Below are 43,070 nucleotides of genomic sequence, written 5' to 3' on the forward strand. Positions count from 1 at the left end.
GGATGGGTGGCGATCCAATGGCGGGCGATATCCACCCGCCGACAGATCCATAGATCGTCAAAGCCTTGCACATAATCAAGAAAGCGTTTGAGCGCGGCTATCCTTCCTGGCCTGCCGACGATCCGGCAATGCAGCCCCACTGACATCATGCGCGGCGTCGTCGCCCCTTCGGCATAAAGCACATCAAAGCTGTCTTTCAGATAGTGGAAAAACTGCTCGCCGCTGTTGAAGCCCTGCACCGTGGCAAAGCGCATATCATTGGCATCAAGGGTATAGGGCACCACCAGATGCGGCTTGCCTGCGGGGTGGGTCCAGAAGGGCAGATCATCATTATAATCATCGGCATCATAAAGAAATCCGCCTTCCTCGGCAACGATCCGGCGGCTATTGGGGCCGGTGCGGCCCGTATACCAGCCCAGCGGACGGCTGCCGGTGATTTTTTTGTGAATCGCGATGGCCTTTTCCAGATGGGCGCGTTCGATCTCTTCCGGCACGGATTGATAATCGATCCAGCGATAGCCGTGCGAACAGATTTCATGGCCATCCTGAAGCGCCCGGTCCGCCACCGCCGGATTGCGCTCCAACGCCATGGCCACGGCAAAAAGGGTGATGGGCATCCGATAGGCGGAAAACAGATCGAGCAGCCGCCATACGCCCACCCGGCTGCCATATTCATAAAGCGATTCCATGCTCATATGGCGGGCGTGCTCGATGCGCGGGGCATTGACGATTTCTGACAGAAACATTTCCGCCTCATCATCGCCATGCAAAATGGATCGCTCGCCACCCTCCTCATAATTCAAAACGAATTGCAAAGCGAGGCGGGCCTTTCCCGGCCATTGCGCCTGTGGCGGGGTGGGGCCATAGCCGATCATGTCGCGGGGATAGGGGGTCGGTGTCACGGTTATATCCTGTGGATGGAAAGGGCTGAAACGAGGGGGTTTGTCGGCGCTTCAAATTAACGGTTTACGATATTGGTAAAAATTGTAAACTTGGTGAATGAAAATTGCTAACAATTTATCTTGTGTGTCTCACAGATAATCTGGCCCCTTTCAGTCCTGAGCATCGTGGCTCTTTCCATTGGCATGAAGATGTCTCACGATCACGATAAGGTTGAAAGGCCGGGTTTTTCGGCAGAACTGGATTTGAGGGAAGGATTGAGGCTTCATGGCCGGATTGACAACACATATTCTCGATACCACTCACGGCACACCGGCGGCAGGGGTAACCATCCGCCTTTATGCCCGCACCGATGATGGCGATGCTCTGTTGCTGACCACAAAAACCAATTCCGATGGCCGTTGTGATCAGCCGTTGATTGCCGCAGATGATCTTAAAGTTGGCCGCTATCGGCTTGAATTTGATGTGGCTTCCTATTTTGCCGGAAAGGCTGTCGATCTGCCCGATCCACCATTTCTTGATCAGGTGGTCATAAATTTTGGTGTCAATGACGCCAAGGCGCACTATCATGTTCCTTTGTTGGTTTCGCCCTTTGGCTATAGCACCTATCGTGGAAGTTGAATAATGCCCGGCACGGTTCGTTTTTATCTCAATCAAACATTGGTCGACGTGCCGGTAACGGACTGCACGCAATCGGTTCTGGGGGCTCTGCGCTATGGGCTGGCTTTGACCGGCAGCAAGGAAGGCTGCGCGGAAGGCGATTGCGGCGCCTGTACCATCGTCATCGGGGCGCTGGAAAACGGACGGATGTACTATCGTGCGGTGAATGCCTGCATCCTGTTTCTGCCTGAACTGGATGGGAAAGATGTCTTTACCGTCGAGGGTCTGGCGCAGAAAAATGGCGATCTGCATCCGGTGCAGCAGGCCATGGTCGATCTCCATGGGTCGCAATGCGGCTTTTGCACGCCGGGCTTTGTGATGTCGCTTTATGCCCATTATCTGAATGATGGGTCCTTTGATCGGCAGGTTTTAAAGGATGTTCTGGCGGGCAATCTGTGCCGCTGCACCGGCTATGGCCCCATCCTCGATGCCGGAGAGGCGGTGGGGCGGCAAGTGGCGAGTGCGGCCAATGCCCGACCCGAGATCGATGGCGCCGCGCAACGGCTTGCGGCGATCCGGCGCAGCGCGATGCTCGATATCACCGTGCCATGCCCGATCACCGCTGTGCCCCAGCATTATCAGGCTCCCCGCAATAGTGATGAACTGGCCAAGGCCCTGATGGCGGCCCCCGATGCCACGATTTTGGCGGGGGGTACCGATGTTGGGCTTTGGGTCACCAAGCAGCATCGGCGGCTGCCGCATCTGATCTCGGTCACCGCCATCGATGATCTGCGCAGCATTACGGACGATGAAAAAGGGATCACCATCGGTGCGGCGGTGCGCCACAGTGATGCGATGGCCGCCCTTGCCGCCCTTCATCCTGATATCGGGGAATTATGGCGGCGATTTGGCTCGGTTCAGGTGCGCAATTCGGGCACATTGGGGGGCAATATCGCCAATGGCTCGCCGATTGGCGATAGCATGCCGCCTTTGATTGCCTTGGGGGCCAGCATCACCCTGCGCCATGGCGATCAGCGGCGAAGCTTACCCCTTCAGGATTATTTTCTGGCCTATGGGCGGCAGGATCGCACGCCCGGCGAGTTTGTCGAGCATATCCGGGTGCCGAAAATCGAGGCCAATCAGCATCTTCGCAGTTATAAAATCTCCAAGCGCTTTGATCAGGATATTTCGGCGCTGTGCTTTGCCCTTTTCGTGCATGTGGTTGATGATCATGTGAAAGCGGTGCGGATCGCTTTTGGCGGCATGGCCGCGACCCCGAAACGCGCCGACCATGCCGAGCAGGCCTTGCTGGGCAAAGCATGGGATGAGCCACAGATCCATGCGGCGATGGCGGCTTTGGGCCGGGATTTCACCCCCATGAGCGATATGCGGGCCAGCGCCGATTATCGCATGATGGCGGCCCGCAATGTGCTCTATAAGGCCTGGCTCGAACTTTCCGGTACATCCGGGCCTTTGCGGCTGGTGGGTCCGGGTGCCGATCCACAGGCCATGGTGGGGGAGGCAGCCCATGACTGATGTAAAAATGGCTGATGTAAAAACCGAAAAGCCCAAGGCTTCGATCATCGGCGGGGTGGCTGCCGCCATCGCCCATGATAGCGCCGCCAAGCATGTGGCTGGCAGCGCCCGCTATGCGGATGATCTGCCCGAGCCCAAAGACCTGCTGCATCTTTATGCCCTGCAAAGCCCCCATGCTCATGCCCGCATCACCGCGATGGATCTGGATGCGGTGCGCGCGGCCCCTGGGGTTGCGATGGTGGTGACGGCGGCGGATTTACCCGCTGCCAACCAGATCGGTGCGGTGTTCAAGGATGAGCCGCTGCTGGCCGATGGGCTGGTGCATTATGCGGGCCATCCGGTGGCGGTGGTGGCGGCCAATAGCATCGATCAGGCCCGCCATGCCGCCAGCCTTGCCAAGATCAGCTATGAGGTGCTGACACCGATTTTAACGATTGCCGATGCCCATCAGGCCGGATCTTATCTTGAGCCGCCGCAAAAAATGGCGCGGGGCGATGCGGGGCAGGCATTAAAGGCTGCCACCCATCGTTTGCAGGGTCGGCTTGCGGTCAATGGGCAGGATCATTTTTATCTGGAAGGGCAGGTGGCTTTGGCCATTCCCGGCGAAGATGAAGATGTGCATATCACCGCCAGTACCCAGCATCCCAGCGAGCTTCAGCATCTGGTGGCTGAAGTTCTGGGGGTGGCCAATCATGCGGTTTCGGTTGAGGTGCGGCGCATGGGCGGGGGCTTTGGCGGCAAGGAAAGCCAACCGGCGATTTTTGCGGCCTTGGCGGCTGTGGTGGCGAAACACACCGGGCGACCGGCCAAGTTCCGCCTTGATCGCGATGATGATATGGTGATGACCGGAAAGCGCCATGAAGCGCTCATCACCTATGATGTGGGCTTTGATGGAGACGGGCGGATCGAAGGCATCGCCTTTGAGCAGTTCATCCGCTGTGGCTATGCGGCGGATCTGTCTTTGGCGGTATCCGATCGGGCCATGTTTCACGCCGATAATGCCTATTTTCTGCCGCATGTGGAGATCACATCTTTTCGTTGCCGCACGCACAGCGTTTCCAATACCGCCTTTCGGGGCTTTGGCGGGCCGCAAGGGGTGATCGGCATTGAACGGGTGATGGATGATATCGCCGCTTTTTTGGGGAAAGACCCTTATGCCGTGCGCTGCCTCAATCTTTATGGCGGGGCGGGACGCGATCTTACCCCTTATCATCAGCAGGTGACGGATAATGTGATTGGCCAGATCATGGCCGATCTGGCGGATGAGACCGATTATGCCGCCCGCCGTGCTGCGGTGCGGGCCTTTAATGAAAGCCATCGCTGGCAGAAAAAGGGATTGGCGCTCACCCCGGTGAAATTCGGCATATCCTTTACCGCCACCCATCTCAATCAGGCGGGGGCTTTGGTGCATCTTTATGCCGATGGCTCGGTGCATCTCAATCATGGTGGCACGGAAATGGGTCAGGGCCTGATGACCAAGGTGGCGCAGATCGTGGCGGAAGAATTCCAGATTGATCTCAGCCGCATCAAGATCACCGCCACCCATACCGGCAAGGTGCCCAACACCTCGGCTACGGCGGCCTCATCGGGATCGGATCTCAATGGCATGGCAGCCCAGGCGGCGGCGCGCACCATCAAAAACAGGCTGATCGATTTTGCCTGCGAAAAAGCCGCTGTCGGCAGGGATCAGGTGCGGTTTGAAGCCAATCGGGTGGTGATCGGCAATGCAGAGATCAGCTTTGATGCTTTGGTGCGCGAGGCTTATTTCGCGCGCATTTCCCTGTCATCCACCGGCTTTTATAAAACCCCCGATATTCATTATGATCGGGCGAAGCATCAGGGCCGCCCTTTTTATTATTATGCCTATGGGGCGGCGCTTTCCGAAGTGGTGATCGATGTGCTGACCGGCGAAAGCCGGGTGCTGGCGGTCGATATTCTGCATGATGTGGGGCGTTCCCTTAATCCGGCGGTGGATAAAGGCCAGATCGAAGGCGGATTCATTCAAGGCATGGGCTGGCTGACCACCGAAGAGCTGGTTTTTGACGCCGATGGCCGGCTGCGCACCCATGCGCCATCGACCTATAAAATCCCGGCGGCCAGCGATCGCCCCGATCATTTCCGCATCAGCCTGTTTGATAATGCCAATAAGGAAGCCACCATTCATCGCTCCAAAGCGGTGGGCGAGCCCCCCTTCATGCTGGCAATATCGGTGCATTCCGCGCTTGTGGATGCCTTGGCAAGCCTGGCCGATGGGCCGGTGCGCCCCTGTCTTGATGCCCCGGCCACCCCGGAAGCGATCCTGCAGGCGATCCATCAAACCGGGCAGGGGGCCGTGGGCCTTACGGCCTTTGCCGGATCGCTCGATCATGGCTGATCGCGGTGCCTTGATCGATCTGATCCCGGCGACCCCATCGGCTTTCATGCTGGTGAGCGTGGTGGCCGCTTATGGTTCGGTGCCGCGCGGCCCGGGGGCGGTGATGTGCGTGATGCCGGAAGGCTTGACAGGCACCATTGGCGGTGGGGCTTTGGAATATCAAGCGATCCAGCTGGCCCGGGATGCGCTGGCCGAAGGGGGCGATCCCTTTTTGCGCGATTTCGCTTTGGGGCCGAAGCTCGATCAATGCTGTGGCGGGCGGGTCACCTTATTGTTTGATCCCTTTGATGCCGGCGACCGTCCCTTGCTCGATGCCATGGCACGTGATCCTCGGGCCTTGTTGCGCACCCACCTTGGCCATTCGGCGGGCCAACCTCATCATCGGTTGATCGCCGGTTCCCAGCGCCCGGATGGGCTGGCGGCGGATCGGGCGGTGGCGCTTTATGATGGGGCTGGGCGTTGCTTCGAGCCATCCATGCCTGTGCCTGTTGACGACATCGCCTCGGTCATCCAAAATTGTGGCTCGCCTTATGCGCCCCTTTATATATTTGGTGCGGGGCATGTGGGCCGGGCGGTGGCGGCAGTTCTCGCCCCTTTGCCTTTTGATGTGCATTGGATCGATCAACGCGCCGATGCCTTTCCCGCCGATGCACCGCCCCATATTCGCCAGCATCTGGTGCCTGATCCCAAAGCCCTTGTGGCCTCGGCCCCGGCGGGGGCGCTTTATCTGATTTTTACCCATTCGCATCCGCTGGATTTCGAGATCACGGCGGCTGTGCTGGCGCGCGGCGATAGCCGCTATTGCGGGCTGATCGGATCGGAAACCAAGCGGGCGCGCTTCATCAAGCGCTTTCGTGATGAGGAACATCTGGATGAAGCCCGGATCGGCAGGCTCACTTGTCCCATCGGCCTTGATGGGCCGCCGGGCAAGGAGCCAGAGGTGATCGCCATTGCCGTTGCTGCCGAGCTTTTGCACATCGTGCGGGGCGCTGATCTGCCCATGGAAGGGAGAGCGGGACTGTGACCATTGATTGGGTAAGCTGGATTGGCCTTGCCATCCGCTGGCTGCATGTGATCACCGGCATTGCCTGGATCGGGGCGTCATTTTATTTCGTGTGGCTCGATAACAATCTGCGAAAAGGGCCCCATAGCCAGCCCGGCGAGGCGGGGGATCTGTGGGCTGTGCATGGCGGCGGATTTTATCATAACAAGAAATATCTGGTGGCTCCCGATGATCTGCCCGATCATCTGCACTGGTTCAAATATGAAGCCTATTTCACCTGGATCAGCGGCTTTCTTCTGCTGGGGGTGGTTTATTATTATGGGGCCACGCTTTATCTGATCGATCCGTTGAAGGCCGATCTCAGTCGGATCGAGGCGATTGCCATCGGTTTGGGCTCGCTCGTCGCAAGCTGGCTCATTTATGATGCTTTGTGCCGATCCCCCCTTGGCCGCCATCATCGGCTTTTGGGGGTCATCTGGTTTGCGCTGTTAACGGCGGCGGCCTATGGGCTTGATCAGGTTTTCTCCGGTCGCGGGGCCTATATCCATGTGGGGGCGATGATCGGCACGGCGATGGTGGCGAATGTTTTTTTCATCATCATTCCCAATCAGAAAAAGGTGGTGGCAGCCATGCTGCGCGGCGATCAGCCCGATCCGGCGCTGGGAATGGCCGCCAAGCAGCGATCACTGCACAATAATTATATGACCCTGCCGGTCCTGTTCATCATGGTCTCGAACCATTATCCCATGACCTTTTCCAATCCCTATGGCTGGGCGGTGCTGGCGGGGATTTCGCTTTCCGGCATCATCATCCGGCATTTTTTCAATCTGCGTCATCATGGCAAAACCCATGGCGGGTTGATCGCTCTGGCCGTGGCGATTTTTGTGCTGACCATGATCTTTGCCGCCGATATGCAGCATCGGGCGCAAGCCGCACTGAAGCCCGCCGATGTCATCCGCTATGCCGATATCGAACCGATCATGAGCCGCCATTGCACGAGCTGCCATGCCGCCCGGCCCCGCCATGAATTTTTCGAGATCACCCCCGCCGATGTGATGCTGGAAACCAAGGCGCAGCTTGAGCAACATGCCGCGCGGGTGCGGGCGCAGGCGGTGGATGCCGATATCATGCCCCTGGGCAATGAAACGGGGATGACACCGGCAGAACGCGCCCGGCTCGGCGCTTATCTCGATCAATTGCGCAATCAAAAGAGCGCGCCATGACCGCTGAGAACATCATCCTGATGCCCCGACCTTTAACGCCAGAAGCCTTCGCCCCTTATGGCGATGTGATGATGGTGGAAACGGCGTCCGAGCACTTTGCGATCAATGAAGGGCACACGACCCGTTTTCATGATCTGGCGCGCCTTGATCTGCAACGGGATGGCGGGCATCCGCTGGTCAGCATATTTCGCAGCCAGCCCAAAGCCTTGCCCTTGCTGCTTGAGGTGATGGAGCGCCATCCGCTGGGATCGCAGGCCTTTTATCCCTTGAGCCCCCGGCCTTATCTGGTGGTGGTGGCCCCGCCCGGGGGTTTTGATCCGGCGGCGGTGGTGGCCTTCCTCGCCCGGCCCGATCAGGGGGTGAATTATCATGCCGGCACATGGCACCATTATTCCCTCGCCCTTGATGAGACGAGCGATTTTCTGGTCATCGACCGGGGCGGGCCGGGCGATAATCTTGATGAAGTGCGCCTTCATCCCTCTTTGAGGATCGATTTCGATGGAGGGCGATCATGACCCTTTCCGCCCATCGCGGGGAGATTTTCACCCTGAAGGATGATCCGGCCCTTGGCCCGGATGCCATTGTTCATCATCTTGATGGCCTGCTGATCATCGAGGATGGCAGGATCATCGATTGTGGTGATTTCAGCGCACTTTCCCCGCAACTGGCCACGGATCAGCATGTGACACACCATGAAAACGGGCTGATCGTGCCTGGCTTTGTGGATGCCCATGTGCATTTCCCGCAAATGGGGATGATCGCAAGCCCGGGCCGCCAATTAATGGAATGGTTGCGCGATTATACCTTCCCCGCCGAGCTGGATTTTGCCGATCCCGATCATTGCCGGGCGGCGGCACCGCTTTTTCTGGATGCACTGCTGGCCCATGGCACCACATCGGCGCTGGTTTTCGGCACCGTGCACAGCCAATCGGTTGAGGCTTTGTTTGAAGCCGCCCTCGCCCTTGATATGCGCCTGATTGCGGGGAAGGTGCTGATGGATCGCGATGCGCCTGAAGGCCTGCTGGAAAGCGCTGCGGATGGCTATGCGGCCAGCAAAAAACTGATCGAGCGTTGGCATCATGTGGGGCGGCTTGGCTATGCTGTCACCCCGCGCTTTGCCCCCACCTGTTCGGATGAAAGCCTTGCCAGTGCGGGGCGGCTTTTAGCGGACTATCCCGATATTCTGATGCAAACCCATCTGGCGGAAAACCTGTCTGAATGTGCTCATGTGGCGGCACTTTTTCCCGATGCCCGGGATTATCTCGATGTGTATGCCGGGCATGGATTGGTCGGGGATCGCTCGGTTTTTGCTCATGGCATCCATCTGGATGATGATGCGATAAAAAGGCTGGCCGAGGCGCGGTCGGCGGTGGCTTTTTGCCCCACATCCAATCTGTTTTTAGGCAGCGGCCTGATGCGCTATGAAGCCATGCGCAAGGCCGGTGTGCCCTTGGGTTTGGGCACGGATATTGGTGCGGGGACCAGCCTGTCGCTGCTCGATACCATGGCCGAAGCCTATAAGGTGGCGCATCTGGACGGGGTGGTGATCGGGGCTTATGAGGCCTTTTATCACGCCACATTGGGCGGCGCGCGGGCGCTTCATATCGATCAGGCGGTGGGCAGCCTTCAGCCGGGGCGGGAGGCGGATTTTCTGGTTCTGGATTATGCCGCAACGCCCATCATGGCGCAGCGCATGGCCCGCGCCCAAAGCCTTGAGGAACGCCTGTTCATCCTGATGATGCTGGGCGATGATCGGGCGGTGCGCCATGTTTATCTGGCCGGAAATCCGGCGCCCAGGCTTTATGCGCGAGCCTTATCATGAGCCGGGATGAGCATATTCAGCACGGGATCGTTTTTGACGATGCGCTTGCCATCTTCCTCGATGAAGCACAGGCCATCGGGCATCAATTGGATGATCAGCGCCTTGCGGATGCCATTGCTGATATTTGCCCCTGTTTTGTGCGGGGTGAGGGACGAGAAAATCACCATATCGCCAGCCTTGGCCGGAACACAGATGGCGGTGTCCTCAATTTGGGGCTGATCGGCGCCGCGCAGCCGGATTCCATCGGGGGTGCTATCGTGGATCAGGGTGCCCAAACGATGGATGCCGGGCAAAATCCACGGGCAGCCATTATCGCGGGTGGCATCATTCAGCGCGATCCAGCAGGTGATATAGGGCTGGGGATCGGTGAAGGTATAACCATTATCCTGATGCCACGGGAAGATGCGGGCTTTTTCCGGCTTTTTATAAACCGCCTGATCCCAATAAAGCCGCAGATCGGGGCCGATGAGATCATGGCCGATGGCGGCAAAGAGCGGGCTTGTGACCAGATCGCGCACCGCTTTGGAATGGACGACCAGATTGCGGGCAAAGCTGATGGCATCGGCTTTATAGCGAAAACTGCGCCCGCCCTCCAAATTAAGGGTGGTATCGCCGATCCCGGCTTCGATGGGATCGATGTCGGCCATCAGGCGTTGGAGCCATTCCGGGCCAAGGGCTTTCGGCAGCTTGATATAGCCCGCTTCATTGAACTGTTGCACCTGATCGGGGCTCAAATAGGTGAGACCATCGGTGGGGCGGTCGGGAAAGACGAAATCGCGATTGCGGGGGTCGGGCACGAATGGGGTCATGGGAAGGCTTTTTGCTTTCACTGAACGGATAAGGCTTGTGTTGCCCCATCATAAGGCTTTGAACCAGATTTTAAAAGACAGGGAAAAAGGATGACATCGATGTTCAGATATGTTGCAGCCCTTTGCGTGGGCCTGATCGGCGCCCCTTTGGCGCATGCCGAAAAAGTTGATCTTCTGATCACCAATGCAACGCTTGTGACCATGGATGGCAGCCGGCAGGTGATCGATCAGGGGGTGGTGGCGATCCGCGATCGCTTGATCCTCAATGTTGGCGGGCCAGAGCTTGCCGCTGATTATGAGCCGGAAAGGCTGATCGATGCCGGGGGGGATATCGTGATGCCCGGCATGATCAATCTGCATAATCATGTCTCGATGGTCGCCTTTCGGGGGTTGGGGGAATATGAGGTTGAAAATCTGTTGTTCGATGTGATGTTCCCCCTTGAGAAGGAACTGCTCAATCGCCAGCTTATCCGCGTATCGGCCCGGCAATCGGCGATTGAACTGGCGATGGGCGGCGTTACCAGCTTTGCCGATATGTATTATCACGAAGATGAAGTGGCCATTGCGGTGAAGGATGTGGGCCTGCGCGGTGTATTGGGCCAAACGGTGATCGGTTTTCCGGTGGTTGATTCCCTAGAACCCTATGGCGGGCTTGCCTATGCCGAAGATTTCATCAGGAAATACAAGGGCGATGAACTGATCACCCCGGCGATTGCGCCCCATGCCCCCTATACCGTGGATAAGGAGCAATTGCTGGCGGCCAAGGCGATTTCCGATCAATATGATGTGCCGATGCTGATGCATCTGGTGGAATTTCCCAATGAATATGAGATGGTGCTCGAACGCCATCCCGACATGGCCGATCATCGTTCGGAAATCAGCTATCTCGATCATATCGGCTTTCTGGGGCCGAAGCTTCTGGCCGCCCATGTGCTGTATCTGGATGATGCGGATATGGACCTGTTGAAGGCACGCGGGGTGGGGGTTGCCCATAATCCCAAAGCCAATTCCAAAGGGGCCAGCGGCATTTCACCGGCTTGGGAAATGATGAAAAAAGGACTGGATATCGGCCTTGGCACCGATGGGCCGATGAGCTCGAACCAGATGGATATCCTCAGCGTGATGCATTATGTGGCAGCGGTGGCGCGCCTGCGCCTGATGGATGCGACGCCATACACGCCTTTGGAGCTTGTTGAAATGGCGACCATCGGCGGTGCCCGCGCCCTCAATCGCGGCGACGATCTTGGCTCCATCGAAGCGGGCAAGCTGGCCGATCTGATCATCATCGATCGCGATGCCCCCAATATGCAGCCGGGCTATGATGTTTATGGCGCGATTGCTTTTGGTGCCTATCCCGGGAATGTGGAGACCACGATCGTCAATGGGCAGGTGGTGATGCATGATCGGATCATCGAAACCGTTGACCTGGCAGCCCATGAAGCGGAATGGAGCGAGGTGAAAAGCCGCGTCGAGGCTTTTGCCAAAACCCTGGAAGGAGGCATCCGATGAGCGTGGCTGAATCAGCCTTTTCCTTGCCCCCGATGGCGGAATTGCATTGCCATTTGGAAGGGACCGTTTCGCCCGCCATGGCGATGAAGCTGGGGGCGCGCCATGGCATGGACCTGCAGGGGCTTTTGGATGCGCATGGCGCTTATGCCTGGGATAATTTCAATGAATTTCTGGCGTCTTATGATGCCATGGCCAAAGCGATCCAAACGCCGGAAGATTATTTCGATATCACCTATGATTATTATGCGGCCATGGCCCGGCGCGGGCTGATCTATGGGGAAAGCTTTGTCTCGCCCGATCATGGGCAGTATCATGGCCTGTCTTATCCCACGCTTATCGAAGCGATATCAGGGGCGATGAAAAAGGCCGAAGCCGATTTCGGGATCACCGCCCGGATCATTCTGATCGCCGTGCGCCATTATGGGGTGGAGCGGGCCAAAGCCGTGGCCGAACTCGCCCATCGCCATCCCCATCCCATGGTTGTGGGATTTGGCATGGGGGGGGATGAACATTATCTGCATCCGGCTGATTTCAAACAGGCTTTTGCCTGCGCTTCTGATGCCGGATTGGGGCTGACCTGCCATGCCGGAGAGGCGATGGGCCCCGAAAGCATCAAGGCCACCATCGATGCCCTTCATGTCAGCCGGATCGGCCATGGGGTGCGGGCCATCGAAGATCCGGCCCTTGTGGATGAATTGCGCGATAAGGGGATCGTTTTGGAACTGTGCCCGGGGTCAAATGTTGCTTTGGGCGTTTATCCTGAACGATCCGCACATCCTTTGGCGGCCCTGATCCAAAGCGGATTGAAAATCACCCTCAATTCCGATGATCCGCCCTTTTTTCATACGGATATCGAGCAGGAATATCGCAATGCTTCTCTGTATGAAGGTCTGGATGGCGATGATCTGCGGCAATTAACCCGGCAGGCCATCAGTGCCGCCTTTTGCGATGACGAGACAAAACAAAGCCTGCTGAACACCATCGCGGAGCCCCAAAAAAGCTGATCATTTGGTCAGGAAAAGGGGTATTTTCGTAGGTTTTTCGCGATAAACGCGCCGGACTGATGCTTTGTTGCAACAGATGACACTTTTCTTGATTGAATCATCAAATCTATTGTTAACAATCTGGTTTAGGCGATGCAAAAGTGCCATGCCATCAGGTGATGGGATATGGCCATAAGCCGGTTTCAGCCTGTGGAATGAATGGGCCCGCCCGAAACAGAGTGGAGGAACGAATGCGTTATCACGGACAATCCAAAGCCGCCCAATGGCTTTCATGCTGTAGCCTTGCAGCATTGGCCATCAGCGGCCTTGCTGCGACCGCTTCGGCACAAAGCCGGAATGACAGCGGCGCCTTCGTTCTGGAAGAAATCGTCGTCACGGCCCAGAAGCGCGAGCAAAGCCTGCAGGATGTGCCTAGCTCAGTAGCGGCCATTGGCGGGGAAAAGCTCGATATTCTCAATGCGGCGGGTTCTGATATTCGATTTCTATCCGGGCGCATTCCCAGCCTGACGATTGAATCATCTTTTGGCCGCACCTTTCCCCGCTTTTATATCCGGGGGCTTGGGAATACCGATTTCGATCTTAATGCATCCCAGCCGGTTTCGTTGATCTATGATGAAATCGTCATGGAAAATCCGATCCTCAAGGGGATGCCGGCTTTCGATCTGGAACGGGTGGAAGTGTTGCGCGGACCGCAGGGCACCTTGTTTGGCCGCAATACCCCGGCGGGGATTGTGAAGCTGGAATCGAAAAAGCCGACCCATGAATTTGATGCCTATGGCAAATTTACTTATGGCCGCTTTGATACGATTGAATTTGAAGGGGCTGTGGGCGGTTCGCTGATCAAGGACGTGCTCGCCATCCGCACCTCGGTCAAGCATCAGCATCGCGATGATTTCATCACCAATGATGCGCCCGGTCTTTTGGCCAATCGCGATGAAATCGGCGGCTATGATGATTTCGCCGGCCGTGTGCAGCTTTTATATACCCCAACGGATCGTTTTTCTGCACTGCTCAATTTTCACGCCCGGTCTCTTGATGGCACAGCGCGGGTTTTTCAGGCGAATATCATCAACCCCGGCGTGGGTGGGCTTGTGGATGATTTCGATCGCCGCCGCGTGACCCAGGATGGCCAGAATGAGCAGGATCTCGATCAGCGGGGCTTGACGGCGAAACTGGAATATAAACTTGATAAATTCACGATCACTTCGATCACCGGGTTCGAGCATGGTGAAGTGTTCAGCGTGGGCGATGTGGATGGCGGCTTTGGCGGGGAATTTGAGGGTGTTCCCTCGACCCCGGGCTTCATTCCCTTCAATGCGGAAACTGCCGATGCGGTGCCGGGCCTTGATCAATGGACACAGGAATTGCGGCTGTCGAGCAATGATCTGGGGATGATCGATTTTCAGGTCGGCTTCTTTTATTTCGATGAAGATCTGAAGATTGAAAGCACCAATTTCAATTCTCTGGCCAATAATGCGCCCAATGGCTTTGCCTCGCAGCGCCAGAAATCTGAATCCTGGGCGATTTTCGCGAATGTCAATATCGAGGTGACCCCCGATCTGATCGTTGAAGGCGGGGTGCGCTACACCGAAGATGACAAGGATTTCACCGCCACCCGCACTTTATCGCCCCTTTCATTTCTGGGAATTGGCGGCATCGGGCCGCTGGAAGCCAATCCATCCGATGAAGTTTTGAGCTGGGATGTCAGCGCCACCTATATGATCAATGATGATATCAGCGTTTATACCCGGGCGGCGAAGGGCTTCCGCGCACCATCCATTCAAGGGCGTTTGTTGTTTGGCGATGAGGTGACGGTGGCCGATACCGAAGAGATTTTTTCGGTTGAAGCCGGGATCAAAACGGAATTGTTCAATAACCGGATGCGCTTGAATTTGTCGGCTTATGTGGCTGATATGGATGGTCAGCAGCTCACTGCGGTGGGCGGCGATGCCAATTTCAATCGGCTGGTGAATGCTGCCGATACCAATCTTTCCGGTGTGGAAATGGATCTGGAATGGGCGGTTACCAATAATCTGTTCGTTACCGCCGGGGCCAGCTATAATTTTACCCGGATCAATGATCCCGATCTGCGCACGCTGCCTTGTGGCGGTGGCTGCACCATCACCGATCCGATCATCGATGGCTTTGTGCAGCTTGATAATAACCGCCTGCCGCAGGCCCCGCGTTGGATCGCCAATGCCACGGCGCGCTATGGTGTGCCGGTGGGGTCGGTCGGCGAGATTTATGCCTATACCGATTGGGCCTTTACCTCTGAGAAGAATTTCTTCCTCTTTGAATCGCCGGAATTTACCAGTGGGCGGGAATTGATCGGCGGTTTGCGTGTTGGGTATAATCATGATGATCGGCTTGATTTCGCGCTTTTTGGCCGCAATATCACCGACGAAACGGAATTGAAGGGTGGGATCGATTTCAATAATCTCACCGGTTTCGTCAATGAACCTCCGATCTGGGGGATCGAAATCAGCGCTCGATTCTGATCAACTTCCGATCAAAATTTGATCTGATAAAAGGCTCGGAATCATCAGGGTTCCGGGCCTTTTGTTTTTGGATTTGATCGCTTTGGGCAGGCGTTCTTGCTTTTATGTGCCCGATCATGATGAGATGGCAACATATGAACAGGAGATAATCTGATGGACCGCGCGCTGCAAAATCTGATTTGCGACATTCCCAAGGCCGAATTGCATCTGCATATCGAGGGCACATTAGAGCCGGAAATGATGTTTGAACTGGCCAGCCGCAATGGTCTTTCGCTTCCCTATCCATCGGTTGAAGCTTTGCGCGCGGCCTATGATTTTTCCAATCTTCAGGATTTTCTCGATCTTTATTATGAAGGGGCCAATGTTTTACGCACCCAGCGCGATTTTTATGATCTCACCTTTGCCTATCTGCAAAAAGCGGCCGCTGATCATGTGCGCCATGTGGAAATTTTCTTTGATCCGCAAACCCATACGGATCGCGGCCTTGCTTTTGCCACGGTGATCGAGGGGATATTGCAGGCCCTCAAGGATGGCGAAGCCGAATTGGGCATCACATCGGGGCTGATCCTGTGTTTTTTGCGCCATTTAAGCGAGGATGCCGCGATTGAAACCTTCAAGGCGGCAGAGCCCTGGTATGATCAATTGCTGGGCGTGGGGCTTGATTCATCGGAAGTTGGCCATCCGCCCTCGAAATTTACCCGGGTTTTCGATATGGCGGGCAAAGCGGGCCTGAAGCGTGTGGCCCATGCCGGGGAAGAGGGGCCCGCAAGCTATATTCATGAAGCGCTGGATCTTTTGCAGGTGGATCGCATCGATCATGGCAATAAAAGCCTGGATGATCCCACCCTTATCAAAAAACTGGCGCAATCGGGGATGACCCTGACCCTGTGCCCGCTTTCCAATCTGAAATTATGCGTGATTGATGATATGCGCGATCAGCCGGTGAAGGCGCTGTTGGAAAAGGGGGTGCATGTGATGCTCAATTCTGATGATCCCGCTTATTTTGGGGGCTATCTGAACGAGAATTATCTGGCCGCCGCCCGCGCCCTTGATCTCTCTGCCGCCGATATCGAGCGCTTGGCCCGCAACAGCTTTAAAGGGTCGTTTTTGGATGAGGCGACCAAAGCCCGCCATGATGCCGCCATCGATGCGTTCATGGCCACACAGCCCGCCGCCCCCGCCTTTTGATCCATCCTAAGGAATAAAGTTCTAGCTTGCGGTAAAGCTTTGCATCAGGCTGCCGGCCAAAAGATGCCAGCCATCCACCAGAACGAAAAAGATGATCTTGAACGGCAGGCTGATCAGCACCGGCGGCAGCATCATCATCCCCATCGACATCAGGATCGATGCGATCACCAGATCGATGACGATGAAGGGGATATAGATCAGAAAGCCGATTTCAAAGGCCCGCTTCAATTCGCTGATGACAAAAGCCGGAATGAGGCTGGTGAGGGGAATTTCATCCACCGTTTCCGGCTGATTGGCGCTGGCCGCATCAACGAATAATTGCAGATCTTTCTCCCGAGTATTGGCCAGCATGAAGGTTCGGAAGGGGGCCGTGGCGGCGGGCAGGGCTTCTGCGGGTTCGATCTCTTCATTGATCAGGGGCTCGATCCCCTGCTGCCATGCAGCCTGCAAGGTGGGCGCCATGATGAAGCCGGTGAGAAAGATGGCGAGCGAGATCAGCACCACATTGGGCGGTGTTTGCTGGGTGCCCAAAGCCGAGCGCAAAAGCGATAAAACGATGATGATCCGGGTGAATGAGGTCATCACGATGAGGATCGACGGAGCCAAAGAGAGCACCGTGATCAGCAGCAAAAGCTGCACCACCCGCCCGGTCAGCGTGCCGTCCTGCCCCAGATCCACAGACAATGATTGGGCCAGCACCGGGCTGTTTGACACAAGCCAGATAAAGGCCGCCGTGAAAAGCGTGGCGACACGCAGAGGGGTGAAAAGGGGGCGGCGGGCCATCATGATTGCGGCTCTTGGGTGATGGGCTGGGGGGTGGGTTGGGTTTGGCGTTCGGATGTGATCTGAAGGCAGGCGGACGGGCCGATCAGCACCAGATGTTCATCCCCATCGCATTGGATTAAAACCAGCTTGTTGCGGGCATCGATCTGGCGGGTTTCCAGTACCATAAGCCTGCGATCCGTGCGCCCTGTGCGGATCAGGGGCTGACCCCCCATGCCCGACCAGCGGCGCAGAATGAAGGCAAGCCCCCCAATCAGGCCAATCACGAAAAGCAGGGATAAAATGGCGGTGATGATGTCTTTAGCCAGCATAAAGCGCTTTCTGCGGGTTAAGGGCGCCGGGTTGATGCCCATCAATGCGCAGTCAGGGTAAAGATATGCTTAAGAAGACCGCCGCCAAAAGCGATTTTGCTTGTAGTTGGGTTTAAGATACAGAAAGCTGCATCAAATTTTTACGAATTCTTAACCTCGGATCGCCAATGATAGGTCCTATTTAAAGCAGGCGTGGCGATCTGAAAAAGGCGGGATAATCATGGATCTGTCGAAGATCCCCTTGATGGCGGCGATCAAAAGCAGGATGCAGTGGCTGGGCCAGAACCAGACCGTGCTTTCGGCCAATATCGCCAATGCCGATACGCCGGGCTATCGCCCCAGCAAATTGGCTGAGCAGAATTTCAGTGCGCTGGTGGAGCAAACATCTGCGAACACGCGGGCGAATGGGGTGGCCCCGGTTGCCCTGAAAGCAACGCAGGCCGGGCATTTTGGGGCGGGCCAAGCCAGCCTTGATGGCGGTGCGGCCCGTGTTGAGGATGCCAAAATCACCGAAATTGCAATGGATGGCAATGCCGTTGATCTGGAAGATCAGCTTTTGGCGGTGGCCCAAAACCAGATGGATCATGGCCTGATGGTGGAATTATACCGTAAGCAGGTGGGCCTGATGCGGGTGGCGATTCGTGGTTCGGGTAATAATTGATGCTTTTGTTGAGGGGGCGAGGACGTGGACAATGATTTGATGAAGGCGATGCAGATTTCCGCATCGGGCCTGAAGGCGCAAACCACGCGGATGCGGATCATTGCCGAAAATCTGGCCAATTCCGGCTCTGAAGCTACGGCGCCCAATGAAGATCCCTATCGCCGCAAGATCGTCAGCTTTGCCAATGTTCTTGATCGCACCATTGATGCGGAAACGGTGAAGGTGGCCAAGGTTAAATTCGATCAGGCGGATTTCGGTATGCGCTTTGATCCCGGCCATCCCGGTGCCGATGCAGCGGGTTATGTGAAGACCACCAATGTGAATGGCATGATCGAAGCCATGGATATGAGCCAGGCCCAGCGGACCTATCAGGCTAATCTGAATGCGATTGATGCCGTTAAATCCTTGAGCGTGCGAACGCTTGAAATTCTGCGTTAAGGAGAGCGGGAATGGATGCCAAAATGCTCGATGCAGCCCAGGCTTATGGCGCGGCTCTTGGCCGTATGGGCGGTGCTGCCCAAGGGGCCGGGCTGGGGGCTGGTTTGGGGGCGGGCCTCAATGCGGGAACAGGCAGCGGTTCGGCCTTTGGGTCGCTGGTTGAAGGCATGGTGCAGCAAACATCGCAGGCCGTTTCCAAGGCTGAAAATATCTCGGCTCAGGCGGTGAATGGTCAGGCGGATCTGGTGGATGTGGTTACCGCCATTTCCAATGCTGAAATGGTGATGGATAGCATGACCACCGTGCGGGATCGGGTGCTTTCAGCCTATCAGGAAATCATACGGATGCAGATTTGAAGGCTGCTTTCATTCTCGGCGGGCAATTTTGAAGCCGCTGTTTTGCCGCAGCGGCTTTTCTTTCGGTTGAACATATTAACCATGAATAAGGATCAAAGCTTTTGAATGGCGCGGATGTCATCGATATTGCCCGGGATGCCGTTTATACCCTGCTCATCGTATCTGGCCCCACAATGGCTATTGGCCTTGGGGTTGGCCTGTTGATCGCCCTGTTTCAGGCGCTGACCCAAATTCAGGAAATGACCCTTACCTTCGTTCCGAAAATCATCGCGATCTTTCTGGCCCTTGTGCTGTTCATGCCGATGATGGGGGCGCAAATGGGGGATTTGATGGCGCGTTTGATGGATCGGGTCGCAACGGGGGGATGAGGCATCATGCTGCAATCCATTCTCCCGGCTGAGGCCTTTGGTTTTTTGCTGGTGCTGATCCGGGTTGGGGCGATGTTCAGCTTTGCCCCGGCTTTTGGCGAGCAGCAAATTCCCATGCGCGTGCGGCTGGCGGGTGCGGTTGGGGTGAGCGGGATGGTGTTTGCCCTTGTGCGCGGTGATATGCCTGCTCTGCCGGCGTCTCCGGTTTTGCTTGTTGGCCTGATCATCATGGAATTTCTGATCGGCCTGATGATTGCTCTGGCGGCCCGGCTGATGCTGAATGCCCTCAATATCGCCGGAACCATCGTGGCTTTTCAAACCAGCCTTGCCGCATCCCAGCAATTTGATCCCACCCAGGGCCAGCAAAGCGCCATTTTTGCAAGCTTCTTTTCGGTTTTGGGTGTGGCTTTGATCTTTGCCACGGATCTGCATATCCTGATGCTTCGCGCCATGACCGATAGCTATAGCCTGTTTCCGGCAGGCGAGATGCCCCCGCTGGGTGATTTTGCGTCTGCCGTTGTGGATCTGGTGGCGGCGAGTTTTCTGCTGGGGGTGCAGATTTCTGCGCCCTTTTTGGTTTTTGGCGTGGTCTTTAATATCGGATTGGGATTAACGGCCCGGCTGATGCCCCAATTACCGGTGTTTTTCGTGGCCATGCCTTTGAATATTTTTCTGGGCTTTTTGATTCTTTTAATTGCCTTGCCTGCCATGATGCTGTGGTTTCTGGAAGTTTATGAAGAGCGTTTATCGGTATTTCTGAACTGATGAGGGAGAGGACCGGTGGCTGAGGGCGATCAGGACGATGCCCAGAAAACGGAAGAGCCAACAGCCCGAAAACTTGAGGAAGCTGTTAAGAAAGGCGATTTTCCGCAAAGTCAGGAGCTCAAGCATTGGATGATGCTTGTGGCCGGGGCCTTTGCTTTTTTGTTCACATCCGATCTGGCCGTGCGCACCATCCGCTCCGAAACGGCGGGGTTTTTGGCTCATGCCCATGAAATCCCTATGGATGGCTATGCCGTTCTTGGGATGATGCGCGATGTGGGCGGGAATATTCTTCTGGTGCTTTTATTGCCCCTGACGGTTTTGATGATCGGCGCTTTTGCCGGTAATCTGGTGCAGAACAAGCTGGTGTTCACGGCTGAAAAAATAAAGCCCAAGCTTGATAAAATCTCGCCTCTGGCCGGGGCGAAGCGGATGTTTTCAGCGCAAAGAGTGGCCGATTTTTTAAAGACACTGGCCAAGCTTTTGATCGTCTCCATCGTTGTGGGACTGATTTTATGGCCCGAAGCGGAAACTTTGGTCACCCTGGTGCGCGAACCTTTGGTCACATCCATGGCGGTGATCGTGTCTTTATCGGTAAAGGCCATGTTCGGGGTGATCGGGGCGATGACTTTGGTTGCGGGCATCGATTATATTTTCCAGCAAACCCAGCATACGAAAAAAATGCGGATGACCAAGCAAGAGGTCAAAGACGAACATAAGCAGATGGAAGGCGACCCCATGGTCAAGCAGCGTCTGCGTCAGGTTCGGATGGAAAAATCGCGCAAGCGGATGATGGCGGCAGTACCCCAGGCCAGTGTGATCATCACCAATCCCACCCATTTTGCAATTGCCCTGAAATACAGCCATGGCGATATGGATGTGCCGGTGGTGATTGCGAAAGGTGTGGATGCCGTGGCTTTCCGTATTCGCGCCGTGGCCGAAGAACACGCCATTCCGCTGGTTGAAAATCCGCCCCTTGCCCGCGCCCTTTATGCCTCGACCGAGGTGGATGATGAAATCCCGGCCGATCATTATCAGGCCGTGGCGCAGATCATCAGCTATGTGCTACGTTTGCGCCGGGATGGTCGGGCCAGCTATCGTCCTTCATGATTATGGTGCAATGCGCCATAAGATCGGCTTCATCAGGCTGGATCGGGTTTTGAACAAGGTATCAGCGGACCAGAAGATGAAGCGATCAAAGCAGCACAAAGCCCGAGGCGAAACCAGCCAGACCAGCATTTTGCTGATTGCCGTTTCATCCTTCATTCTGGCCATGGCTTTCGTTTTTCTGCTGGGGGCCTTTGGCGCATGGGAAATGGGTCTCAGCTTTGGGGCTTTGGTTTTGTTTGCCGCTGGCGGTGGCCTGCTTTTTCTGCTGCGCTCTGATGATGAAACGGCGAGCACCCCTGATCTCGATCAACTATCGGAATTAATCGGCGCTTTGGTGCAGCCTGCGGCGCTGACCGATGAAGCGGGCGAGCTGATTGTTGCCAATGTCGCCTATCGTGCGGAATTTGGAGAAAAAAAACCTGCTGTTTGTGCGGAGGCCCTCGATCAGGCTCTTTTGGAAAGGGCTGCCGAAGATCGAAAGGGGGAGGCCGCACAGATGCCGGATTATATCTGCGATATTGCGGGGACCATCTGTTGTGGCTATCGGCTGTGGACATTTGCCGAAGCCCCGGTTGATCCCCGGGCCGATCATTTAAGGCTTCTGGCGCGGCTGGGCCATGCTCTTGATGTGATGGAAATCGGGTTTGCCATCGCCCATAAGGATGGCGATATTCTGTTGATCAATGAGCAGCTATCCACTTGGCTTGGGGTGGCGCATCATGATGAAATCCCATTGCTGACCGCGCGGATGCTTGCCGATCCGGCGCGGGGCGATCTGAAAACCGGTGGTGGCGGCAGTTTGCTCAAGCAGGTTTTGTTGTCCGATGCTTATGACGATCAGGGCGATTTTGCGGATTTCAATCTGATCATGGTGCATCGGCCCCTCTCTGCGGCCAGCGAGGCGAGCGAGACCGATGCCGCAATCCTGAAAAGTCTGTTTGATGCAGCGCCTGTGGGGCTTGCGATCATTGATCAGGATGGCCGCTTATCGGAATTCAATAAATCCTTCAAAAGATTCGCTCCCAACCGGATGCCCCGCTGCGGCGATCTTTTGGCCGATTATCTGGCCGTGGATGATCGCGAGCGTTTGTCACAGGATCTGGCTTTGGTCATGCAATCGGGGGTGATGGCATCGCCGCAGGATGCGAGCTTCAATACCCAGCCTCCGCGCACCGGCCAGCTTTTCATTTCACCGCTCGATCGTGCGACCGATCGCGCCTGCCTTGTGCATCTCATCGATACCACGCAGCAAAAAAGCCTTGAGCGGCAATTTGTGCAGGCCCAGAAAATGCAGGCAGTGGGGCAGCTTGCGGGGGGCGTGGCCCATGATTTCAATAATCTGCTTACCGCGATCATCGGCTTTTGCGATCTTTTGCTGGTGCGCCATGGCCCGGGCGATCATTCTTTTTCCGATATCATGCAGATCAAGCAAAATGCCAATCGGGCCTCCAATCTGGTGCGCCAGCTTTTGGCATTTTCACGCCAACAAACTTTGCGCCCGAAAGTTTTGATGATCACCGATGTTTTGGCCGATCTGTCCAATCTGCTGCGGCGATTGATCGGTGAAACGGTCGAACTCAATATGATCCATGGCCGTGATGTGGGGGCGGTGCGGGTTGATCAGGGGCAATTTGAACAGGTGATCATCAATCTGGCCGTGAATGCCCGCGATGCCATGGAGGAGGGCGGCACCCTCACCATTCGCACCAAAGCGGTGGGCCCGGATGATAAAATGGTGCAGCATTATTCGGTGATGCCGCGCGGCCATTATGTGCTGATCGAAATTGCCGATACCGGCCATGGAATTCCGGCCGATATCGTGAATAAAATCTTTGAGCCCTTTTTCACCACCAAGGATGTGGGGAAGGGCACGGGCCTTGGATTATCAACGGTTTATGGCATTATCAAACAAACCGATGGTTTTATTTTCGTGGAAAGCGCCCCCAATGAAGGTACCACTTTCCGCTTATATCTTCCGGTTCATCATGCGGTGATCAGCAAGCCAAAGCCCGAGATTGCCCCGGTCCGCGATCTGACCGGCAAGGGCACGATCTTGCTGGTGGAAGATGAAGATGCCGTGCGCATGTTTGCCACCCGGGCTTTGGAAAATAAGGGCTATAGCGTTCTGCAGGCGGCTTCGGGGGAAGAGGCGCTGGCGATTGTGCGGGCCGACCCCGGGGCCATCGATCTGTTGATCTCCGATGTGGTGATGCCCAATATGGATGGTCCAACCTTGGTGACCAATGCTCGGCAGGTGCGCCCCGATCTGCGGGTCATCTTCATTTCCGGCTATGCCGAAGATGTTTTTAGAAAAGGTATTGGCGAAAGCAGCGAGAATTTCCGCTTTCTGCCCAAGCCCTTTACCCTCAAAAGCCTGGCCGAAGCCGTCAAGGAATCCTTGAGCTGAGGCAGGGGAAGGGGCACTTTCGAGGGCGTTTTCCGCTCCTTGTTCTGGCGCCTGTTCATAGGTCTAAAAAACAGAACATAAAGTGAATATTGCCCCTTGCGTCATGAGAACATAGCAGGTACATTTCTGAATGATTGATCCCTGCCCGAAGGCATGAAATAAGGAGCATCGAAATGGCTGCAGCCACCTTGAAAGTTGTTGGAGAGCAATCCGTGGATAAGCAAAAAGCGCTCGATGCCGCCCTTGCCCAAATTGATCGGGCCTTTGGTAAGGGGTCGGTGATGAAGCTGGGGCAGCGCACCCCCAATGTTGAAGCCGAAGTGATCTCAACGGGGTCTTTGGGGCTTGATATTGCTTTGGGCATTGGCGGATTGCCCCGTGGTCGTATCATCGAAATCTATGGGCCGGAAAGCTCGGGTAAAACAACCCTTGCCCTGCACACGGTAGCCGAAGCCCAGAAAAAGGGCGGGGTGGCGGCTTTTGTGGATGCCGAACATGCCCTTGATCCGAAATATGCCAAAAAGCTGGGTGTCGATGTTAATGAACTGCTGATTTCGCAGCCCGATACGGGGGAACAGGCCCTTGAAATCGCCGATACATTGGTGCGATCCGGGGCGGTTGATATTCTGGTTGTCGATTCCGTGGCGGCGCTCACTCCACGGGCCGAACTTGAAGGCGAAATGGGCGATAGCCATGTGGGCCTGCAGGCGCGGCTGATGAGCCAGGCTTTGAGAAAGCTGACCGGTTCCATCTCGAAATCCAATTGCATGGTCATTTTCATCAATCAGATCCGCATGAAGATCGGGGTGATGTATGGCAGCCCGGAAACAACCACCGGCGGTAATGCCCTGAAATTTTATGCGTCCATTCGTCTTGATATCCGGCGCACCGGGCAGATCAAGGATAAGGAAGATATCGTTGGCAATGCCACACGGGTGAAAGTGGTCAAAAACAAGATGGCCCCGCCGTTCAAGCAGGTCGAATTCGATATCATGTATGGTGAGGGGATATCGAAAACCGGCGAATTGCTTGATCTGGGTGTGAAAGCCGGGGTCGTTGAAAAATCCGGTTCCTGGTATTCTCATGATAGCCAGCGGATTGGTCAGGGGCGTGAAAATGCCAAAACCTTTCTGCGTGAACATCCTGAAGTCGCTGATGCCATCGAACAGGCCGTGCGCAAATCGTCCGGGACCGTGTCGGAAAAAATGCTTGCCGATGAAACGCCTGAAGATGAGTGATCGGCCCGCATGGGGCTGACCTGTTCATCTGTGATGATTTTATCGCGCGGCAACCCTTGACGACAGGCCCGTGATGAAAGACATGATGATGGCCATCCCTGAAATAAGCTTTGGAGTTTGATTGCCATTATGAAGCGCTCGTCAGATGTCAGCCATGTTCGCCAGAGCTTTATCGATTTTTTCAGGCATAAGGGGCATGAGGTGGTGCCCTCGGCGCCTCTGGTGCCTAATAATGATCCCACCTTGCTCTTTACCAATGCGGGTATGGTGCCGTTCAAGGATGTGTTTACCGGTGCTGAAACCCGCCCCTATCAGCGAGCGGTTTCCTCGCAGAAATGCCTGCGCGCGGGTGGCAAGCATAATGATCTCGATAATGTTGGCTACACGGCCCGCCATCATACTTTTTTTGAAATGCTGGGGAATTTTTCCTTTGGCGATTATTTCAAGGAACAGGCCATTCAATTTGGCTGGGGGCTGGTGACCGAAGGCTTTGGGCTTGATCAAGATCGCCTGACCGTGACGGTTTATCATGATGATCAGGAAGCCTTTGATCTGTGGAAAAAAATAGCCGGCCTGCCGGATGACCGGATCATTAAAATTTCTACCAGTGATAATTTCTGGTCGATGGGGGATACCGGCCCGTGTGGCCCTTGTTCCGAAATTTTCTATGATCATGGAGCGGATATTCCCGGTGGTCCGCCGGGCAGCCCGGATGAAGATGGTGATCGCTTCATCGAAATCTGGAATCTGGTGTTCATGCAATATGAACAGCAGGCTGATGGCGCGCGCCTTGATCTGCCAAGGCCCTCCATTGATACGGGCATGGGGCTTGAGCGGGTCGCGGCGGTTTTGCAAGGCGTTCATGATAATTACGATATCGATCTGTTTCGTGCTCTGATCGATGCGTCGGTCTCCGAAACCGGGGTGCGGGCGGTGGGGCAACAGCGGGCCTCGCATCGGGTGATCGCCGATCATTTGCGGGCCATGAGCTTTCTGATCGCGGATGGTGTTCTGCCCTCCAATGAAGGGCGCGGCTATGTTTTGCGGCGGATCATGCGTCGGGCCATGCGTCATGCCCATATGCTGGGGTCCAAAGATCCTTTGATGTATCGCCTCGTTCCGGCTTTGGTCGATCAGATGGGGGGCGCTTTTGCCGAATTGTGCCGGGCGCAGCCCTTGATCACCGAAACCCTGAAGCTTGAAGAAGATCGTTTCCGCACCATGCTTGAACGCGGTTTGCGGCTTTTGGACGAAGAAAAATCAAAGCTTTCCCCTTCGCAGGCGCTGCCCGGTGAGGTAGCGTTCCGGCTTTATGATACATATGGATTTCCCCTTGATCTGACCCAGGATGCTCTGCGCTCTGAGGGGCGCAGTGTGGATATAGCGGGCTTTGATGCCGCCATGGCCCAACAGCGGGCGCAGGCGCGCGCTGCATGGTCGGGATCGGGCCAGCAGGCGACCGATAAAATCTGGTATGACATCAAGGAACGCCATGGGGCGACTGAATTTCTTGGCTATCAGGAAAACAGTGCCGAAGCATCCGTGCTGGCTTTGGTCAAGGATGGCAAACCGATTGAGCAGGCGCGGGCCGGTGATGAACTGGCGCTGATCGTCAATCAAACGCCTTTTTATGCAGAATCAGGCGGGCAGATTGGCGATAGCGGGCAGGTGAAGGGCAAGGGCTCGCTCTTTGGCCAGGTGCGCGATACCAGAAAGCAGCTTGGGGATTTGTTTGTTCATGATCTGAAAATCGAATCCGGTACCTTGTCTGTTGGCGATGTGGTGACATTGTCTATTGATGAAGAGCGCCGCACGCTCGTTCGTGCCAATCATTCGGCCACCCATCTCCTTCATGCAGCTTTACGGCGGCAATTGGGTCCGCATGTTACGCAAAAAGGGTCTTTGGTTCGAGCGGATCGTCTGCGGTTCGACTTTGCGCATCCAAAGCCCGTAACAGCCGAGGAACTGGCGGCCATTGAGGCCGAGGTCAATGCCGTGATCCGCCGCAATAGTGATGTGAGCACCCGGCTGATGGCTTATGATGCGGCCGTTGAAGCCGGTGCCATGGCTCTTTTCGGCGAAAAATACAGCGATGAGGTGCGGGTCCTGAGCATGGGCGAGGCTACGCCTTCGCCGGATATCGGGTCAGGGGCTTATTCGGTAGAACTCTGTGGCGGCACCCATGTCAATCGATTGGGTGATATTGGGCTGTTCAAGATCATCTCGGAAGGGGCGGTTGCATCTGGCGTACGCCGCATCGAAGCCTTGGTGGGTGAAGCCGCACGTTTATATCTTTTGAACGAAGAAAATCTGCTGAAATCGGCTGCGAGCAGCTTGAAAGTTGCGCCCTCAGAGGTGCCGGATCGGGTGCTGATGCTTTCAGATCAGGTCAAAAAGCTGGAACGAGATCTGGCACAGGCAAAAAAGGCTTTGGCGATGGGGGGCGCGTCGGGCGCTAATGGCCCCGAGATCGAGACTGTGGGAGCCGTTCAGTTCATCGGGCAGGTTTTACAAGGGATCAATCCCAAGGATTTGCGTGGCCTTGCTGATGATCACAAGAAAAAGCTTGGACGTGGCGTCGTGGCTCTGATCGCCGTCAATGAAGACAAAGCCGCTGTTCTTGTTGGGGTGACGGATGATCTGATGGATCGGCTGAGCGCAGTTGATCTGGTGCGCGCGGGGGCCATGGCTGTTGGCGGAAAAGGCGGCGGCGGACGGCCCGATATGGCGCAGGCGGGCGGCCCGGATGGGGCCAAAGCGGATCAGGCGATCGCGGCCATTCGCCAATCCATTCTGGATATATCAGCGGTGCATGGGGATTTGGAGGCTGTGAGTGGTGCCACACATGGTTGATCATATTGCGACATTGGCTGGCGGATGTTTTTGGTGCACCGAGGCGGTTTTCAAGGAAATGGCCGGCGTTTTTGATGTCCGCCCCGGTTTTATGGGGGGAAGCCTTGCGCACCCCAGCTATCAGCAGGTTTGTGCCGGGGGCACCGGCCATGCCGAAGTGGCGCAGTTTCGTTATGACCCTGCGATCATCAGCTATGCCGAGCTTTTAGACATTTTTTTCACCATGCATGATCCCACCCAGCTTAATCGTCAGGGCAATGATATTGGTGAGCATTATCGTTCTGCCGTTTTCTATCATGATCCAGAGCAGATGGCGGAGGCGAAAGCGGCGGTTGAGCGCGCTGCCCTTTTATGGGATGGCGAGATCGTGACCGAAATTGCCGAGGCTGGCCCTTTTTGGGAGGCCGAAAATTATCATCGTGATTATTTTGCCCATAATCGCGATCAGCCTTATTGCGCTGCTGTTGTGGCCCCTAAGCTTGCCAAAGCGCGGAAGATGTGGGCCTCGAAATTGAAACCGCATCTTTGAAGTTTTAAATCCTTTGGGATCAGGGCGGCAATCCCTGATCCTTTTTTCTGATTTGGTGGGGATTTATTTCCCCTTACGCACCCTGTTCGCTATTTTTGTTTGTGATTATATTCAATGTTCTGGACGCTTTGCTCATCTGTTGGACCAGGCGCCGCAACTGGCTGAGATTATCAAGGATGGATTGAAGCCTTTCAATATCGATCAGCCCGCGCGCTGCGTTTTCCAGCAGGGCTGCTTTGGTGTCGCGATAGCTATTCTCAAATTGTTGCAGGGCTTCTATCAGTGCGCTGGTGTTCTGAGGGCTTTCTTGCCCTGCCTTGATGGTTTTTTTTGCCTCATCAAGGGTGGCGCAGCATAATTGCCGTGTTTGATCATCCTTCAATCCGGTTATTTTACCCTGGATGCCGGCTATGCGCGGCGCCAATGACACCGCATCTTGCAAATAGCGTGTGGTTCTGAGTATCTGCGAGATATCCCCGGTGCTTTCCATAGAAAGAGACGCGGTATTCAACTGGCCGGGGAATTCTGAAATAGCCGTTCCCAGGACTTTCAAGGCCTGCGCCTCTTTTGCAAGGCCATCGGGCTTTTTCCGATCCGCTAAGAAGGCATCTAAAATCAGGTTTTCAGAAAGTTGCTGTAGTCTTGTGCTTTCCTTTAAAAGGGCGGAAATTGCCAGAATGGGCATTTGATGAAGTGTTTTATCCAAAAAGACAGGCTGAGCCATATCTTCGTCTGAAGAGCGGAAGCGGCGGTTCAGAAAGGCGGCGATCTGATCGATAAAAGGAAAAAGGATCAAGAGCCCCAAGAGATTGAAAGCGGTGTGAAAGAGCGCAAGGGTGGCTTCGGTGCTGCCCGGTAAATGCAGGATCGCGCCCGCTTTGCGTATGCCATAAATCAGAAAAGGCAGGATCATAAGCGCCAAGATAGCGGTGATCACATTAAAAGCGATATGCCCTAAAGCCACCCTGCGGGCAGCATTTGTGGCCGTGATCGAGGCGAGAATGGCGGTTGTCGTGGTTCCCAGATTGGCCCCAATGATTGCCGCTGCGGCGGCGGGCAGGGATAAAACCCCACCACTGGCAGCGGTGATGATCAGCGCCATAGCGGCACTGGATGATTGGGTAAGCGCGGTGATCACAAAGCCGATGATCAGCATGATGAAGATGCCCGATAAATCGCCCGCGCCAAAGGCCGCCAGATTGATCTGCCCGCTCAAGCCCTTGAAGGTTTCCATCAACACATCGAGACCGAGAAAAAACAGGCCAAAGCCGATCAGCGCGATGCCCAGTCCTTGGCCCTGATCCTTATGGATGAAAAGACGCAGGATCGAACCGATGGCGATGATCTGGAGTGCTAAAGATTGGATGGGCAGATCAAATCCGGTGAGGCTGACGAGCCAACCGGTGATCGTGGTGCCCAGATTTGCCCCGAAAATAAGGCCCAATGCCTGAGAGAGGCTGAGGATACCCGCATTGACAAAGCCAATGGTGGCGATGGTGACAGCACTGGAGGATTGCACCAAAGCGGTGAGCATCGCGCCGATAGAAACCCCCCGCAAAGGCGAACGGGTGGCGCGTTGCAACAGATGCTTCAGCCCATGGCCAACCATCTGTTTCAGGCCATCTGTGAGCATAGCCATGGCCAGAAGAAATAGCCCAAGCCCACCCAAAGCTTGCAAAATCGTGCTGAGCATCTGGCTTTACCCCCGGCATTATTAATGCCTTAATGGCCATGGTTATCTTGTCGGAAGGCTTGTGAAATCGTCTTTTTCAGGTCCTTTTTTTGTGTCGCGTTTTTATCGATATTCAGGATTTTCAAAATCAAATCGGCATCCGGCTTCCCATTCCGAGCGCTGATTTCCATGCGCGGGAATGCCGCCCATATCTTTCAATATGCGGGCCATATGGATCAGATTCCAGGTCATAAAGGTGGTGTTGCGATTGGTGAAATCATTGCTCGGCCCGCTTGATCCTTCATCGAGATAGGATGGCCCGGGGCCCGCCTCGCCAATCCAGCCGGCATCGGCCTGTGGCGGGATGACATAGCCAAGATGTTGCAAACTATAAAGAATATTCATGGCACAATGCTTGATGCCATCTTCATTGCCGGTGATGATGCAGCCACCCGTTCGTCCATAATAGGCATATTGCCCGGCTTCGTTCAATTCCCCGGAAAAACCATATAGCCGCTCGATCGTTTGGGCGCAGACGCTTGATTTATCACCAAGCCAGATGGGGGAGCCAATGACCAGAATATCGGCGGCCATGACCTTTTTCTGGATTTTGGGCCAATCATCATGATCAAAGCCATGCTCGGTCATATCGGGATAAACCCCGGGGGCAATGCGATGATCAACAGGGCGAATGACTTCGGTTTTGATGCCCTGCTTTTCCATGATCTTGCGCGATATATCGATCAGCCCTTCGGTGTGCGATTGTTTGGGGGAGGGCTTCAAGGTACAGTTGAGAAAAAGCGCCGAAAGATCGGAATAATCACGGTTTTGGGCGGATTGTTCTGTCACGGATATGTCCTTTTTGATTGGAATATCTAGGGTCTTACCTCTTCATAAATGCCGCTCTTGCCCAAATTGTTCCCATTTTAAGCTTTTTTATTCAAGGCCATGGCCTTTTTTGGGGATCAGGACCGAGCGTTCAAAGCTGCAAACGATGCTGCCATGCTGGTTTTTGCCCAAAGTCCGGACTGTGACGATCCCCTGACCCGGGCGGGATTTGGACTCTCGCACGCTCAGCACTTCGCTTTCGGCATAAAGGGTATCGCCCACGAAAACCGGCGCGGTCATCTGAATCTCTTTCCAGCCAAGATTGGCAATGGCTTTTTGCGAGACATCAGAAACGCTCATCCCCAAAAGCAGGGAAACGGTGAAGGATGATACCACAAGGGGACGGCCAAATTCGCTGTGTTTGGCATATTCCGCATCAAAATGCAGGGGATGGGTGTTCATGGTCAGCAGGGAAAACCATGTATTATCGCTTTCCGTGATGGTGCGGCCCGGCCGATGTTCATAGATATCGCCCACTTTGAATTCATCAAACCATCGCCCAAAACTTTCGCGATAACGATTTTGCCCCATATCTTCATGCCGTTGCACCATGATCTCTGCCTTTCTGCTGATCGATGCCCCAAGACTAGGGCCATTGCTGCGGTGCGGCAAGCTTGCGCTTTCGGGGGCGCATCACGCACTGGCCAAAAGCCGGACAATGGTGCCATAGTTCTTTCGCCGCTATGGGCTTTGATGCTGAAAAGAATGGGATGATCGATGACGGGTGCATTATCAAATCTGCGGGTGCTGGATCTTTCGCGGGTGCTGGCGGGCCCCTGGGCCGGGCAGATTCTGGGGGATCTGGGGGCGGATGTGATCAAGGTGGAACGGCCCATTACCGGCGATGATACCCGAAGCTGGGGGCCGCCCTATTTAAAGGACAAGGATGGCAAGGATCGCGAGGCGGCCTATTATCTGGGGGCCAATCGCAATAAACGATCCATCTGTGTTGATCTGGCGCATCCTGATGGGCAGGCGATCATCCGCAATCTGGCGGCAAAAAGCGATATTCTGATCGAGAATTACAAGCTCGGGAATCTGGCGCGCTTTGGCCTTGATTATGAAAGCCTGTCGGCCATCAATCCGGGGCTTGTTTATTGTTCGATCACGGGCTTTGGGCAAAGCGGGCCTTATGCCGATCAGGCGGGCTATGATTTTATCGTGCAGGGCCTATCGGGATTGATGAGCGTGACCGGCAAACCCGATGGCCCGCCTACCAAGGTGGGGGCGGCGGTGGCGGATCTCACCACGGCGATGTATGGGGTGATCGGGATTCTGGCGGCGCTTCGGCACCGGGATGAAACCGGCGAGGGCCAGCATGTGGATATGGCGTTGCTGGATACCCAGATGGGATGGCTGGCCAACCAGAATATGAATTATCTGATCGGCGGGGAAAGCCCGAAGCGGATCGGCAATGCCCATCTCAATATCGTGCCCTATCAGGATTTTGAAACCAGCGATGGCTATATCATCGTGTGTGTGGGCAATGATCGCCAGTTCAAGCGCTTTTGCGATGCCATTGGCGCTCCTGAACTGGCGCGCAATCCCAGCTTTGAAACCAATGATCTCAGGGTGCGGCATCGGGATCTTCTGGTGCCCCAATTGGCCGAGAAAATCCGGCGTGAAAGCACCGATCATTGGCTTTCCAAGCTTTTAGCGGTGAATGTGCCCCATGGCCCGATCAATAGCATTGCCCAGGCTTTTGCTGATCCACAGGCCAGATTTCGCCAGATGCGGGTGGATATGGCCCATCCCTTGGGGATGGATGTGCCCACGGTTGCCTGCCCCATCCATTTATCGAAAACACCGGTCAGCTATCGCCTGCCGCCGCCTTTGTTGGGGGCGGATAGCGATGCAATTTTGGAAGAAATCGGGATCGATGCCGCAACACGGGCGGCCCTGCGGGAAAAAGGGGCGATCGGGTGAGGGCGAGGCGAAAATCTGCGGAAAGACCAGCAAAAATGATCAGCGGAAAAGGGCAAATAGGATGAAATTCGATCATCAGGTCGTGTGGATCACCGGGGCTTCATCGGGTATCGGGGAAGCTTTGGCGAAGGTGTTGGCAAAGCGCGGCGCGCGGTTGATCCTGTCCGCCCGGCGCGAGGCTGAGTTGAAGCGCGTGCGTGATGAGATCATGGCGGCCGGCGCGAAGCCCGATGCGCTGATCATTTTGCCCTTTGATGCTTTGGATGAAGCCGCGCTTGATGATGTGGTGGCACAAGCCGAGGCGGCTTTCGGATCCATCGACATGCTGATCAATAATGCCGGGATCAGCCAGCGATCCCTGGCCATCGAGACCGATATGGCGGTTTATCGCGCGGTGATGGAGCTGGATTTCTTCGCGCCCGTAGCGCTGACCAAAAAACTGCTGCCGATCTTCATCAGGCAGGGCTATGGCCATATCGCGGTCACCGCTTCGGTGGCGGGCAAGATCGGGGCGCAATTACGCACGGGCTATTGTGCCGCAAAACACGCAGTGATGGGCTTTTTCGATGCCTTGCGGGCGGAAGTGGCGAGCCAGAATATCAAGGTGACGACCATCGTGCCCGGCTTCATCAATACCAATATATCGAAATTTGCCCTGAAGGGCGATGGATCGGCCCATGGGCGGCAAACTGCATCGATTGCGGGCGGGATGGATGCCATGGCCGCCGCCGAGGTGATCGCGCGGGGATTTGAACGCGGATTGCCGGAAATCGCCGTGGGGCAAGGGCGCGAGATGAAAGCCCTGTGGCTCAAGCGCCTGGCCCCGCGCGCGGTCTTTGCCTTATCGGCCAAAATGCGCGCGGAATAGGCATATCAGACAGACGCAAGGGCACCGCTCTTAGCGCGGTGTCTTATGTGTTGGGCACCGCCTTCAGCGCGGCGCCTTATGTGTTGGACGCGCGCCTTCAGCGCGGCGTCTTATGTGTTGGGCGCGCGCCTTCAGCGCGGCGTCTTATCTGTTGGGCACCGCTCTTAGCGCGGTGCCATGCGCAAAGCCCCATCGAGGCGGATGGTTTCGCCATTCAGCATGGGATTAAGGATAATCTGTTCGGCCAGCAAAGCATATTCCGAAGGATCGCCCAAACGATGGGGATGAGGCACGGATCGGCCAAGGCTTTCCCGCGCCTCTTCAGGAAGGCCCATCAAAAGCGGGGTTGAAAACAGGCCCGGCGCAATGGTCATGCAGCGGATCTGCTTATCGGCCAGATCGCGCGCCACCGGCAGGGTCATCCCCGCGATGCCGCCTTTCGATGCCGCATAGGCCACCTGCCCAATCTGCCCATCAAAAGCGGCGATAGAGGCGGTATTGATGATCAGCCCGCGTTCTTCGCCCACCATATCAGCCGCCACCATTTTTGCCGCCGCCAAGCGCAGGCAATTGAAGCTGCCGATCAGATTGACCTCGATCACCTTTTTAAACAGATCAAGGGGGTGCGGTTCGCCGCGACCTACAGTTTTGGCCGCCGCGCCAATCCCGGCGCAATTGATCAGAACCCGCGCCACGCCATGGGCCTTTTCCGCTTCATCCAAAGCATGAGCCACCGATTGTTCATCGGTCACATCCACCTGATAAAATTGGCCGCCGAGGCTTTTGGCCAAAGCGCTGCCCTTGTCGCCATCACGATCGAAAATGGCGATCTTTGCACCGGCTTGGGCAAGCCTTTGGGCGGTTGCCCCCCCAAGCCCCGATGCGCCGCCCGTGATGATGATGGCTGTGTTTTCGATTTGCATGGCCGTGGTCCCTGTTGTGTTTAGCTGTTTTTCATTGCATGCCATGCCCCGGGATCGGGATCAAGCAGGCTCATAAAAGCCAGGCCAGCCTTGCCGATTTTTCAGCTTTCTCTCTTAGCTTTTTTTGGCTTTTCGGGCCATGCTGAAGCTCGATCCAATGATCAGCGCCGCGCCCAAAGCCGTCCAGATATCGGGGCTTTCACCAAAAAAGATATAGCCTGCCGCCGCCGCCGAGATCAAACGCACATATTCAAAAGGCGCCACAAAGCTGGCATCGGCGGCCTGATATGCGCGGATGAAACTGCTTTGTGATGCCAGCCCCACCAGCCCCAAGGTCAGCAGCAAGGCCCATTGTTGCGCATCAAGATCAACCCAGAAATAGGCAGCCGGAATGGCAAGGGAGATCACCACCAGAACATTGCCGTAAAAAATGATGGTATTGGGATGATCACTGGCCGCCAGTTGTTTCACCAGAATAACCCCCACCGCCATCGTAAAGGCCACCCCCAAAGCCGCAAGGGCAGCCATGCCTTCGCCCGCGGCCAAAGCCACACCGGCAGGATTGAGCATGACCAGAACCCCCATGAAGCCAATCAATGTGGCCACTGTGCGATGCAATTCCAGCCTTTCTCCTAAAAAGAAAAGCGCCAAAACGGCAATGAACAAGGGCTTGGAAAAGGAAATAGCGGTGACATAAGCCAAAGGCAGGCGGGTAAGCACCCAAAAGCCAACCACATTCACAATCACCAATGTGGCCGCCCGGGCCAGCAAAAGGCCGGGCCGTCCGGGATGAAAAACCGCCCGTTTTTGCCGAAGCATGAAAGGCAGGATGGCCAGCACCAGAAAAATTGATCGAACCGTCGCCATTTGCGAAACCGGGATCGATTGCCCCATATATTTGACCATCGCCCCCATGGCGGTGACGAGCAGGGACGCCGTCAGCATCCAGCAGATTGCCCGAATCTTGTCTGGCAAAAGATTGAAGCGTTCTACAGATGTTGCAGGTTTCAAAGGGGTGTGCGGGCTTTCATGATGGCGCGGGGTTTCACGATGTGGATTGTCCATCGGATATCGTGTTTATTTCTGTCAAAAAAAGGACTGCATCGCAAAACCCTTCCCAAAAAACGAGGAAAAGGATCACGGTTCCCGCGGCGCCCCAGCAGGGGGATCAGGGCAAAACGCACTTCGAGCCCATCCGCGGCCAATTCCTGTTTCAGGCCCTGTTTCAGGCCCCAGTCTAATCGCTTGAAGCTTTATTGGGCCGAAGCTTTAATGGACCGAGCCTTTAATAGGCTGCAACCTCAATGCGATGTAGTGTCAGGGCCCACATCAGCGCCCCACATTTTTTCCAGATTGTAAAAGCTGCGCACATCAGGGCGGAACAGATGCACAATCACATCCCCCGCATCGATCAGAACCCAATCTGCTTGCGCCAGACCTTCCACGCGCACGCGGCCTTGTCCATTATCGCGCAAGGTGCGCATCACATGTTCGGCCAAAGCGGCCACCTGACGGCCAGAACGACCATTGGCGATCACCATATGATCGGCAATGCTGGATTTGCCCGAAAGCGGGATTGATACGATCTCTTCCGCTTTATGTTCATCGAGCGTGCTGAGAACCATGTCCAGAAGATCGTCGGGCTTTGCCGCAACGGCCTTGGATGTGACGCCGGGCGTCGGTTCGATGGCGTGCAAACTTTACTCCTTTGAATTCATTGCAACAGAAAACGGCGAAGACGCAGGCTGCGCTTCACGGATTTCGGTGGCAGATGCCGGATGTCTGCGCAGGGAAAGGAAAATCCAAGCCGGTGTCTTTGCTGTTGCAATGGACTTCAAGGCTCCTTCATTCAATCGGCCTCGACGGTATCGGCTGGCGACTTTCCCCGTCAGACAATTCCTAGAATAATGTTCGCGATCAAAAATCGCAAGTGGCATCCGCCCCATAATCTCGGTCCACTGCCGCCAGCGCGGAAACTGTTGCAGATTATCCGCACCCATCAGCCACAAAAAATGGCTGTGGGGCAAAAGCCTTTGCAGGCTTTGGATGCTATCGATGCTGTATCTTGTGCCCAGGCGGTGTTCGATATCGGTCACATGAAGATGGGGATGGCGGCCGATGATCGCCCGGGCGCTGGCCATGCGATTGTCTAAAGACGCCATGCCATCGGCGCTTTTCAAAGGATTTTGCGGCGAAACCAGCCACCAGATATCATCCAGCCCCAAACGTTTGAGGGCGTGAAGGCTGATATGCAGATGGCCTTCATGGGCAGGATTGAACGATCCCCCAAGCAGGCCGATTTTTCGCCCGCGCCAGCGCGCGGCCCCCGCTAATGGCGGAAAGGCAGGGGGGCGGGGCGGGCTTGATCGCAGCCCATCAAGAGACATCATCCGTCCCCAAGGGCGACCAGCTTTGCCCTTGATCATCCGAGACTTGATCGGGCACCGCTGTGGTTTTGAGGCTTGATGCCGCAGGGGCGGCGAGAGAAGGATCGCGCGATGGCGGTGCGGTGAGATCATTTTCAATGCCGCGCGCCGCATCAATATAGCCCAGCACCTGCGAAAGCAGGGCGCTGACGCCTTCCCCACTGGCACTGGATAAAAACGCCACCGGCTTTTGCGCCTCGGCGACCAGAGCCGCATGGATTTCTTCGCGAATTTCCGGGATCAGGGCATCGCACTTGCTCAAGGCCACGATCTCGGGCTTTTCGGCCAGCCCATGGCCATAGGCCTCAAGCTCGGCCCGCACGGTGGCATAATCGGCAGCCACATCATCGCTGGTGGCATCCACCAGATGCAGCAGCACGCCGCAGCGTTCCACATGGCCCAGAAAACGATCCCCAAGGCCCAGACCATCGCTGGCCCCTTCGATCAATCCCGGAATATCGGCGAGCACGAATTCACGATCATTCAAGCCCACGACCCCCAATTGCGGGGTGAGCGTGGTGAAAGGATAATCAGCGATTTTCGGCTTGGCCCGGGTGGTGGCGGCCAGAAAGGTCGATTTTCCGGCATTGGGCAGGCCCACAAGCCCGGCATCGGCCAAAAGCTTGAGCCGCAAGATAACATCGAGTTCTTCCGGCTCGCCGCCTTTGGTGATCCTACGGGGAGCCTGATTGGTGGAGGATTTGAAATGGGTATTGCCAAGCCCCCCCTGGCCACCCCGTGCCAATTGGATGCGATCACCCGCTGAGAGCAGATCGGCAATCATGAACTCCCCATCGCCATCATAAACCTGCGTGCCCACCGGCACCTGCAGGATGATATCCTTGCCCGAAGCGCCGGTCATATTGCGGCCCATGCCATGCTGGCCGCGCCCTGCTTTGATATGGGGCTGAAAGCGATAATCGATCAGGGTATTGAGGCCTTCCACAGCTTCGAGGATGACATGGCCACCGCGTCCGCCATCGCCGCCATCAGGGCCGCCAAATTCAACGAACTTTTCGCGCCGGAATGACATGCAGCCATGCCCGCCCGCACCTGAAAGCACATGAATTTTGACCTGATCGAGAAATTTCATCGCCTATATCTTCCAAGAAAATTGGCACAGATTGCGCCCTGTGCGGAAAACGAAACCTGTGCGGCAAACGAAACCTGTGCGGCAAACGAAACCTGTGCGGCAAACGAAAAAAGGGAATGGTATGCCATCCCCTTCTTCCAATAGGTTTTATCATCAGCGGCTTTTGCCGGCCCAGTTCTTTTTAACAGACCCGATGACAAGATCGCGCCATCAGCTAAAAAGGGCTGGCAAGATCAGCCTTATGCCTGAGCGGAGGGCGCTACACTCACGGTTGTTTTGCCGCGGGTTTTGCGAAACACCACATTGCCTTCGATGATGGCAAAGATGGTGTAATCCTTGCCCAAACCAACGCCAGTGCCGGGATGCCATTTGGTGCCCCGCTGACGCACGATGATATTGCCGGGAACGACAACTTCGCCGCCGAATTTCTTGACACCAAGACGCTTGCCAATGGTATCGCGACCGTTGCGGGAGGAACCGCCTGCCTTTTTATGTGCCATCTCGTCTTACTCCTTGATCACTTGCGCCTTATTCGGCCTTTTTGGGGGCTGCTTTTTTGGCGGCTGTCTTTTTTGCGGGGGCTTTTTTCGCCGCTGCTTCTTTTGCAGGGGCTTCAGCCGGCGCATCTGCCTCGGCTTTTTTGGGGGCTGCTGCCTTCTTGGCGCTGCCGCTCTCACTGCCGATCGCGGTGATCCGCAATACGGTCAGATCCTGACGATGGCCGCGCTTCCGCCGATAATTCTGGCGGCGCTTCTTTTTGAAAACAATGACCTTGTCGCCACGGCCCTGCTCAATGATTTCGGCGGTGACGCCCTTGCCCGCAAGGGTGGGGGTGCCAACTTCCAATTTATCGCCATCACCCAGCATCAAAACATGATCAAGGACAATGGTATCTCCGGCTGAGCCCTGAAGGCGCTCGATGATGACAACATCACCAACCGACACCTTATATTGCTTGCCGCCGGTCTTTACGACTGCGAACATAGGTTTCACTTTCATCATTCTACGCCGCAAATCACCGGGCGATCTTCCCCGAGGGGGCACGCGCTTGGAGGTCGATGTCCGCAGGCTGTTTGTCATTTTCATACTGCTGGCACAGCCCGTGCCAAAACAGCAAAACCGGCACCATCCCATAGGGCGCGCCGATGAAGGGCCGTGTTTATCCCCCCTCTCATATAAAGTCAAGAACCCATGAAAGATCAGCGCTGGAGCATATAGGGGCCCAGGCAAGGGCTCGGGTTTTTTGGTTGAAGCCCGATGGTGAAATAAAATCGGTCTTTGGCATAGAATGATCATAGAGAGTTGAATTTATAAGAGACCCTTTGTTCAGACGAAATCTGACCCTTAACATTTTTTGATGCATTTTTTATGAAGAAATAATTTCTAATCTGTTGCCTTAGATATAATTTATGAAATATATTTTCTTTTGCATTGTGCGCTGCCACAAACCTTCATAAATTGAAGGAGTTAAAATGCTCGTAAAAAGGTATTTTTTTCTGAGTTGAGCGATTATTCCTATTTCTCAACCTGTCTAAACCATCAGTCTCAAGCACAAATCAGCTAAAAAGTTGGGGGTGGCGGGTGAGAAAAAAACAGGCGCATCAGGCAAGAAAAAACCAACTTACTGAATGAAAAGAGGAAACATCCATGAAAAACAAGAATTTGGCCAAATTTGGCCGCAGCACGGCGCTGGGAGCAACATTGGCTTTCAGCGTGACTTTGGGTCAAGCCGTGCAGGCCCAAACGCAAGCCCAAAGCGATAGCGACGAGGGCGATTTTGCCGCCCTCGAACAGATCGTGGTCACCGGCACCCGGCGGCTTGATCGCACGATTGCCGATAGCGCGGTGCCCATCGATGTGCTGACCGCCGCCGATCTCAACCGTCAGGGCTTTACCGAAACCAACCAGATTCTGGCCAATCTTCTGCCCAGCTTCAATTTTCCGCTGCCGTCCATCACCGATGGCACCGATACCACCCGCCCGGCCACATTGCGCGGCCTTGGCCCCGATCACACTCTTGTTCTGGTCAATGGCAAGCGCCGCCATACCAGCGCGCTTTTGAATGTCAATGGCTCGGTTGGGCGTGGATCAAGCGCGGTGGACTTGAATATGATCCCGGCCAGTGCCATCGAGCGGATTGAGGTGCTGCGCGATGGAGCGGCGGCGCAATATGGCTCTGATGCCATTGCCGGCGTCATCAATGTGGTGCTGAAAACGGCGCCTGAAGGTGGTTCGATCAGCGCCACCTATGGCCAGCATGTCACCACCATTTCAGGGGTTCCTGAGTTTTCCGGCGTGGCCACCGGCCCGGATGGCCGTCCTTTGCTGGATAGCCGGGGCAATGTGCAGCTTATCCCCACGGGCAAGGATCGTTCGGTCAATGATGGGGAGACCCTGACGATTCAGGGCAATATCGGCCTTCCCATTGGCGAGCGCGGCTTTTTCAATGTCAGCGGCGAATATCGTGATCGCAACCCCACCAATCGTCAGGGCTTTGACTCGCGTGTGCAATTCAGCGTTGATGATCCCCGTGAAATCACCGCCAATCGGCTCAATCACCGCTTTGGCAATGCCGATGTTCGGGATATTTCGGTCTTTTATAATATGGGCTATAATATCACGGACGAGATCGAGTTTTATTCTTTTGCCAGCCTTGGCGACCGTCAAGGGGAAAGCGCTGGTTTTTTCCGTCGGCCCAATGATAACCGCACCACGCCCGAAGTGCAGCCTAATGGCTTTTTGCCCTTCATTGTCACCGATGTTGAAGATCAATCGGCAGCCGCAGGCGTGCGCGGGGCGCTGGGCGAATGGCAATTTGACACAAGCTTCGTTTATGGCGAAGACGAGTTTAATTTCGGCGTTGAAAACAGCCTGAATACCTCGCTCGGGCCGCTCAGCCCCACCGAATTTGATGCTGGTGGCCTGCGTTTTCGGCATTATGTGCTCAATGCCGATGTGCAGCGCATGGTGGATGTGGGCTTTTTGGATAATCCGGTTTCCGTGGCCTTCGGGGCGGAATATCGTGATGAGCGCTATCAGGTGAAGGCAGGGGAAACCGCATCCTTTATTCAGGGGCCATTCCCCGGGGCCGCAGGCTCGCAGGTATTCCCAGGATTCCAGCCCAGCAATGAGGTGACCGGCGATCGCAATAGCTGGGCGGTTTATGCCGATATCGATGCCGACATCACGGAAAACTGGAATATCGCCATTGCCGGCCGGTTTGAAGATTTCTCGGATTTCGGCTCAACCTTGAATGGCAAAATCGCCACCCGCTATCAGGTGATCGATGGCGTGGCTTTGCGCGGTGCGGTCTCATCGGGCTTTAGGGCACCGTCCTTGTCGCAGCAGTTTTTCACCTCCACAGCCACCAATTTCATCGATGGCATTCCTAATGAAGTTGGCACATTCCCGGTGGAAAGCGATGTGGCGCTGGCGCTGGGTGCCACACCGCTCGATGCCGAGGAATCACTCAATCTTTCGGCGGGCTTCGTGCTCGATCCTTTGCCGGGGCTGAATATCGCGGTCGATTTCTATCGGATCAAGATCGATGACCGGATCGTTCTCACCGAAAATCTGCCCGCCAATGTGGTGGTCCCCCTTTTGGAAGGCATCGGCATCACCGGCGTGCAGCGGGCGCGGTTCTTCATCAATGGCATCGATACCCGCACAAGGGGCGTGGATGTGGTGGCAACCTATAGCTATGAAACCAATGATTTTGGTCTTTTCCGCTTTACCGGTGGCTTTAATTACAATGAAACCGATGTGACCGAGCTTTTGGCCGCACCCGGGCCATTGGCGCAGGCCAATCTCACCGGAGATGATCTGTTTGGCCGTTTGGAACAGCTTCGCTTTGAAAAAGGCCAGCCCAAAACCAAAACCAATCTTGCGATGAACTGGCTGTATGATGAACTTGGGGCCACTTTGCGCTTCACCCGCTTTGGTGAAACGCTGGACCCGGGAAGCACCGAAGTGACGGATGAAATCGTTGATAGCGCCTGGATCACCGATATCGAACTGCGCTATGATTTCAATGATTGGCTGCAATTGGCGGCCGGGGCGAATAATCTGTTTGACAAAATGCCCAATGTCTCGCCCACAGGGGCCTTGCCCGATGGCAGTGGAAATTTCTCGATTTTCAATGACATCCTGCCATTTTCAAGCTTTTCGCCCTTTGGCTTCAATGGCCGCTTCATCTATGCCCGGGCCACAGTGAGCTGGTAAATCGGGGCTGTAAAACATTTCGGGCCGGGGGGAAGATGCCCCGGCTCGAATTTGGTTTCATAATTGTGATCAATCAGCTTGCGCTTGGCAAAAACTTCGATTAGGTTCCCGCCTCGCCCAAGGAGAGGTGCCGGAGTGGTCGAACGGGGCGGTCTCGAAAACCGTTGTACCCGCAAGGGTACCGAGGGTTCGAATCCCTCTCTCTCCGCCAGTTTCCAGTCGCGAACCTTGAGCGACGCTCCATGAGCGCCGAATTTCTCCCAAGTTTCAAAGGGGTTTGCTGAAGCCATCCGAACCTCGGAGACTGGCGCGGAGCCGAATTTCGGTCTCTGAACGGCTTTTGTCTCTTTCCGACCGAACCTCGTCAAAATCGGTTCGGTTTCGCGAAAGTCAGTGTTTCCAGTAAGTTCCGCGCTCTGTGTTGATGAACCTTCTGCGGCTGTTCCTCCGGCTGGCGTCCGAGCCCAGAGAACGCGAGGTAGGCGTTTCCCGGCGGGCTTTCGCGCAGTCGCCCGCAGCGAGCCGTATTCTGGGTCGCGCTCGCGCAGTCGTCAGTTGGCTTCGGAGTTTCCCTCAAACACTATATTGAGCTGCTCCGCCCATGGCCGATCGGCAAGCGCAACGAGGTCGCTCAACGAAAGCGCCGGCGGCACACGTCGGATGACGAGGTGATCTAGAACCTCTGGCGACAGATAGGCGAGCCGCATCATTCGGCTCACGAACCTGTCGGAGATCTTCTCGGCTGCGGCGATGTCCTGGATCGTGGCAGCG

The 43,070-nt window shown here is 55.5% G+C and carries 38 protein-coding genes, 1 tRNA gene and 1 pseudogene (1 of these 40 only partly in view); 25 read left to right on the top strand and 15 right to left on the bottom strand.

Annotated features, from left to right (window positions below; translation table 11 throughout):
• On the bottom strand, positions 1 to 875 hold the 5' portion of the coding sequence (gene puuE, locus QK300_RS10150; protein ID WP_348651872.1) for an allantoinase PuuE. It extends 16 nt beyond the left edge of the window; only the first 875 of its 891 coding nucleotides appear in the window; the start codon lies at positions 873 to 875; its stop codon lies beyond the left edge, outside the window.
• A gap of 292 nt (positions 876 to 1,167) precedes the next feature.
• Here puuE and uraH point away from each other — a divergent pair, with 292 nt between their 5' ends.
• Genes uraH through guaD form a run of 7 tightly spaced genes read left to right on the top strand, consistent with a single transcriptional unit; the run spans position 1,168 to position 9,458 of the window.
• Complete coding sequence (gene uraH, locus QK300_RS10155; RefSeq protein WP_281301559.1) at positions 1,168 to 1,521, top strand: hydroxyisourate hydrolase; 354 nt, start codon at positions 1,168 to 1,170, stop codon at positions 1,519 to 1,521.
• Positions 1,522 to 1,524: 3 nt separating this feature from the next.
• Positions 1,525 to 3,036, top strand: coding sequence for a xanthine dehydrogenase small subunit (gene xdhA / locus QK300_RS10160; RefSeq protein WP_281301558.1), 1,512 nt, complete (start codon positions 1,525 to 1,527; stop codon positions 3,034 to 3,036).
• Positions 3,029 to 5,410 (top strand): xanthine dehydrogenase molybdopterin binding subunit, encoded by a 2,382-nt coding sequence (gene xdhB / locus QK300_RS10165; RefSeq protein WP_281301557.1) that lies wholly within the window; start codon positions 3,029 to 3,031, stop codon positions 5,408 to 5,410. The genes xdhA and xdhB overlap by 8 nt, the downstream gene beginning before the upstream one ends.
• Entirely contained in the window at positions 5,403 to 6,434 is a 1,032-nt protein-coding gene (gene xdhC, locus QK300_RS10170; RefSeq protein ID WP_281301556.1) for a xanthine dehydrogenase accessory protein XdhC, read from the top strand. Before xdhB ends, xdhC begins: the two co-directional genes overlap by 8 nt.
• On the top strand, positions 6,431 to 7,636 hold the full coding sequence (locus QK300_RS10175) for a urate hydroxylase PuuD (protein WP_281301555.1): 1,206 nt from the start codon (positions 6,431 to 6,433) through the stop codon (positions 7,634 to 7,636). Before xdhC ends, QK300_RS10175 begins: the two co-directional genes overlap by 4 nt.
• Positions 7,633 to 8,151 carry an ureidoglycolate lyase gene (locus QK300_RS10180; RefSeq protein WP_281301554.1) on the top strand — a complete coding sequence of 173 codons (519 nt, stop codon included), beginning with the start codon at positions 7,633 to 7,635 and terminating at the stop codon, positions 8,149 to 8,151. Before QK300_RS10175 ends, QK300_RS10180 begins: the two co-directional genes overlap by 4 nt.
• Positions 8,148 to 9,458 carry a guanine deaminase gene (guaD, locus tag QK300_RS10185; protein ID WP_281301553.1) on the top strand — a complete coding sequence of 437 codons (1,311 nt, stop codon included), beginning with the start codon at positions 8,148 to 8,150 and terminating at the stop codon, positions 9,456 to 9,458. The genes QK300_RS10180 and guaD overlap by 4 nt, the downstream gene beginning before the upstream one ends.
• On the opposite strand, the gene QK300_RS10190 is transcribed toward guaD, so the two are convergent.
• Positions 9,437 to 10,267 carry a phytanoyl-CoA dioxygenase family protein gene (locus QK300_RS10190; protein ID WP_281301552.1) on the bottom strand — a complete coding sequence of 277 codons (831 nt, stop codon included), beginning with the start codon at positions 10,265 to 10,267 and terminating at the stop codon, positions 9,437 to 9,439. The genes guaD and QK300_RS10190 overlap by 22 nt on opposite strands.
• A 99-nt stretch (positions 10,268 to 10,366) precedes the next feature.
• On the opposite strand from QK300_RS10190, the gene QK300_RS10195 reads away from it, so the two are divergent.
• The 4 genes from QK300_RS10195 to QK300_RS10210 all read left to right on the top strand — a co-directional run bounded on the left by QK300_RS10195 (position 10,367) and on the right by QK300_RS10210 (position 16,466).
• Positions 10,367 to 11,776 (top strand): amidohydrolase, encoded by a 1,410-nt coding sequence (locus QK300_RS10195; protein WP_281301551.1) that lies wholly within the window; start codon positions 10,367 to 10,369, stop codon positions 11,774 to 11,776.
• The gene (gene add, locus QK300_RS10200; protein WP_281302303.1) at positions 11,773 to 12,780 is read left to right on the top strand and encodes an adenosine deaminase; all 1,008 of its coding nucleotides are present in this window, start codon (positions 11,773 to 11,775) and stop codon (positions 12,778 to 12,780) included. Before QK300_RS10195 ends, add begins: the two co-directional genes overlap by 4 nt.
• 230 nt (positions 12,781 to 13,010) lie before the next feature.
• Entirely contained in the window at positions 13,011 to 15,278 is a 2,268-nt protein-coding gene (locus QK300_RS10205; protein ID WP_281302304.1) for a TonB-dependent receptor, read from the top strand.
• Between the two features lie 153 nt (positions 15,279 to 15,431).
• Positions 15,432 to 16,466, top strand: a complete 1,035-nt coding sequence (locus QK300_RS10210) for an adenosine deaminase (RefSeq protein ID WP_281301548.1) — start codon at positions 15,432 to 15,434, stop codon at positions 16,464 to 16,466.
• Positions 16,467 to 16,487: 21 nt separating this feature from the next.
• On the opposite strand, the gene fliP is transcribed toward QK300_RS10210, so the two are convergent.
• Both fliP and QK300_RS10220 read right to left on the bottom strand, forming a co-directional pair.
• Positions 16,488 to 17,249 (bottom strand): flagellar type III secretion system pore protein FliP, encoded by a 762-nt coding sequence (gene fliP, locus QK300_RS10215; protein ID WP_348651873.1) that lies wholly within the window; start codon positions 17,247 to 17,249, stop codon positions 16,488 to 16,490.
• Positions 17,249 to 17,560, bottom strand: coding sequence for a flagellar biosynthetic protein FliO (locus QK300_RS10220; protein WP_281301546.1), 312 nt, complete (start codon positions 17,558 to 17,560; stop codon positions 17,249 to 17,251). Before QK300_RS10220 ends, fliP begins: the two co-directional genes overlap by 1 nt.
• Before the next feature lie 220 nt (positions 17,561 to 17,780).
• Between QK300_RS10220 and flgB the strand changes: the two genes are divergently transcribed.
• The 10 genes from flgB to msrA all read left to right on the top strand — a co-directional run bounded on the left by flgB (position 17,781) and on the right by msrA (position 28,282).
• Entirely contained in the window at positions 17,781 to 18,221 is a 441-nt protein-coding gene (gene flgB / locus QK300_RS10225; protein WP_281301545.1) for a flagellar basal body rod protein FlgB, read from the top strand.
• Positions 18,222 to 18,260: 39 nt separating this feature from the next.
• Positions 18,261 to 18,659 (top strand): flagellar basal body rod protein FlgC, encoded by a 399-nt coding sequence (gene flgC, locus QK300_RS10230; RefSeq protein ID WP_348651874.1) that lies wholly within the window; start codon positions 18,261 to 18,263, stop codon positions 18,657 to 18,659.
• A gap of 11 nt (positions 18,660 to 18,670) precedes the next feature.
• Positions 18,671 to 19,015 carry a flagellar hook-basal body complex protein FliE gene (locus QK300_RS10235; protein ID WP_281301543.1) on the top strand — a complete coding sequence of 115 codons (345 nt, stop codon included), beginning with the start codon at positions 18,671 to 18,673 and terminating at the stop codon, positions 19,013 to 19,015.
• A 101-nt stretch (positions 19,016 to 19,116) separates the two neighbouring features.
• Positions 19,117 to 19,383, top strand: coding sequence for a flagellar biosynthesis protein FliQ (gene fliQ / locus QK300_RS10240; protein WP_042087240.1), 267 nt, complete (start codon positions 19,117 to 19,119; stop codon positions 19,381 to 19,383).
• A 6-nt stretch (positions 19,384 to 19,389) separates the two neighbouring features.
• Complete coding sequence (gene fliR / locus QK300_RS10245) at positions 19,390 to 20,148, top strand: flagellar biosynthetic protein FliR (protein WP_052371223.1); 759 nt, start codon at positions 19,390 to 19,392, stop codon at positions 20,146 to 20,148.
• A 15-nt stretch (positions 20,149 to 20,163) separates the two neighbouring features.
• Positions 20,164 to 21,255, top strand: a complete 1,092-nt coding sequence (flhB, locus tag QK300_RS10250) for a flagellar biosynthesis protein FlhB (protein ID WP_281301542.1) — start codon at positions 20,164 to 20,166, stop codon at positions 21,253 to 21,255.
• A 10-nt stretch (positions 21,256 to 21,265) separates the two neighbouring features.
• A complete protein-coding gene (locus QK300_RS10255) occupies positions 21,266 to 23,662 on the top strand; it encodes an ATP-binding protein (RefSeq protein WP_281301541.1) in 2,397 nt (798 codons plus the stop codon).
• Between the two features lie 173 nt (positions 23,663 to 23,835).
• Positions 23,836 to 24,900: a recombinase RecA gene (gene recA, locus QK300_RS10260; RefSeq protein WP_281301540.1), complete on the top strand. Its 1,065-nt coding sequence runs from the start codon at positions 23,836 to 23,838 to the stop codon at positions 24,898 to 24,900.
• A gap of 129 nt (positions 24,901 to 25,029) precedes the next feature.
• On the top strand, positions 25,030 to 27,753 hold the full coding sequence (gene alaS, locus QK300_RS10265; RefSeq protein WP_281301539.1) for an alanine--tRNA ligase: 2,724 nt from the start codon (positions 25,030 to 25,032) through the stop codon (positions 27,751 to 27,753).
• Complete coding sequence (gene msrA / locus QK300_RS10270; RefSeq protein WP_281301538.1) at positions 27,746 to 28,282, top strand: peptide-methionine (S)-S-oxide reductase MsrA; 537 nt, start codon at positions 27,746 to 27,748, stop codon at positions 28,280 to 28,282. The genes alaS and msrA overlap by 8 nt, the downstream gene beginning before the upstream one ends.
• Positions 28,283 to 28,355: 73 nt before the next feature.
• Here the strand turns inward: msrA and QK300_RS10275 are convergent, their stop codons facing one another.
• The 3 genes from QK300_RS10275 to QK300_RS10285 form a co-directional block, all read right to left on the bottom strand.
• Entirely contained in the window at positions 28,356 to 29,975 is a 1,620-nt protein-coding gene (locus tag QK300_RS10275; RefSeq protein ID WP_281301537.1) for a Na/Pi symporter, read from the bottom strand.
• 102 nt (positions 29,976 to 30,077) lie between these two features.
• Positions 30,078 to 30,803, bottom strand: a complete 726-nt coding sequence (locus QK300_RS10280; protein WP_281301536.1) for a flavodoxin family protein — start codon at positions 30,801 to 30,803, stop codon at positions 30,078 to 30,080.
• Between the two features lie 87 nt (positions 30,804 to 30,890).
• On the bottom strand, positions 30,891 to 31,394 hold the full coding sequence (locus tag QK300_RS10285; RefSeq protein WP_281301535.1) for a MaoC family dehydratase: 504 nt from the start codon (positions 31,392 to 31,394) through the stop codon (positions 30,891 to 30,893).
• A gap of 165 nt (positions 31,395 to 31,559) precedes the next feature.
• Here QK300_RS10285 and QK300_RS10290 point away from each other — a divergent pair, with 165 nt between their 5' ends.
• On the top strand, positions 31,560 to 32,768 hold the full coding sequence (locus QK300_RS10290) for a CaiB/BaiF CoA-transferase family protein (RefSeq protein ID WP_281301534.1): 1,209 nt from the start codon (positions 31,560 to 31,562) through the stop codon (positions 32,766 to 32,768).
• 61 nt (positions 32,769 to 32,829) lie between these two features.
• On the top strand, positions 32,830 to 33,636 hold the full coding sequence (locus tag QK300_RS10295; RefSeq protein WP_281301533.1) for an SDR family oxidoreductase: 807 nt from the start codon (positions 32,830 to 32,832) through the stop codon (positions 33,634 to 33,636).
• A 164-nt stretch (positions 33,637 to 33,800) separates the two neighbouring features.
• Here the strand turns inward: QK300_RS10295 and QK300_RS10300 are convergent, their stop codons facing one another.
• The 7 genes from QK300_RS10300 to rplU all read right to left on the bottom strand — a co-directional run bounded on the left by QK300_RS10300 (position 33,801) and on the right by rplU (position 39,062).
• Complete coding sequence (locus QK300_RS10300; RefSeq protein ID WP_281301532.1) at positions 33,801 to 34,559, bottom strand: SDR family NAD(P)-dependent oxidoreductase; 759 nt, start codon at positions 34,557 to 34,559, stop codon at positions 33,801 to 33,803.
• A 114-nt stretch (positions 34,560 to 34,673) separates the two neighbouring features.
• A complete protein-coding gene (locus tag QK300_RS10305) occupies positions 34,674 to 35,624 on the bottom strand; it encodes a DMT family transporter (protein ID WP_281301531.1) in 951 nt (316 codons plus the stop codon).
• Between the two features lie 236 nt (positions 35,625 to 35,860).
• Positions 35,861 to 36,184, bottom strand: a complete 324-nt coding sequence (gene rsfS / locus QK300_RS10310) for a ribosome silencing factor (protein WP_081837297.1) — start codon at positions 36,182 to 36,184, stop codon at positions 35,861 to 35,863.
• Positions 36,185 to 36,259: 75 nt separating this feature from the next.
• A complete protein-coding gene (locus QK300_RS10315; RefSeq protein WP_281301530.1) occupies positions 36,260 to 36,949 on the bottom strand; it encodes a nicotinate-nucleotide adenylyltransferase in 690 nt (229 codons plus the stop codon).
• Complete coding sequence (obgE, locus tag QK300_RS10320) at positions 36,936 to 38,078, bottom strand: GTPase ObgE (RefSeq protein WP_281301529.1); 1,143 nt, start codon at positions 38,076 to 38,078, stop codon at positions 36,936 to 36,938. The genes QK300_RS10315 and obgE overlap by 14 nt, the downstream gene beginning before the upstream one ends.
• Positions 38,079 to 38,317: 239 nt before the next feature.
• On the bottom strand, positions 38,318 to 38,578 hold the full coding sequence (rpmA, locus tag QK300_RS10325; protein WP_042087402.1) for a 50S ribosomal protein L27: 261 nt from the start codon (positions 38,576 to 38,578) through the stop codon (positions 38,318 to 38,320).
• A 28-nt stretch (positions 38,579 to 38,606) separates the two neighbouring features.
• Positions 38,607 to 39,062, bottom strand: coding sequence for a 50S ribosomal protein L21 (gene rplU / locus QK300_RS10330; RefSeq protein ID WP_348651869.1), 456 nt, complete (start codon positions 39,060 to 39,062; stop codon positions 38,607 to 38,609).
• 663 nt (positions 39,063 to 39,725) lie between these two features.
• On the opposite strand from rplU, the gene QK300_RS10335 reads away from it, so the two are divergent.
• Positions 39,726 to 42,299, top strand: coding sequence for a TonB-dependent receptor (locus tag QK300_RS10335; RefSeq protein ID WP_281301528.1), 2,574 nt, complete (start codon positions 39,726 to 39,728; stop codon positions 42,297 to 42,299).
• A gap of 121 nt (positions 42,300 to 42,420) precedes the next feature.
• Positions 42,421 to 42,510: transfer RNA gene (locus QK300_RS10340), tRNA-Ser, on the top strand.
• Positions 42,511 to 42,850: 340 nt separating this feature from the next.
• On the opposite strand, the pseudogene QK300_RS10345 reads toward QK300_RS10340, so the two are convergent.
• Positions 42,851 to 43,070: pseudogene (locus QK300_RS10345) on the bottom strand (hypothetical protein); the annotation flags it as partial.

Origin of the sequence: Iodidimonas sp. MBR-22 (genome assembly GCF_029946565.1) — a bacterium.
GTDB classification, from domain to species: Bacteria; Pseudomonadota; Alphaproteobacteria; order Sphingomonadales; family Rhodothalassiaceae; genus Iodidimonas; species Iodidimonas nitroreducens.

Excerpts from the sequence above, each read along its gene's own strand:
- QK300_RS10195 (WP_281301551.1), top strand. The coding sequence starts at position 10,367 with ATGTTCAGATATGTTGCAGCCCTTTGCGTGGGCCTGATCGGCGCCCCT.
- QK300_RS10205 (WP_281302304.1), top strand. The coding sequence starts at position 13,011 with ATGCGTTATCACGGACAATCCAAAGCCGCCCAATGGCTTTCATGCTGT.
- rpmA (WP_042087402.1), bottom strand. The coding sequence starts at position 38,578 with ATGGCACATAAAAAGGCAGGCGGTTCCTCCCGCAACGGTCGCGATACC.
- QK300_RS10235 (WP_281301543.1), top strand. The coding sequence starts at position 18,671 with ATGGATGCCAAAATGCTCGATGCAGCCCAGGCTTATGGCGCGGCTCTT.
- msrA (WP_281301538.1), top strand. The coding sequence starts at position 27,746 with ATGGTTGATCATATTGCGACATTGGCTGGCGGATGTTTTTGGTGCACC.
- QK300_RS10300 (WP_281301532.1), bottom strand. The coding sequence starts at position 34,559 with ATGCAAATCGAAAACACAGCCATCATCATCACGGGCGGCGCATCGGGG.
- QK300_RS10190 (WP_281301552.1), bottom strand. The coding sequence starts at position 10,267 with ATGACCCCATTCGTGCCCGACCCCCGCAATCGCGATTTCGTCTTTCCC.
- fliP (WP_348651873.1), bottom strand. The coding sequence starts at position 17,249 with ATGGCCCGCCGCCCCCTTTTCACCCCTCTGCGTGTCGCCACGCTTTTC.
- uraH (WP_281301559.1), top strand. The coding sequence starts at position 1,168 with ATGGCCGGATTGACAACACATATTCTCGATACCACTCACGGCACACCG.
- rplU (WP_348651869.1), bottom strand. The coding sequence starts at position 39,062 with ATGTTCGCAGTCGTAAAGACCGGCGGCAAGCAATATAAGGTGTCGGTT.
- xdhB (WP_281301557.1), top strand. The coding sequence starts at position 3,029 with ATGACTGATGTAAAAATGGCTGATGTAAAAACCGAAAAGCCCAAGGCT.
- rsfS (WP_081837297.1), bottom strand. The coding sequence starts at position 36,184 with ATGGTTCTCAGCACGCTCGATGAACATAAAGCGGAAGAGATCGTATCA.
- QK300_RS10220 (WP_281301546.1), bottom strand. The coding sequence starts at position 17,560 with ATGCTGGCTAAAGACATCATCACCGCCATTTTATCCCTGCTTTTCGTG.
- xdhC (WP_281301556.1), top strand. The coding sequence starts at position 5,403 with ATGGCTGATCGCGGTGCCTTGATCGATCTGATCCCGGCGACCCCATCG.
- QK300_RS10315 (WP_281301530.1), bottom strand. The coding sequence starts at position 36,949 with ATGATGTCTCTTGATGGGCTGCGATCAAGCCCGCCCCGCCCCCCTGCC.
- alaS (WP_281301539.1), top strand. The coding sequence starts at position 25,030 with ATGAAGCGCTCGTCAGATGTCAGCCATGTTCGCCAGAGCTTTATCGAT.
- fliR (WP_052371223.1), top strand. The coding sequence starts at position 19,390 with ATGCTGCAATCCATTCTCCCGGCTGAGGCCTTTGGTTTTTTGCTGGTG.
- QK300_RS10335 (WP_281301528.1), top strand. The coding sequence starts at position 39,726 with ATGAAAAACAAGAATTTGGCCAAATTTGGCCGCAGCACGGCGCTGGGA.
- recA (WP_281301540.1), top strand. The coding sequence starts at position 23,836 with ATGGCTGCAGCCACCTTGAAAGTTGTTGGAGAGCAATCCGTGGATAAG.
- obgE (WP_281301529.1), bottom strand. The coding sequence starts at position 38,078 with ATGAAATTTCTCGATCAGGTCAAAATTCATGTGCTTTCAGGTGCGGGC.
- QK300_RS10210 (WP_281301548.1), top strand. The coding sequence starts at position 15,432 with ATGGACCGCGCGCTGCAAAATCTGATTTGCGACATTCCCAAGGCCGAA.
- flgC (WP_348651874.1), top strand. The coding sequence starts at position 18,261 with ATGAAGGCGATGCAGATTTCCGCATCGGGCCTGAAGGCGCAAACCACG.
- xdhA (WP_281301558.1), top strand. The coding sequence starts at position 1,525 with ATGCCCGGCACGGTTCGTTTTTATCTCAATCAAACATTGGTCGACGTG.
- QK300_RS10290 (WP_281301534.1), top strand. The coding sequence starts at position 31,560 with ATGACGGGTGCATTATCAAATCTGCGGGTGCTGGATCTTTCGCGGGTG.
- QK300_RS10255 (WP_281301541.1), top strand. The coding sequence starts at position 21,266 with ATGCGCCATAAGATCGGCTTCATCAGGCTGGATCGGGTTTTGAACAAG.
- QK300_RS10275 (WP_281301537.1), bottom strand. The coding sequence starts at position 29,975 with ATGCTCAGCACGATTTTGCAAGCTTTGGGTGGGCTTGGGCTATTTCTT.
- add (WP_281302303.1), top strand. The coding sequence starts at position 11,773 with ATGAGCGTGGCTGAATCAGCCTTTTCCTTGCCCCCGATGGCGGAATTG.
- guaD (WP_281301553.1), top strand. The coding sequence starts at position 8,148 with ATGACCCTTTCCGCCCATCGCGGGGAGATTTTCACCCTGAAGGATGAT.
- flgB (WP_281301545.1), top strand. The coding sequence starts at position 17,781 with ATGGATCTGTCGAAGATCCCCTTGATGGCGGCGATCAAAAGCAGGATG.
- QK300_RS10285 (WP_281301535.1), bottom strand. The coding sequence starts at position 31,394 with ATGGTGCAACGGCATGAAGATATGGGGCAAAATCGTTATCGCGAAAGT.
- QK300_RS10305 (WP_281301531.1), bottom strand. The coding sequence starts at position 35,624 with ATGGACAATCCACATCGTGAAACCCCGCGCCATCATGAAAGCCCGCAC.
- QK300_RS10180 (WP_281301554.1), top strand. The coding sequence starts at position 7,633 with ATGACCGCTGAGAACATCATCCTGATGCCCCGACCTTTAACGCCAGAA.
- QK300_RS10295 (WP_281301533.1), top strand. The coding sequence starts at position 32,830 with ATGAAATTCGATCATCAGGTCGTGTGGATCACCGGGGCTTCATCGGGT.